The sequence below is a fragment of the Streptomyces sp. NPDC005774 genome (assembly GCF_042871645.1).
Lineage (GTDB): Bacteria > Actinomycetota > Actinomycetes > Streptomycetales > Streptomycetaceae > Streptomyces > Streptomyces pratens.
This window is the reverse complement of record NZ_JBIAIV010000004.1, coordinates 183553-241223: the sequence shown is the minus strand read 5'-3', so window position 1 is coordinate 241223 and position 57671 is coordinate 183553. Positions and strand designations below refer to the sequence as shown.

Here is a 57671-nt window from a genome sequence, read left to right as displayed (position 1 = left end):
TCCACCAGTTGGGTGAACCGGCGGGCCGCCTGCTGCGAGGTGGTGACGATGGCCTCGGTGTGGCCGGAGGTCCACAGCCGGATGTGCTCCACGGCCCGGTCGAGCGAGTCGACGACGGCCGCGGCGATGTCGTGGGAGAGGTACTCGGTCTCCCAGTCCTCCGTGGTGGCCTCCACCACCGTCGCCGCGGAGTCCTTGGCGTACGCCATCACCCGCTCGTCGGCGTGCACGGTGACCCCGGCCCCGGCCAGGGCCTCCAGGGCGCGCGGCAGGAACGCGGGGGCGATGTCCTGGTGGACCAGGAGGGTCTCGGCGGCGTTGCACACGCCGACCCGCTGGGCCTTGGAGTTCACCAGGATCTCCACGGCGGTGTCGAGGTCGGCGTCGGCGTCGACGTAGACGTGGCAGTTGCCGGTGCCGGTCTCGATGACCGGGACGATCGACTCCTGGACGATCGTGTTGATCAGGGAGGCACCGCCGCGCGGGATGAGGACGTCGACCAGGCCGCGGGCGCGCATCAGCTCGCGCACGCTCTCCCGTCCCTCACCGGGCACCAGCTGCACGGCGTCGGCGGGCAGCCCGGCACCGCCCACGGCGTCGCGCAGCACCCGGACCAGCGCGGTGTTCGACCGGTACGCGGAGGACGAGCCGCGCAGCAGGACCGCGTTGCCGGACTTCAGGCACAGGGCGGCGGCGTCGACCGTGACGTTGGGGCGGCCCTCGTAGATGATCCCGACGACGCCGAGCGGCACCCGGACCTGCCGCAGGTCGATGCCGTTGGGCAGGGTGGAGCCGCGGACGACCTCGCCGATCGGGTCGGGCAGCGCGGCCACGTCCCGCACGTCGGAGGCGATCACGCGCACCCGTTCCGGGGTGAGGGTGAGCCGGTCGATCATGCCCTCGCTGATGCCCGCCTCGCGTGCCTTGGCGACGTCCTGGGCATTGGCTTCGACGATCTCGCTCGCCCGGACCTCCAGCGCGTCCGCGACGGCGAGCAACGCGTCGTCCTTCGCCGCGCGTGGCAGCGGCGCGAGGGTGGCGGCGGCCCCCTTGGCCCGGTAGGCGGCCTGGTTGACCGGGGACATCGAGTCGTACGGCGAAAGCGTGGTCATGGGGGAAGGGTAGTGCGGTCGGAGGGCCTGATCACCGGTATCCCGAACCCCGAGACACCGGGAGCCGTGGTCACCGGTACAAAGGGCCGTGGTCGCTCACGGAGGGCCGAACCGATCTCCCGGGTCAGAACGGATGTACCCCCACCGGCGTCGCCGGCGCGGGGCCGTAGCCCGCGCCCCTCTTTGCGCCTCAACCGGCGCCGCTCTCGCGTATGTGGTGGCGCGCCGTAGGGGTTGCTCAATTGATGGTTGCGGTGCGTGGCCGTATGTGGTGGTTGCGGGCCGTGGTCACTGTCCATGGTTGCGATCGGCCGCCGCCGATCTAGAACGGATGTACCCCCACCGGCGTCGCCGGCGCGGGGCCGTAGCCCGCGGCGATGCGCTGGTGGTAGGTGACCCGGTCGATGACCTCCAGGCCGACGATCTCCCAGGGCGGCAGTCCCGCGGTCTGCCGGTGCTCGCCCCACAGCCGCAGCGCCACGGCGGCGGCGTCGTGCAGGTCGCGGGCCTCCTCCCAGTAGCGGATCTCCGCGTGGTCCTCGGCGTACCGGCTGGTCAGCAGGAAGGGGTGGTCGTGAGCGAGCTGTTCCAGGGCGCGGCGGACCTCGACGATCGGCGCCCGGCCGCCGGAGACGCTGAGGGTGACGTGCCACAGGCGCGGGAGGTCCCGGGACTCGCCGCTCTGGAACCGGTCGCCCGCCGCGACACTGGCCAGTGCGCGTTCCTCGCCGACCGCGCGGGAGCCGGCACCACCGCGGGACGTCGTCGTCCCAGGGCGTACTCGTCTCACGACGGCCTCCTTCACGCACAGGCCGGCCCCTGGGGCCGGGCAGATGTGTTCCCTGGAACAAAGTGGAGCAGGCCGCCGGGCGTCGTGGGGCGGTTTTGCGGAACGTCCACCGCGGGGGGGCGCGATCCGGCACATTTACCGGTGATCTTGCGTGAAAGCCCCGGCGTTCACGCCGGGGCTTTCGCGCATCTCAGGACTGCTCTGACGTGCTCTTTGGAACGGACGGTTCCGCTGCTCGATGTACCGACGGGTGATCGCCGACGGTGCCCTCCGCAGGATGCCGAGAAGTATGAGGGCGAGGGCAGGTGTCCATGCGTGAAGGCGCGGTTGATGCGGCCGGTGAACTCTCCCCCGGCCTTCGGCCGGGAGGTGCCCCAGCCGTGTCCGGCGAGCGGAGACGCCCTTGAGGCTGCTGACCGGCGTGGAGACGGCGACCTTGGGCGGATGATGCACCAGGAGGCGGACGTGATCGTGTCCGCCGGTGGGCTCCTTCGGCTCCGCCTCGAGGTCCTCGCACACCGTGCGCATGATCTCTTCGCAGCGCGTCAGCGTCTCGTCGTCGAACACCCCGCGCCGACACCTTCGCCACAAAGACCAAGCGCGCATCTCCGTCATGGAAACAATGCGCTCGCACGGACCCGGCCGGCCAAGTCCGTGCACGACGCGGGATGGTCCGCGTTCGTCGGCATGCTGGAGTACAAGGCGGCTCTGCACGGGCGTGCCTTCGCCAGGGTCGACCGTGCCTTCCCGTCCTCCCAGCTCTGCTCGGCCTGCGGATTTAGGGGCGGCCCCAGGCCGCTGCATGTCCGCGAGTGGACGTGCGGGGTGTGCGGCACCGTGCACGACCGCGACCACAACGCGGCCCGCAACGTCCTGTTCGAAGGACGCCGTATCGTCGCCGCCGGACGGGCGGAGACGCCAAACGCCTCGTGGAGCGCCGGTAGGACCAGGACGAGAGTCCCGGCACAGCGCGGTGGAGCAGGAAGCCCCCGGAAGGGGCAGCCGACCCAGGCCGGAATCCCTGGACTTTAGGCCAGGGAGCACGTCAGGGATGCAGGACCACCAGATCGTCCCTGTGTACGACCTCGCGTTCGTACTCGGGGCCGAGATCCCGGGCGAGGTCGTGGGTGGAGCGGCCGATCAGCCGGGGGATCTCCCTGGCGTCGAAGTTGACCAGGCCACGGGCCACCGGCCGCCCCGCGCGGTCCCGCAGTTCGACCGGGTCGCCCGCGCTGAACTCGCCTTCGACGCCCGCGATCCCGGCCGGCAGCAGCGACTTGCGGCGCTCGACGACCGCGCGCACCGCGCCGTCGTCGAGGGTGAGCGAGCCCTGGGGGGTGGACGCGTGCTGGAGCCACAGCAGCCGGTCGGCGGAGCGCCGGCCGGTGGGGTGGAAGTAGGTGCCGGTGTCCGCGCCGGCGAGGGCGTCCCCCGCGTGGACGGTGCTGGTCAGTACGACCGGGATGCCCGCGGCGGCGGCGATCCGGGCGGCCTCGACCTTGGTGACCATGCCGCCGGTGCCGACGCCGGCCTTCCCGGCGCTGCCGATCTCGACGTGGGCGAGGTCCTCCGGGCCCCGCACCAGCGAGATCCGCGAGGTGCCGGGCCGGGCGGGGTCGCCGTCGTACACGCCGTCCACGTCGGACAGCAGGACCAGCAGGTCGGCGTGGACCAAGTGGGCGACGAGGGCGGCGAGGCGGTCGTTGTCCCCGAAGCGGATCTCGTCGGTGGCGACGGTGTCGTTCTCGTTGACGACCGGGAAGGCACCCATCGCCAGCAGCTTGTCGAGGGTGCGGGAGGCGTTGCGGTGGTGGGCGCGGCGGCTCATGTCGTCGGAGGTGAGCAGTACTTGGCCGACGCGGACGCCGTAGCGGGCGAAGGAGGCGGTGTAGCGGGCCATCAGCAGCCCCTGGCCGACACTGGCGGCGGCCTGCTGGCGGGCGAGGTCGCGCGGTCGCCGGGCGAGGCCCAGGGGGGCGAGTCCGGCGGCGATGGCCCCGGAGGAGACGAGGACGAGTTCGCGCTCTCCCCCGCTGCGTACCTTCGCGAGCACGTCGACGAGTGCGTCGACCCGGTCGGCGTCCAGGCCGCCCGTCGCGGTCGTCAGCGACGAGGATCCGACCTTGACGACGATCCTGCGGGCCTCGCTCACGGCCTGTCTTGCCCCTGCCACCTGGTGTGCCGTCCCCTCGCGTCTGATGCACGTCGATCGATCGCTCACCGGGAAATCTACGGGAAGGGGGTGATGCGGTGCGCCGTCGTTTCGCGCTGCGGACCGCACTGCGGATCCGGGTCGGGCTCCGCGACCGGCCGCGTCGGCACGCGCCCCTGGGGCCGCTCCGGCGCTCTCCCCACCGACGGCGAACAGCGCCTGTCTCCTGCCCGGTCGGGCCCGGACACGACGACGCCTCCTTTTCCCTCCCGGGGCCCCGGGAGGGAAAAGGAGGCGTATCAGCTCCTCGGCGGGACCGGCGGGACCGGTCGGTCATCCCGCAGGGGTCGCAACGGCGAACATGCTCTCGAAGTTCTGACGGTACGCTTCGTGCGGCCCCGCCCCCTCCAGCCTGAGCATCGCCTCGTCGTTGTCGCGCAGCGACGACTCGTCCAGGTTGTGCGATCCGGTGAAGGTCCATTTCGTGTCCTGATGCCCGGCGTAGTCGCCCTCGATCAACACGTACTTGGAATGGACGAGGTACCCGTCGGCGGTGCTCAGCCGGCGCAGAGCGATATTGCTGTGCCCGGAGAGCTTGCTCACGTCGTTGCTGTCGTTGTAGACGATGCGTACGGAGCAGCCCTGGTCGGCCAGCGACCTGAGCTTCTGCGCGACCGCGTCCCTGTGCAGGGCCAAGGCCGCCACCCGCACCGTGGCCCCGGCGCAGGACACGTTGTCGAGGATGTCCACCATGACGTCCCCGGTCTTCTGCGGGAAGAAGTAGTACTTTTCAGTGCCCACCTTTCCGTTCGTGAAGTAGTTCTCGTTCTTCCTCATCGCGGCCAGGTCGTCGAAGTAACCGCGGTAGGCGGTGTAGAGATCGGTGTTCCCCACGACCGTGTAGGCGTTGTTCCAGTACTTCTCCGTGTTGAGCGAGGTCTGATTCGCGGAGGTCTGGATCACCACGTCCTCCGCCTCTCCGGCGTCCCCCACGCGCGAGAAGGTGAAGAACTTGTTGTGGTTGATCATGCTGCTGCGCCCCGTCGCGATACAGGCCCCTCCGGTCGTGCAGACGTGCACCCACGAGCCCGTGGACTTGTCGGTACCCAGTTCCCCGATCAGGTTCTGGGTGGCCGCGGAGGACTTGAACTTGGCGTCCAGGACCACTCGCACGGTGACGCCACGCCGGTGGGCGTCGACGAGAGCGTCGGTGTAGTCCTGGTCTCTCAACGCGTACAGCGCGGATCGGATCATCCGGCCGCTCTGCGTGTTGTGGATCGCGGCGATGATGTGGTTCTTCACCGCGTCCTGCTGCGCTGCCGATCCCTTGGGGTTGTTGAACACCGCGCCCGTATTGATGGGTGCGGCCTGCTGGGCCGCCGTGGCCGGAGCGGACGGCAGAAGAAAGGCACCGGCGAGTACGGCCGCCATGGTGGCGCGTCTGAGTATGTGTACGGAGATGGAAATGGCGGTAAGCCTCACTTTCCTGTGACGACAAGGGGGGTACTCCAAAGCCCACTGCGGTCTCCAGCGGGCATCGACCGCGCGAGAACTGTCGGAAGTCCCGCATCACACCCTTGATCCGCTCAAGACTGCCGGGCACGGAGAAGTGCACCGTACGCCCGGGTCCGAGCCGGCTCTTCGCATGGCCGGACGGTCTTCGACGGGCAGCGAGGTCGGTCCGGAGTGCCTCTGCAACACGAACCCGAGCGACCGTGACGGCCCGCCGGAGAAGCCGGCGGACCATTACCGGTCGAGGCTAGAGGCCGGCGACGCCCTTGATCCAGTCAAGGCTGGTGGGGACGGTCGCGGACCACATCGGGCTGACGCAGGCGTTACCGCTGACCCACACCGCAGAGGTCACGCCGACCTGGTAACGCAGGCCATCGACGAGCTTGAACTGCGGGCCGCCGGAGTCACCGGAGCACGCGATTCCATTTCCCTTCGCGCTGCGGATACCTCGCCCCACGCCGTACCCGTCCGTGTCGTCGATGTCAGCTACCGTGATGGTCGCCCGCCTGAGCTCCTTGGCCGGGGCACCTTGAGGCCCACTCCTCGTACCCCAGCCGAAGATGTAGTTCGTGGAGCCCTCGACAGGGCTGGCGCTCGCCAGGCGTACATGCTCCGAATTCGCATCACGAGTGAGATGGAGGAGCGCGATGTCGTGATTGGTACGCCACTTGATGTCGTCCACCTGGATCACGCCGCCGCCGTCGTTGTAACTCTTACTCTTGACGCGGACCTGAATCTTGGAGGCATCCTGCTTCACGTGTGATTCCGCAAAACAGTGTTTCGCAGTGAGAATCCATCGCTCGGCGATGATCGAGCCGGTGCAGAGCAGATTGCCACGACCAGTGCCTGCATCATCATTGTCGAACAGGATGGCGGCTATACCATCGGCCGATTCCGCAGTTTCACCGTCCACGACAGCCGGGGTCACGAACGTGCGAATTCTCAAAGCTCATCCTTCTGTTATCGGGGAGAGGGAACGAGGAGAGACACTGAAAAATCCCCCGCGAGCCGGCAACCCAGCCGAATCATCGGCCAAGGGCACCGCTCCGCAGGAGACCCCTCTGCAGCCGTCGGTCCGATTCGATCCATGCCGAAGAGATGCGCACAGTCGCGTCACCGGTTCACTGACGCCTGGCAACTCCCCTCATCCCAGGGCCTGTTCATGGGTGAACATACTCGGATCAGCTACTGAAAGTAAGATGAACTCACGCTGAAGTGAGGTGTAGAGCCCATGAGAATCGAGGAGCTACGGCAACACATCACAACAGACAGGCAACTGAAGCCGAAAGCGGCCAACCCTGAACAATCCCCTGCACACGGCACAGATTGACATCGGATGAGGTCCTCACACCAAGGCGACGCGTGCAGCGCCAAGCCCACGAGGCTGATCCATGCACGACCCCCGGCCAAGACATCGGCCGCTGCGCGCGAGTGGACCTTCCCGGCACCGCCGCGGCATCTGCGCTGGGACGTAAGTCTCATCTCGCGCCCAGAAGAAGAGGAACGGTGCCGGCCGGCGCTCGAACTGAGGCATACGGGTCCACACCCAGGCGCATATTGACGCCATTCCCTGATACTGGAACAGCGATATTCCCTTTGAGGGAACAGGAAACAGATCTTCCTTTACCGGTTCCCGCTCCCGCTCCGGCTCCGGCTCCGGCTCCGGCTCCGGCTCCGGCTCCCGCTCCCGGGCGGAACTTCCCGGAATGCCAACGCGATGCACGCGAGTGAACTTCTCCATGGAGGCGCTCGGATTGCGACGGAGCCCTCCACTCGCCACTGGCCGGCCAGTGGCCCCTCTCAAGGGTCGGCAGATACCGGCGGCCGAAGGAGGCCCCGGCTGCGGGTCTTCCCGCGTTCGCCCATCGCATGAGCTGCGGGCCGGCATCTCACCTCCGGTCGGTATCCCCGACGTGTCGATGCTGTCGGCGCGGCCCCACCCAGCGCTCCCGTCGGGCTACGACCCGACGGCTCCGCCTCTGCCCCGTACTCACCGCCCGGCCTGAACCGGGATCAACATCGTGTCCGTCCAGATCACCATGACCTGTTGAAAGGAAATGCCCGCTTGGCCCTGACTGCCGGGGAGGAGCGACGGGCCATAGCAGTTCACGGTCCGGCCGGCAGGTGGACACGCCCGTGTCGTCCGGGGGTCGGTGCACGTTAATCCCCAGACGTCCTTCGTGTGACGACTTTGGAGTGACCGCAGTGCACGTACCTCTTCCCCTCCGGTGGTTCACGGCAGGGCTTCCTTACCGACGGACCGCACTGAAAGTGTGTGTCGCCACCGCTCTCATAGGAGCCGTCGTGGCGCAGGCCGCCGGAGCCCTGCTCGCGAGCGTCCCGCTGCTGCTCGCCGCAACCGCCGTGTCCCTGGCGGTCGAGGGTGTCCTGTACCGGTGGCAGCCCAGCATGCTGCCACTGTTCGTCAAAGCGCACGCGGACATCACCGTCCGTCATCTGCTGCGGGACCTGCTGCTGGTGGTGGGTCTGCTGCGGCTCACCGAGCAGGACCGGGAGGCCCAGTACACTCCGCTCGTCGCCGGTCTGCTGGCCTTCTACGCGCTGCACTGCGCGATCCAGGCAGTGTCCGTGCTGGTCCGCCGCACCCGCACGCTGCCGGTGCTGACCCGGAACATCGACGTCTCGGCCCTGCGGCTGCCCCCCGCCCCGGCCGCGCTGCTGCGCCGCCCCGGCCATCGACTGCTGCTCCTGGGCCTGCCCGCGACCGCCGGCCTGGCCGCGGCGGCGGTGACCCGGGAGTCCTTGCCCGCGGCGGCCGGGATCGCGGTGTCGGTCGTGCTCGCGGCGGCGGGCCTGGGCGCCCTGCTGATGCGGCTGCTGCCCTCCCGGCGTCCGGCGGGCGAGCAGGAGGTGCTCGACTGGTTCGACGCCTGGCTGGCCGACTACCGGCCCACGGTCGGCCTGTACTTCTCCGGCGGGGCGTCCTCCGCCTACCAGGCCAACATGTGGCTGGAAACGATGAGCAGGCTCGACGGGCGGCCCGTCGTCATCCTGCGCGAACGGTTCATGACGGCGAGGATCGCGGCGACCGACATCCCGGTCGTGTGCCTGCCGAAGGTGTCCACCCTCATGCGGCTCGAGCACTCCACGCTGCGGGTGCTCATCCACCCGTCGAACTCCGGCAAGACCTCGCAGGTGCTGCGCATCCCCACGATCAAGCATGCCTTCGTCAACCACGGAGAGAGCGACAAGCTGTCGTCCTGCAACCCGTATGCGAAGGCCTACGACGAGGTGTGGGTGGCCGGTCCCGAGGCGCGTGAACGGTACGCGCGGGCCGGGGTCGGCGTCGAGGACAAGGACGTGGTGGAGATCGGCCGTCCCCAACTGGACGCCGTACGCCCCTGGTCGGGCCCGCCGGCGGCCGACGCCCGGACCACCGTGCTGTACGCGCCGACCTGGGAGGGCTGGGACGGCAACCCGGGCAACACCTCGGTGGTCATGGCCGGGGAGAACCTCGTACGGGCGCTGCTCGCGGACCCGGGTGTGCGACTGCTGTACAAGCCGCACCCGCTGACCGGCTCGGTGGAACCCGCGGCGGGCGCCGCCGACCGCCGTATCCAGGAGCTGATCCGGGCGGCGAACCGGGAGCGGCCCGCCACACCCGCGGGGCCTGCGGGACCTGCACGATCCGCCTCGGGGCTGGACCGGCTCACGGCCGAGCTGGACCGGCTCACGGCGGCCGGGGTCCGGGAGGGCGCCGACCATCTGGAGCGGATGCTGGCTCAGTCCGTCCCGCCGCCCGGCCGGGCCGAGGCGGTGGCGAGGGCCACGGCTGCCTGGGAGGAGGCGTACCGGGCGTCACTGCCGGAGGCGGAGCACCAGATCGTCACGGGCGTACGGCCCGCCCTGTACGCCTGCTTCAACATCGCCGACCTGCTGATCAGCGATGTGTCCAGCGTCATCAGCGACTTCCTGGCCAGCGGCAAACCGTACGCGGTGGCAAACACCAGCGGGCTGTCCGAGGACGCCTTCCGCGCCGCGTTCCCGACGGTGGCGGCGGCGACCGTGCTGACCCCGGACGCGGGCGGGGTGCCGGTGCTGCTGGAGGCGGTCCGGCACCCGGAGAAGGACGAACTGACGGACGCCCGTATGGAATTGAAGCTGCGACTACTGGGCCCCGACGAGCCGACGTCACAGGAGCGCTGCAACGCGGCCCTGAGCGACCTGTCCGCGGCGGCCCTGAACAACAGGGCACACAGTGACCAGGCCGGGGCACGGCATCCGCGACCGCAGCAGCTCGCGGAGGACCTGCCCGGTCCCCGTAGGGACTCCGACGCCGCCCCGGGTGCCGGCACGCACTCCGGCACCGCAGCCGACACAGTTGCGACGAGGCCCGTCACGCCGCCGTCACGGTCGGTACCTCCGGGGTGACCTTCTCGGCGGAGACCAGCAGACGGCGGACCCTGCGGGCGGCGCGGCGCAGGACGGTGGTCGTGCCGCCCTCCCGGTAGCCGGGGAAGCCGCGGGCCTCGCGGGGCGCGGCGAGGTAGACGGAGTCGGGGATGCCCGCCGCCCGGTCACGGAAGTGCGGATACACGAGGTAGAGGCGTCGGCCCCGCCGTTCCAGGAGGGGCGGCGCCTGCTTCTTCGATGCTGTGAACTTCACTGCTTCGGTGAGGAGTTCGAGCTGCTGTTCGGCCACCAGGTGCAGCCGCAGCCGTTCCTCGACCTTCAGGTGCCGGGCGACGCCCTCGGTCCAGTGGGCGTCCGTCAGCGGCTTCGCCAGCTCCAGCTTGCGCCGCCGCACCCGGTCGCCGTCCTTGAGGAATCCGGGGCCGAACTGCGGGAGCAGGGTGATGGTGAAGGGCCGCACCATCAGCCTGTCACGCCGGGGGCCCTCCGGGACGAGGCCGGTGATCAGGTTCATGAGGAGTCGGGCGGAATCGAACCGCAGGGCGTAGCTCCCGCTCTTGGTCACGTGCTTGCCGTCGTCGCGGCCCACCAGGTAGTAGCAGGTGTGGTCGGCGACCACGGAGACGCCGTCCGCCCTGAGATACGCCTCCATGGTGAACAGCGCGTCCTCGCCGGTGTAGAGCGACTCGTCGAACCGCAGGCCGTGCCGGTCCAGCAGGGCGCGGCGGAACAGCTTCTGCGCGCTGAGCGTGTACATGATGTTGGAGGAGTGCACGTCGGTGCGCTCCAGCGTGCGGCCCCACATCGACTTCGGGGCGCCACGGTTGACGCCCTCGATCCGCCCCAGGACGACATCCGTGCCGGCCCGGTCCGCCATGGCGACCATCCGCTCGAGGGCCTCGGGGCCCAGCCGGTCGTCGGCGTCCAGGAAGAAGACGTACCGCCCGCGGGCCTTCTCCAGGCCGACGTTGCGCGGGCCGCTGGGGCCGCCCGAGTTCGCCTGCCGGATCACGGTGACGCGCAGGGGCGCACGCTCCGCGAACTCCGCCAGATACTCCCCCGTGCCGTCCGTCGAGCCGTCGTCGACGGCGACGACCTCGATGCGCTCCGGACCGATGGTCTGCGCCTCCACGGAGGCGAGGCACTCGACCAGGTACGGCATCGCTTCGTACGCCCCGATGACCACGGTGACGTCAGGCTGCGCCACGGTCACGTTTCCCCCTTGTTGTGGGATATTTCCCTCTGTATCGCCTCATTCGCTACTCGGTTAGACGGGTGTTCGAAGCGGGAGGTTGCCTCAAACCCCCGTTCAAGTGGCCTACACCACAAGGGTATTGGGGGGACTCGGCCAACGGCTGCCCGTACAAAAGGGCTCGGCCCCCGAGGAGTTGCTCCTCGGGGGCCGAGCCCTGTCAGGTATCCGGGTGTCCGGCGCCGGTCAGTTCGCTCCGGTACCGTCCGTCTCGCCGGTCACCGACGCCGCCTGGGCGGGCAGCGCGTCCGCCGGCTCCACGCCCGGGTCGCCGACCGCGGTCCGGGACTCCTGGCCGAGGTTGCGCGTCTCGGCCTTCCGGGCGAGCTGTGCGACCGCCGCGTTGAACTGGTCGATGGAGGTCGGCTCGTCCGGGCCCAGCAGGTAGCGCTTGAGCTCGCCCCGCTCCCCCGCCAGCGGATCGGCCTGCGGGTCGCGGACCGCCTCGAGCAGCTCGGCCAGCCCGGCCGCGTCGTTGGACAGGACCACCGCGGCGCGCACCGCCGTGTTCTGCCGCTTGAACTCCTCCGTCCCCAGCCCGGCGGAGTCGGTGACCGCGTACGGCTTGCCGCTGGCGATGAAGTCGGAGACCACGCTGGAGATGTCGGAGACCATCGCGTCGGACACGTTGAAGCAGTCGTACAGGCGCGGCTGGGCCCCCATGATGACGCGGTGCTCCCAGTCGGGGAAGGAGCTCCAGTACGCGGTGTTCCACTCGGCGCGCAGCCGGGCGGTCTCCTCGTGCAGCGCCACGTCGATCACGCCGTCGCGGCTGGCCTCGGCCTCGTCCCTCTTGTCGGCGGAGCCTTCCAGGTCGGCCAGCCGGGCCTCGATACGGGCCAGCTCGGCCCGCGCCCGGTCCTGCGCCGCCGTGTCGACGGTGAAACGGGCATCGGCGGCGCGCTCGGCCGCGGCCTGCTCGATCAGCGCGGTGACCCGCTGGTGGGCGGCCTTGGCCTGCGCGCTGCGGGTGCCGGTGAAGGGGTGCGGCTTGTAGAGGACGCGGACCGCGGGGTCGGCCGCGATCAGCCGCTTCACGATGTTCTCGCCGGCCAGCAGGAGCGAGGTGTTGCCCGGGTTGTCGTCCCAGCCCTCCCAGGTGGGGGCGTACAGCACCGTCGGGCGGTGCTCTACGACGGAGCCCGCGGCCGTGGCCTGCCAGGTCTCGATGGGGGCCAGCTGCGGACGGCCGACCTCGACGATGTCGTCGTCACGGACGCCGACGTCGGCGATGGCATAACGGTCGCGGCCCGCGCGGCCGGCCGTCCACACCTCGTCGTAGACCTTGCTGAACGGGTTGACGCTGGCGATCTTGTCACTGTCGCCGTGCCCGACGAAGACGTGCTTCATGGTCGGTACGCGCAGCAGGTGGATGTTCTTTCCGACGTTCGCCGCGTACAGCGCGACCCGCACCGTGGACAGGTCCAGGTTCATCAGGTGCACCCCTCCGGGCACGCAGATGACCGGCACCGTGGTGGGGGCCAGGCTGGTCAGTATGGCCCGCTCGCGCAGGATGACCAGCGGCCGGGTGTCCAGCTGCTCCATGGTCTCCAGCCACATGTTGACCTGGTACACGGAGTCCTTGGAGCCGGAGAAGTACAGCACCGTCTCGGGCCGGTACTCGCGCAGCCAGTCGTCGACCGCCACCAGAACCTGGTCGGCCTTCGGCGGTATCCGCCGGCCTCGTACGTAGGGCATCAGGGCCAGCACGTAGGCGAGGCCCAGGACCACCGTGATGCCGATACCGACGGAACCGATGAGGGCCGAGTCGAGGGCCACGGCGAGCAGTATGCCGCCGACCGCCGGCAGGTCGAGGTGGAGCATCTTCTCCGCGGCGCGGTGCGTCAGCGCGCGCGGCGGCGCGTCCGGGATCCGGATACGGGACGCCAGGTCCACGTTGCGGGTGGCCACCGGCATGCGCCGGCGGTTGCGGATCAGTGTGGTCAGCGCGCCGTGCGGGGCCTGAAGGCCGTAGAACGCGATGAAGCAGGCGATCGCCCCGTAGTAGATCAGGTTGTCCGCGAGGGACATCCGGGCCAGCAGCAGGATCAGCAGCAGCTGGCGGATCAGGAAGCGGATCGACAGGCCCGCCCGCACCTTGCTGAGGCGGTTGACCAGGTAGCTGCCCCTGCGGTGCAGATAGTGGTCCGCCAGGTATGTCACGGCGGCCGCTGCGGCGAAGGCGGGCACGCTCGGGACGAGCGCGGCCAGCATGAGACAGGGGAAGCCCAGCATCATGAGGACCGCCGCGGCCAGCTCGGCCGCGCTGCCCACCCGGGCGACGCGAATAGCGGTGGATATCAACGGAGAAACCTGCTCTTGGAGGGGGAGTGCGGGTTTGTACCTGTGGGTAATTCGTTGACGACGGATTCAGGCCCCCGCGAACACCCGCGCAGGAACTGCGTAATCGGGAGGCCGCAGAGGCCTGAATTACCGGATTCTATTTGCCGCCAATTATTACACGCCGTCCTGACGGTCCAGCACCGACGCGAGTGCCTGCTCGAAGCCGCTGGCACGGGCCGCGCCCGCCGTCGGGTCCTGCTGCCGTACATCGATGACATGGCCGGTGAGCTCGGAGAGCAGCACGTCCAGAGATGTACGGGCCACCGCCTCGGAGGACAGCAGACTGCCCGCCGGCTCCTGGCCGAAAGCCTTGGTCCGCATCGGCGTGGCGGTGCGCTCCGGGTTGACGCAGTTGACGCGGACGGCTTCGCCGGCCCACTCGTCGGCCAGCGCCTGGGTGAGGTTCACCATCGCGGCCTTGGTGGAGGAGTAGAGGCTGTACTCGGCGCGCCCCCGGGTGTAGCTGCTGGAGGTGTAGAGCAGCAGCTGGCCCTTGCTCTCGGCGAGGTACTTGTAGGCCGACCGGGCGATCTGCACGGGTGCCAGGTAGTTGACCTTCAGCGCCTCCTCGATGGTGGCGTTGTCGGTCTCGGCCAGCTTCCCGATGCGCAGCACACCGGCCGTGTTGACGACGTAGTCGATGCGGCCCGTCTCGGCGTACGCCTTGGACAGCGCGTCGTCGACCTCCTCCGGGTTCTCCACGTGGGTGCCGGTGGTGGAGCGGCCGAGCGCGTACACCGTGGCGCCGTAGGACTCGGCGAGTTCGCAGATGTCCTTGCCGATGCCGTACGAACCGCCGAAGACGACGACGGTCCTGCCGGTGAGCAGTTCGCGGTAGGCGGCCTCCCCCATCTGCTCGGGGGTGGCCGTGGAGGCGAGCTGGAACAGCTTGTCGGCGATGAAGACGTCGACCGGCTGGGTGACCTTCATGTTGTACTCGTCGCCCGCGACGACGTGGATCGGCACGTCGGGCAGGTACTTGAGCACGACCGAGCAGTCGTCCGTGGCCTGGAAGTTGGGGTCACCGGCGGCGACCTCGTAGGCACGGCGGATCGTGGACAGCTTGAACGCCTGCGGGGTCTGTCCGCGGCGCAGCCGGGCGCGGTCCGGGATCTCGGTGATGAACTCGCCGTCGTCGCCGTGGGTCCGCGTGACGATGATGGTGTCGGCGGACGGGATGGCCACGTCGACGGCCTGGTAACGCTCCAGGGCGCTCACACAGTCGTCGATGACGCGCTGCGACAGCAGGGGACGGACGGCGTCGTGGAAGAGGACGTTGCGGTCCTCGCCCTCGGCCAGGCCCTCGCCGAGTGCCGAGATGGCCCGCTCGGTGGTCTCGTTCCGCGTCGAGCCGCCCTCGATGACCCGGGTGACCTTCTTGAGCCCGGCCTTGGCGACGATCTTCTCGATGTCGGGCACATAGCCCGGCGCCATCAGCACGATGATGTCGTCGATCGAGTCGGCGTTCTCGAAGGTGGTCAGGGTGTGCTCGATGACTGCCTTGCCGGCGATCTTCAGCAGCTGCTTGGGAATCGAAAGACCCACCCGCTGACCGGTGCCACCGGCCAGGATCACTGCGGTGGTACGGGGCTTGGCTATGGACTGGGACACAGGTGACCTACCTTGGGGCATCAGGGAACTGCGAAATGGTCCCACTTGTGGTTACCGCGATGCAAGGTGAGCGCCCTTCATCGCATATGTGCGCGCAACCTTTGATTCACCTTAGACCCCTGATGACCGGACCACGGTTCCCGGGTCGCCCGGATCGTCGCTGTGAGTAACCGCACAGGCGGGAAGCCCGTGACCGCGCGTACGTCGACGGTCGCAGCGGCAGCCCGGATCCCTTCTGGAGGGTATGGATCTTCACGGCCCGCAAGGCAGGGCTGCACCTTTTCTTCATATTCGGGGTGCAGTAAAGGGGGAAGCGCCCGACAACAGGAAATTCATCTTGTCCGTCCACCCTTTACCGAAGAATTCCCTATAAAGATTCGGCGACTTTTCGGTATCGGTGAGGAAAACGGAGCGGCGCCCGGGACCATGTCGGTCCCGGGCGCCGCTCTCGTCGAGTGGCGGCCCGACGGCTGAGGGCCGTCCGTCAGTCGGCCGTCACACCACGTGGACGCCGGGGCGGCCCGCCTCCACCCGCAGCCGCGCCAGCGTACGGGGCGTGGCCTGCGGCTTCACCACGGTGTCCACCACCCGCACCCGCGCGTCGATGCCGCCTGCGCGGATGTCGAACAGGTGGTAGCCGCGGTGGGCGTCGAGCAGCTTCCAGTGCGGGTTGTCCGCGCGCCGCGGGTCCCACTGCTCGCGAAAGGCGGCCTGGTCCTGGTCGCCGTTGCTGGAGATGGACGTACCGACGAACTCGGCGCCCACGACCGCGGAGGACGGGTTGGCGAAGTCCTCCCTGAGGTCGCTGATCATCGTCAGATGGCGGTCTCCGGTGAGCACGACGGGGTTGCTCACCCGCCGGAACTCCTGGAGCAGCGCATTGCGTTCGGCCTGGTAGCCGTCCCAGGCGTCGTAGAACCAGAGCTTGCCCTCACCGGCCTGGAGGTCGGTCTCGGCCATCATGATCTGCGAGGCGATCAGGTTCCAGCGGGCGGGCGAGTGGCGCAGTCCGTCGACCAGCCACCGCTTCTGCGCGGCGCCGAGCATGGTCAGCGACGGGTCCTGGGCGCCCTCCTGGCTGGTCGCCTGGTCGCTGCGGTACTGCCGGGTGTCCAGCACGTTGAGCCGGGCGAGCCGGCCGAACTCCAGCCGGCGGTGCATCCGGATGTGCGGGCCGTCGGGGACGGCGCTCGCGCGGACCGGCATGTGCTCGTAGTACGCCCGGTAGCCCGCGGTCAGCCGGGCCGTGAACGCGTCGTGCGGCTGCTTGCCGGGGTCCTGCGGGATCTCGCCGGCGAAGTCGTTGTCGATCTCGTGGTCGTCGAAGGTGACCACGAAGGGGGCGTTGGCATGCATCGCCGCGAGGTCCGGGTCCGAGCGGTACTGGGCGTACCGGTTGCGGTACTGGGTCAGGCTGTACGGCTCCCCGCTGCCCTCGTGACGGCGTACGCCGGTCGCCGACGGGTTGGACTCGTAGATGGAGTCGCCGACGAACACGACGACGTCCGGGTCCTGCTGCAGCATGTCGGCGTACGGCGTGAAGTAGCCGTGCTGCCAGTTCTGGCAGGAGGCGAGCGCGACCCTCAGGTGGCCGCCCGCGCTCTGCGCGGGGGGCGCGGTGCGGGTGCGGCCGACCCGTGAGAGCTGTCCGTCGGCGCGGAAGCGGTACCAGTACCGCTTGTCCGGGCGCAGCCCGCGTACGTCGATGTGGACGCTGTGGCCGTAGGCGGGCCGGGCCCAGGCGGTGCCCCGGCGGACGGTCCTCCTGAAGCGGGAGTCCTCGGCGATCCGCCACTCGACGGGTACCGCGCGGTCCGGCATGCCCCCGCCGTTCAGGGGGTCGGGGGCGAGCCGGGTCCACAGCACGATCCCGTCCGGGTGGGGGTCCCCCCACGCCTTCAAGGCAGTGGGGGAGGGTCGCCGGAGGCGACTCCCAGGCTGAACACCCCGTCGGGCAACGGTTTCCGCTCCGCCGCGCGAGCCGTGGCCGGCAGCCACAGCTGGGCGGAGGCCGCTGCGCCGAGCGCGGCGGCACCGGCGGTCAGAACGCGGCGGCGGTCGGGTGACACTGCTCCGGACATAGGTGGACTCCCCTGCCTCGCATGCGACGTGGACACTGGGAAGCTTTCGGTCCGGAAGGTCCGCGCCCTGAACCCAGCGAGGTGCGTACATGACAAGAAAGCAGACAAAAGGAAACCCGCCCCGGCACGGGAACGTCCCGTTGCCTGGGCGGGTCCTGGAAGTGAGCGGCGGACGGCGGACAGGGATCCGCCGCCGGAACCGTCCCGGGGTTCTCCACAGTGCCTACAAGCTCTGCAGGGACCCTGCAGGGCTTACGACTTGTCGCGGAACGGGTCGAACTCGTCGTACTCCTGCTTGACCTCGTCCCGTTCGGCCTGCCGGTCGCGGCGGCGCTGGGCGGCCGGGCGGGGCTCCTCGAAGCGGTGGTCCTCGCCGCGCCGGCCGAGCATCTCCGCACCGGCGGTCACCGTCGGCTCCCAGTCGAAGACGACGGCATTGTCCTCGGGGCCGATGGCGACACCGTCGCCGGTGCGGGCTCCGGCCTTCATCAGCGCCGCTTCCACACCGAGCCGGTTGAGCCGGTCGGCGAGGTAGCCGACGGCCTCGTCGTTGTTGAAGTCGGTCTGGCGGACCCAGCGTTCGGGCTTCTCGCCACGTACCCGGAACAGTCCTTCGTCCTCGCGGGTGACGGTGAACCCGGCGTCGTCCACGGCCTTGGGCCGGATGACGATGCGCGTCGAATCCTCCTTCGGGCGGGCTGCCCGCGCCTCGGCCACCAGCTGGGCCAGTGCGAACGACAGTTCCCGCAGCCCGAGGTGGGCGACGGCGGACACCGCGAAGACGCGGTAGCCGCGTGCCTCCAGGTCCGGCCGCACCATCTCGGCGAGGTCCCTGCCGTCCGGCACGTCGGTCTTGTTGAGGACGACGAGGCGGGGCCGGTTGTCGAGGCCGCCGTACTGCCGCAACTCCTCCTCGATGATGTCGAGGTCGGAGACGGGGTCGCGGTCGGACTCCAGCGTCGCCGTGTCCAGCACGTGCACGAGCACACTGCACCGCTCCACGTGCCGCAGGAACTCGAGCCCGAGCCCCTTGCCCTGGCTGGCGCCCGGGATGAGCCCCGGCACGTCGGCGATGGTGTAGACGGTCGAACCGGCGGTGACGACACCCAGGTTGGGCACCAGGGTGGTGAACGGGTAGTCGGCGATCTTCGGCTTGGCGGCGGAGAGCACGGAGATCAGCGAGGACTTGCCCGCACTCGGGTAGCCGACCAGCGCCACGTCGGCGACGGTCTTCAGCTCCAGGCCGATCTCCCGCAGGTCTCCCGGCACGCCGAGCAGCGCGAACCCGGGCGCCTTGCGCCGCGCGGAGGCGAGGGCGGCGTTCCCGAGCCCGCCCCGGCCGCCCTGTGCGGCGATGTACGAGGTCCCGTGCCCCACCAGGTCGGCGAGCACATTGCCCGCCTTGTCCAGGACGACGGTCCCGTCCGGCACCGGCAGGACCAGGTCCTGGCCGTCCTTGCCGCTGCGGTTGCCGCCCTCGCCGGGCTTGCCACTGGTGGCCTTGCGGTGCGGGGAGTGGTGGTAGTCGAGCAGTGTGGTCACGGACTGGTCGACGGTGAGGATCACATCGCCGCCCCGCCCGCCGTTGCCGCCATCGGGTCCGCCCAGGGGCTTGAACTTCTCACGGTGAACGGAGGCACAGCCGTGACCTCCGCTACCCGCGGCGACATGCAGCTCGACGCGGTCCACGAAGGTGGTCATGTGGGGTGCCTCCAGAGGCAGTGAGGTGTACGTGCGTAGGTGTTTCCTGGTTAACACGCGAAAGGCGGACCCACCTTCCCGCCAGGGAAGTGAGGTCCGCCTCGCGAAAGTTTCCGATCAGGCGACCGGAACGATGTTCACGACCTTGCGGCCACGGTGGGTGCCGAACTGCACCGCACCGGCCTCCAGCGCGAACAGCGTGTCGTCGCCACCACGGCCGACGCCGGCGCCCGGGTGGAAGTGGGTGCCACGCTGACGGACGAGGATCTCACCCGCGTTGACGGCCTGACCGCCGAAGCGCTTCACGCCGAGCCGCTGGGCATTGGAGTCGCGACCGTTCCGGGTGGACGATGCGCCCTTCTTGTGTGCCATCTCTCCTCAGTCCCTTACTTCGCAGCCGCGGGGATCTCAGTGACCTTGATCGCCGTGTACTGCTGGCGGTGGCCCTGACGACGGCGGTAGCCGGTCTTGTTCTTGTAGCGCAGAATGTCGATCTTCTGGCCCTTGTGGTGGTCCACGATCTCGGCCTGGACCTTGATACCGGCCAGCACCCACGGGTCGCTGGTCACGGCGTCGCCGTCAACGACGAGCAGGGTCGAGAGCTCGACCGTGTCGCCGACCTTGCCCGTGGAAATCTTGTCAACCTCAACGATGTCGCCGACAGCAACCTTGTGCTGGCGACCACCGCTGCGCACGATGGCGTACACGCGGATCTCACTCTCAATCGAAGAACGGCACCCCGCAGGCCAGCTGCCCAACAGACACACGGGCAACCTCTCCCGAGCCAGTCCATGCACCCGGGAGGAAAAGGTTTACGGGGATGTGGCGGTCCCGATGGACACGCCGACGGTCAAGGTTACGGTGCGTGGCCCCAAGGGGTCAAACCGGGCCCGAACCACCGGTGACGGTGACGGGCGCCCGGTGGACGGGGTCCCGCCCGGCGGGTCAGCTCCCGAGCAGGTGGGCGCGCCCGAACATGGTCGCCGCGACCCGCGCGGTCGGCGTGCCGGAGTCCAGATCCGCACCGGCCTCCCGCAGTACCCCGACCACCTCGTCCGCGCCCTTGAACAGGGCGCCGGCGATGGGGGTCTGGTCCCGGGCGTTACGCAGATCCGGGTCGGCGCCGAGCCGGATCAGAGTCCGCACGGTGTCGGCGTGGCCGTGATAGGCGGCGAGCATCAGCAGGGTGTTGCCGGCCGCGTCGGTCACGTCCACCGGCAGCCCGTGCTCCACGAACTCCACCACCTGCTCGGTGCTGCCCTCGCGGGCCAGATCCATGGCGAGGGCCACGACGCGCTCCGTCTGCTCAGGTGTCAGACCGTCCCTGCTCATGCGCATCTCTCCTGATCGAGCGGTCGTGCTGGTCGAGCGGTTGTACTGGTCGAGCGGTACTGCTGCTCGAGCGGTTGTGCCGGTCGTGCCCCTGGGGGCGTCGGGCGGTGACTGCGCCGTGCCCGGCGCGGACCACTGTGTGGTCCGCGCCGGGCACGGTGCGGGGGCGTACCGCCTGGCCCCCTTGAGCGGCCGGACTCAGAGGCTGCCGGCGGCCAGGGCCTCGATCGCCTTGCGGACGCCTTCGCCGTAGGCCGGGTCGGCCTGGGTGCAGTTGGCGATGTGCCGTTCGACGGTCTGCTCCGAGGCGCCGTTGATGGCGCGCGCCGTGTTCTCGAAGAGAACCTGCTGCTGCTCGGGGCTCATCAGGCGGAACAGGTTGCCGGGCTGCTCGAAGTAGTTGTCGTCGTCCTCGCGGAAGTTGAACCGGTCGGCGACGGCGCCCACGGCCTGGCTCGGCTCGCGGTAGGCCGGCTGCTCCTGCCAGCGTCCGTACGAGTTGGGCTCGATGCCCGGGGTGGACCCCTGGTTGCCGTCGACCCGCATGCCGCCGTCGCGGTGGTAGGTGTTCACCGGGTTCTTCGCGGCGTTGACGGGGATCTGGTGGTGGTTCACACCGAGGCGGTAGCGCTGGGCGTCGCCGTAGGAGAACAGCCGGCCCTGCAGCATCTTGTCGGGCGAGTAGCTGATGCCCGGAACCACGTTCGCCGGGGTGAAGGCGACCTGCTCGACGTCCGCGAAGTAGTTCTCGGGGTTGCGGTTGAGCTCCCACTCGCCGACCTCGATCAGCGGGTAGTCCTTCTTCGACCAGACCTTGGTGAGGTCGAAGGGGTGGAAGCGGTAGTTCTCCGCGTCGGCCTCCGGCATGACCTGGACGAACAGCTTCCACTTCGGGGAGTCGCCGTTCTCGATCGCGTCGTAGAGGTCGCGCTGGTGGGACTCGCGGTCCTTGCCGACGAGGGCCTCGGCCTCGGCGTCGGTGAGGTTCTTGATGCCCTGCTGGGTGCGGTGGTGGAACTTGACCCAGAACCGCTCGCCCTCGGCGTTGATCAGGCTGTAGGTGTGCGAGCCGAAGCCGTGCATGTGCCGGTACGAGGCGGGGATGCCGCGCTCGGACATCACGATCGTGATCTGGTGCAGGGCCTCGGGGAGGTTGGTCCAGAAGTCCCAGTTGTTCTCGGCGTCGCGGAGGTTGGTGCGCGGGTCGCGCTTCACCGCGCGGTTGAGGTCCGGGAACTTCAGCGGGTCGCGGAAGAAGAAGACCGGGGTGTTGTTGCCGACCAGGTCCCAGTTGCCCTCGTCCGTGTAGAACTTCAGGGCGAAGCCGCGGATGTCGCGCTCGGCGTCGGCCGCGCCGCGCTCACCGGCGACGGTGGAGAACCGCGCGAACATCTCGGTCTTCTTGCCGATCTCGGAGAAGATCTTCGCGCTGGTGTAGCGCGTGATGTCGTGGGTCACCGTGAACGTACCGAAGGCGCCCGAGCCCTTGGCGTGCATCCGGCGCTCCGGGATGACCTCACGGTCGAAGTGCGCGAGCTTCTCCAGGAACCACACGTCCTGCAGGAGCATCGGACCGCGCGGACCGGCCGTCAGGGAGTTCTGGTTGTCGGCAACCGGCGCGCCGGCGGCCGTCGTCAACGGCTTCTGGTTGTTCTCGGTCAAAGCTCGCTCCTCGGTGAGTGGTTCTTCGCTGGGAATCAAGGCCTGCGGTCCGGGCCGTCCGAGTATCCGCGCAAGCCGCTCCGCGGCTCTCATCGCATACCCTACGTTGGACAAGGTCTAAGTCAAGGCAGTCTTTAGAACCATACCTGTTCTTGAGCTGGGTTCCATCGCTGGTTAGGGTGACGTGCATGAGTGATCTCTTGAAGAGGCTTCGGGAACGTGGCTGGCGCCTGACCGCACAGCGGCGTGTCGTCGCCGAGGTCCTCGCCGGAGACCACATCCACCTGACCGCCGACGAGGTGCACGCGCGGGCGACGGAGCGGCTGCCCGAGATCTCCCGGGCGACGGTCTACAACACCCTGGGCGAACTGGTGTCCCTGGGCGAGCTCCTCGAGGTCTCGACCGACCACCGCGCCACGCGCTACGACCCGAACGCGCACCGCCCCCATCACCACCTGCTCTGCGACCGCTGTGGAACGATCCGCGACGTGCACCCGACGGGCAACGCCCTCTCGGCCCTCCCGGAGTCGGAACGCTTCGGATACGCGGTCTCCGACGTCGAGCTGACGTACCGCGGCATCTGTCCGAACTGCACGACAGCGACGACCGCTCCCCCGTCGGCCGGGCGCGCCAAAGCCGTCAGGGACAACGGGGCTGACGGGGTCGACATGGCGCACCAGGCCGCCCGCCGGTGAAGGCCGCGCACGCGTCGTAGCCGTGTCCGCCGCGACGGGCCGACGGTTCACGGCACGGACTCAGGCGGTGATCCGCGGCCGCTCGACGTCACGGCGCAGCTCGTCCTCGCTCGCGCCCTCGGCGGCGGTACGCACGATGACGCCCGCGTCCTCGGGAACGACCTTCTTGAGGATGGTCTTCAGCCGGGCCCGCTCCGTGTCCGGCAGCTTGCGGCTGATGCCGGTCATCGAGCCCTCGGGAACGTACACGAGGTAGCGGCCCGGCAGGGAGACCTGGCTGGTCGGACGGGCACCCTTGTGCCCGATCGGATCCTTCGTCACCTGGGCGAGCACCGGCCGGCCCGACTTCAGCGCGGCCTCGATCCGACGCGGGCCGTGGGCCATGCCCAGGTGGTCACGCGGGGTGTCTCCAGAGGCAGTCCGGTGTACGTGCGTACGCGTTTCCCGGTCGGCACGCGAAAGGCGGACCCGTCTTCCCGCCGGGGAAGTGAGGTCCGACCCGCTCTCCCGAGCCGGTCCACGCACCCGGGAGGAAGAGGTTTACGGGAATGCGGCGGTCCCGGTGAACACGCCGACGGTCGAGGTCACAGGCCCCGGCCGAACGGGTCGAACCGGCCGGGGCGGGCCCGGTCCGGCCGGTTCAGCCGGTTCAGCCGGTTCAGCCGGTTCAGCCGGTTCAGCCGGTTCAGCCGGTTCAGCCGGTTCAGCCGCCGAGGCTCTCCCGGTAGGCCACGCATTCCTCGTAGGAGGGCAGCAGGCCCTGCTCCCGGGCCTCGGCCAGGGTGGGCGCCTGCTCGTCCTTGGCGGAGAGCAGCGGCGTGAGGTCCTCGGGCCAGTCGATGCCGATCGCCGGGTCGAGCGGGTGGATGCCGTGCTCGCGCTCGGGTGCGTACCCCTCGGAGCAGAGGTAGATCACGGTGGCGTCCTCGGTGAGCGCCATGAAGCCGTGGCCGAGGCCCTCGGAGAGGTAGACCGCGTGATGGTCCTGATCGTCCAGGCGGACCGCCTCCCACTGGCCGAAGGTGGGCGAGCCGTCCCGGATGTCCACGATCACGTCGAGGACCGCGCCGCGCACGCACTTGACGTACTTGGCCTGGCCGGGCGGCACGTCGGCGAAGTGGATACCGCGCAGAGTGCCCCGGCTGGAGACGGACATGTTGGCCTGGGCAAGCGTGAACGCGTGGCCGGCCGTCTCGGTGAAGACCGGGGCCTTGAACCACTCGTGGAAGCTGCCCCGGCCGTCGGGGAAGATCTTCGGCTCGTGCACCCAGGCGCCGGAGAGGGAAAGGGGTCGCATCGGAGGGGTCCTCAGTTCTTCTTCTGCTGGTTCGTCAGTGAACGCTTGATGCGCCCGGCGGCCCGACGCCACAGGGGGCGGGGCTGCGCGGACGGCATCGGGTCCGGCTTCCCCGAGGCGGTCCCGGCCGGCGGGGTGTGCCGGTCGATCACCCGGGCGGTGCCGTCGTCGGAGACCACCACGTCGACCGGGAGCCGGGTCCATTTCGCCTCGCCGCGGCCGGCGGACGGCACGCCGATCCGGACGGCCCAGCGCTTCCCGGTGAGCTTCTCCAGCGGCAGCGTGGCGCTCACGGTGCGGCCGGACACCTCGGCGTCGGCCGGGAACTTGCCCACGTTCTTGCGCTCGAAGCGGAGCTGCACCGGGTCCCCGGCGTCCGCCGCGACGTGCAGCGGCAGCGGCAGCCGTACGGCGGAGCCCTCGACCACGGCCCCGGCCGGGTCCATCAGGGACACCGCCTCGCGCTCCAGCTTGTTGGTGTGCTGGTCGACGTCGAGGGAGAGGTTGCCCGGCCCGTCGGTCCAGTACGGCAGGACCAGCCGCCTCGGCTCACCGGTGAGTGCGGCCAGCCGTCCGGCCTCCACGTCCTCGCCGCGTACCGCGCCGAGCCGGGTCTCCTTGCTCCAGCCGCAGGACTTGATGCGCAGGTGCAGGTCCCAGATGCCCTTGTCCAGGGGCTTGCCCGCGGCCGCGGTCTCCGGGTCGAGAACGGCGCGCGCGGTGATCCGCTGGCGGAAGGAGCCGTCCTCCGCGTCCAGGCGGTGCGGTTCGCACTCGACCGGGAGGTAGTACTGCACGGCGTTCTCGCGGTGGCGGACCACCAGGTCCACGTCGCTCTTGTCGACCGGGGCGTCCAGGGCGATGCCCTGGCCGGCCAGCGCCTCGAGCGCCTTGTCGGACAGCGGCAGGCCGAGCAGGTCGCGCTCGTCCTCCCGGCGGAAGGTCATCGGCTCGCCGTCGACCTGGTACTCGGAGGTGAATCCGATGTTCAGGGCGCCGCCCTCCCAGGCCAGAGAGTCCAGGGTGCCGGTGGGCTTGATCCCGGCCTCCCAGTGGGCGAGGGCGCGGACGTCCTGGTAGTGGCCGGCGGCGACCAGTCCGGCCACCACCCGCTGTGTGGGGGCGACCCTGGCGAAGACGCCCGGCCCGAACCGCTCGGTGATCACACCGCGGATCTCGCGGTACAGCTCCTCGGCGTAGTCCTCGGGGAGCTTGAGCAGCCGGTTGCCGCGCAGCCGCTCGACCATCTCGTTGCGCAGCCAGCGGCTGAACAGCTTGTCGCGCAGCGGGCCGGGCTCGGTGAGCTCCTCGACCACGTCGAGGGCCTCACGGAGGTTGCCGAAGTAGCCGGCCGGGTCGAAGCGCTGGAAGCCGGCGTTGGAGCCGTCGTCGCGGGTGATGTGGTAGTAGCACAGGTAGTCGCCGAGGACAGCGACGTTCTTGGCCCGCAGATAGGCCTCGACGACGAAGACGTGGTCCTCCAGCCGGCGGCGGCCCTCCTTGAAGCGCATGGTGTGCTGCTCGAGGAATTCCCGCCGGAACATCTTGTGCGGGGTGAGGCTGTCGATCAGAGGCGCGTTCTCCACCGTCGCGCGCGGCCGGTTGACCCGGAACAGCTCCTGCGGAACCGGGCGGCCGATGCCCGCCATCTTTCCCACGACCACGTCGGCGTCGTTCGCCTTGCCGTAGTCGTACATCCGCTCCAGGGCCTCGTCGCCGAGCCAGTCGTCGTGGTCGGCGAACATGACGTACTCGCCCCTGGCCGCGTCGATGCCGGTGTTGCGGGGCTTGCCGGACCAGCCGGAGGCCTCCTGGTGGATGACGTGGATGTGAGGGTGTTCGGCCGCCAGCCGGTCCAGCCGGGCGGGAGTCTCGTCGGTGGAACCGTCGTCGACGAAGAGGACCTCGAACTCGTCGGGGGGCAGGCTCTGCCGCAGCAGGCCCGTGATGCAGTCCTCCACGTACTTGCCCGGGTTGTAGACCGCGATGACGACGCTGACCTTGACTGTCACGCCGGGTTCTCCTTCTCGTGGACCCGGTGGATCTCCGGGAACGCCTCGGTGAGGGCCGCGCGCCAGTCACGCGGCGGCTCGATGCCGGCGGCGGCGAAGCGCTCGTGGCCGAGCACGCTGTAGGCCGGGCGGGGGGCGGGGCGGACGAATGCCTCGCTGGTGGTGGGACGGACCCGGTCCGGGTCGGCGCCGAGCAGGCGGAAGATCTCCCGGGTGAAGCCGTACCAGGTGGTCTCGCCGGAGCCGGTGCCGTGGTAGATCCCCGCCGGGGCGGTACCGGCCAGGGCTCCGCGCCCCAGCTCGAGCAGCAGACCGGCCAGGTCGGCACTCCAGGTGGGCTGGCCGCGCTGGTCGTCCACGACGTCCAGGGTCTCGCGCCGGCCCTCCAGACCGATCATGGTGCGGACGAAGTTGGGTCCGCCCGTGCCGTAAAGCCAGGCGGTGCGGACGACGTAGCCGCTGTCCGGGAGAGTCTTCAGGACGGCCTGCTCGCCGGCGAGCTTGGTGCGGCCGTAGGCGCTGCGCGGGGCGGTGGGGGCATCCTCGGCGTACGGCGCGGTGGCGTCGCCGGCGAAGACGTAGTCGGTGGAGACGTGGAGCAGGACGGCGCCGGTGCGGGCGCAGGCGTCGGCGAGATGGGCCGGGCCGTCACCGTTGATCGCGAGCGCCTCGGCCTCGTGAGTCTCGGCGTCGTCCACAGCTGTCCAGGCCGCGCAGTTGACGACCACGGCGGGCCGGTGGCGCTGAAGCGTCCGCTGTACGGCGTCGGCGTCCGTGAGGTCCAGCGCCGTCCGGTCGAGGGGGGTGGCCTGCGCACCCGCCGCGGCCAGCCGGGCCAGCACGTCCTGGCCGAGCATGCCGCCCGCCCCGGTGACCAGCCAGCCGGCCGGAGCGTCGGCCTGTTCCTTCATCGGGTTCATCCCTCTTCTTGTCCTCTGTGCCGGATGGCGCGGGGCCGCCGCCGGGGGCCGGCCCCGCGGATATGCCCGAGCGGGCCTGGAGCTTGTCCCGGGCCCGCAGGGGGTGGGGGCCGCGGGGTGGGGGCCGCGGGGCGAGGGCGGACCCCGGCCCGCAGGGGGTGAAGGCGCGTCAGCTCAGCGCCGCCCGCTCCTTCAACGGCTCCCACCAGTCGCGGTTGTCCCGGTACCACTGGACGGTTTCGGCGAGGCCCTCGCGGAAGTCCTTGCGCGGTTCGTAGCCCAGCTCTTCGCGGATCTTCGTGCAGTCGACGGAGTAGCGGCGGTCGTGGCCCTTGCGGTCCTCGACGTATTCGACGCTGTCCTCCCAGTCGGCGCCGCACGCTTCCAGCAGCAGTCCGGTGAGTTCCTTGTTGGAGAGCTCGGTGCCGCCGCCGATGTTGTAGGCCTCGCCCGCGCGGCCCTTGGTGCGGACCAGTTCGATGCCCTGGACGTGGTCGTCGATGTGCAGCCAGTCGCGGACGTTGCCGCCGTCGCCGTACAGCGGGACCTTCCTGCCGTCGAGGAGGTTGGTGACGAAGAGCGGGATGACCTTCTCGGGGAAGTGGTGGTGCCCGTAGTTGTTGGAGCAGCGGGTGACGCGGACGTCCAGGCCGTGGGTGCGGTGGTAGGACAGCGCGATCAGGTCGCTGGAGGCCTTCGCCGAGGAGTAGGGCGAGTTGGGCTGCAGCGGGTGGGTCTCGGGCCAGGAGCCCTCGTCGATCGAGCCGTAGACCTCGTCGGTGGAGATGTGCACGAAGGTCTTGATGCCGGTCCGGTGCGCGGCGTCGATGAGCGTGTGGGTGCCGACCACGTTCGTGCGGACGAACTCCGCGCCGCCGTCGATGGAACGGTCGACATGCGACTCGGCGGCGAAGTGCACGACCTGGTCGTGCTCGGCCATCAGTTTGCCGACCGGCTCCGGGTCGCAGATGTCGCCCTGCACGAAGGCGAACCCCGGGTGCGTACGCACCTCGTCGAGGTTGGCCGGGTTGCCCGCGTACGTCAGTTTGTCCAGGACGGTGATCGCGACATCACCGGGGCCCTGGGGGCCCAGCAGCGTACGGACGTAGTGCGAGCCGATGAAGCCGGCGCCGCCGGTCACCAGGATCCGGGCCGGGGAAGCTTGGGAGGAAGGGGCCGTCATGAGGAGATCTGCACCTTGCTGTGATCACCGAGCACGAGCCGGTGGGCCTTGGGGTTACGGGGAGCGGGCGTGACCTCGACATGGCGCCCGATGAGCGAGGCCTCCACCCGGCGCACACCGGTCACGGACGAGCCCCGCAGAACGATGGAGTACTCGATTTCGCTGTCCTCGATCCGACAGTCCTCGGACACCGAGGTGAAAGGGCCGATGTACGCGTCGTTGACCACCGTACCCGCGCCGATGACCGCGGGCCCGACGATCCGGCTCCCGTGGACGCGCGCGCCCTCCTCGATGCGCACCCGGCCGATGATCTCACTGGCCTTGTCCACCATGCCCGCGTTGTGCGGCTCCAGGGTCTCCAGGAGGGACCGGTTGACCTCCAGCATGTCGGTGACGTTGCCGGTGTCCTTCCAGTATCCGGAGATCGTGGTGGAGCGGACGTCCCGCTTCTCGTCGATCAGCCACTGGATGGCGTGCGTGATCTCCAGCTCGCCGCGCCAGGAGGGCTCGATGGAGCGGACTGCCTCGTGTACGGCCGGGGTGAACAGGTAGACGCCGACGAGAGCCAGATCGCTCTTCGGCTGCTTCGGCTTCTCCTCCAGATTCACCACCCGGCCGTCTCCGCCGAGTTCGGCGACGCCGAAGGAGGTGGGGTTGGGGACCTTGGTCAGCAGGATCTGCGCGTCGGGCCGCTCGGTCCGGAACTCCTCCACCAGTCCGGTGATGCCACCGACGATGAAGTTGTCGCCGAGATACATGACGAAGTCGTCGTCGCCGAGGAAGTCCTGGGCGATGAGCACGGCGTGCGCCAGCCCCAGGGGGGCTTCCTGGGGGATGTAGGTGACCTCGAGCCCGAAGCGGGAGCCGTCCCCCACCGCCTCACGGATCTCGTCCGCGGTGTCACCGACGATGATCCCGACCTCGCTGATCCCGGCTTCGGCGAGTGCTTCCAGGCCGTAGAAGAGCACAGGCTTGTTGGCGACGGGCACCAGCTGTTTGGCCGAGGTGTGGGTGATGGGACGGAGACGGGTCCCCGCTCCCCCGGAAAGCACGAGAGCCTTCACTTCTTACGCCCCAATACTCTGCTTACGCAGGGAAAAAGTTCCCATTTGTCCAAATTTAACGCTATCCTTAAGTCGAATTATATCTCTGACTCGAGATCTTCGATTCGTCGGCCATTCACCCCTTCGATTCTTGTGTGACAGCCAAGGGCCGGGACAAAAGCAATCCGCCCCCGGCAAGGCCGGGGGCGGATCACAATCCTCGTACGGTCCGACGTCACTCCCCGTCGGTGGTGCTCGACACGGACGGCGGAGACTGCTGTTCGGCCGCCGCGGTCTTCTTCGCCACGGTCTTCTTCACCGTCGCCTTCTTCGCCGTCGTCTTCTTCGCCGTCGTCTTGGCGGCAGTCGTCTTGGCCGCGGTCGTCTTGGCTGCGGTCGCCTTGGCCGCGGTCGCCTTCTTCGCCGTCGCCTTCTTGGCGGTGGCCTTGGTGGCGGTGGCCTTGGTGGCCGCCGTCTTCTTCGTGGCGGCCTTCTTCACCGTGGCCTTCTTCGCCACCGTGCGGGCAGCCTTCCCGGCCGGAGCCGTCACGTCGGCGGCTTCCCCGACGGGCGCCTCCTCCGCGGCGGCCCCCGCCTCGGCCGTCGCGGCCGACGGGACGACCACGACGGCCGCCTCCTCGGACGCGGTGGACACGGTCGACTTGCGCACCGCGCGGCGGCGCGGGCGCGGCGGCGCGGCGGTCTCGGCCACCGGCTCGGGCGCCTCCGCCGGCTCGGCCGGGGACTGCGCGGCCACCGGCTCGGACGCCTGCTCGGGCTCCGACGGGACGGCCATGGGAACGGTCTCCGTGACCGTCACCACCGCGGCCTCGGCGCCCGCCGGGGAACCGGCGGGAGCGGACACCTTGCGGGTGGCCCGGCGGCGCGTACGGCCCTGGGGAGCGGCCTCCTCGGCAGCGGGTGCCTCGGCAGGGGTTTCGGCAGGGGCCTCGACGACCGGGTCCTCGGCGGCGGCCGGTGCGGCGTGCGCCTCGGCGGCCGGCTCCGGCTGCACCGGACGCGCGGCTTCCTGTGCGGCCGTCGTGTCCTGGGCCGTCGGCGTCTGAGCCGTAGGAGCCTGAGCCGTCGGCGTCTGGGCCAAAGGCTCCTCGGCGGTGGCCGCGCCCGTGGTCTCGGCGGTGACCGGCTCGCGACGGCGCTCCTCGCGCCTCGGGGCGCCGGCCGGGGCCGAGGCCCTCCGGCTCACCCGGCGACGGCCGCGTCCGCGGGTGGCCGCGGCCTCCGCCTCGGCGGCGCTGCTGTACAGCTCCTCGTCGGGGGTGTACTCGGGGGCCGGGAGCGCGGCCGGCTCGGCGGCCTCGGCGGCGACCTCGGCCTCCGTCTCCGGCTCCGCTTCCGCCTCCTGCTCCGCCGTCGGGACGACGTCGGCCTCGTGCTCGTGGAGGTGCTCCCCGGCCCGCGCCCGCTTCCTGCGCTTGCCGCCGCCTCCGGCGGAGGTGGGCTGGTCCAGGTGGACGATGACACCGCGCCCGTTGCAGTGGACGCAGGTCTCCGAGAACGACTCCAGCAGACCCTGGCCGACCCGCTTGCGGGTCATCTGCACCAGGCCCAGCGAGGTCACCTCGGCGACCTGGTGCTTCGTACGGTCCCGGCCCAGGCACTCAAGGAGGCGCCGCAGAACAAGATCCCTATTGGACTCCAGGACCATGTCGATGAAGTCGATGACGATGATGCCGCCGAGGTCGCGCAGCCGCAGCTGACGCACGATCTCCTCGGCCGCCTCCAGGTTGTTCCTGGTGACCGTCTCCTCGAGGTTTCCGCCCTGACCGGTGAACTTGCCGGTGTTGACGTCGATGACGATCATCGCCTCGGTCCGGTCGATCACCAGCGAACCGCCGCTGGGCAGCCAGACCTTGCGGTCGAGCGCCTTGGCGAGCTGCTCGTCGATCCGGTACGTGGCGAAGACGTCGACCTCACTGGTCCACTTCTGCAGCCGGTCGGCCAGGTCGGGCGCGACATGCGCGACATACCCGTGGATGGTCTGCCAGGCCTCGTCGCCACTGACGATGACCTTGGAGAAGTCCTCGTTGAAGATGTCCCGCACGACCCGGACGGTCATGTCCGGCTCGCCGTACAGCAGCGTCGGCGCGTTCGAGCTGCCGCCGTTCCTGGACTTCTTCTTGATGTCGTCCCACTGTGCCTGCAGCCGCTCGACGTCACGGCGCAGCTCGTCCTCGCTCGCGCCCTCGGCGGCGGTACGCACGATGACGCCCGCGTCCTCGGGAACGACCTTCTTGAGGATGGTCTTCAGCCGGGCCCGCTCCGTGTCCGGCAGCTTGCGGCTGATGCCGGTCATCGAGCCCTCGGGAACGTACACGAGGTAGCGGCCCGGGAGGGAGACCTGGCTGGTCAGACGGGCACCCTTGTGCCCGATCGGATCCTTCGTCACCTGGGCGAGCACCGACTGGCCCGACTTCAGCGCGGCCTCGATCCGACGCGGGCCGTGGGCCATGCCCAGCGCCTCGAAGTTGACCTCACCGGCGTAGAGCACGGCGTTGCGGCCCTTGCCGATGTCGAGGAAGGCGGCCTCCATCGACGGCAGCACGTTCTGCACCTTGCCGAGGTACACGTTGCCGACGTACGAGGTGGCCTGCTCCTTGTTGACGTAGTGCTCGACGAGCACGCCATCCTCCAGGACGCCGATCTGCGTACGGTCGCCGTACTGCCGGACCACCATGACGCGCTCGACGGCCTCGCGGCGGGCCAGGAACTCGGCCTCGGTGATGATCGGGACGCGTCGGCGGCCCTGCTCACGGCCTTCCCGGCGGCGCTGCCTCTTCGCCTCCAGACGCGTGGAGCCCTTGATGGACTGCACCTCGTCCGACGGCTCGGAGGCATTGCGCGGCTCACGCACCTTGACGACGGTGCGCTCGGGGTCGTCACCGGAGGCCTCGGCCTCGCTGCCGCCGTCACCGGCCCGGCGGCGCCTGCGGCGACGGCGCCGGCTGCTGCTGGAGCCGCCCGCGGCGCCGGTGTCGTCACGGTCCTCGGCCGACTCGTCGGTGTCGTCCGCGTCGTCGGCGGACCCGTCGTCGGTGTCGTCGGTGTCCTCGGTGTCCTGCTCGGTGTCGTCCCCGGACTCGTCGCCCTCGGCGTCGGCCTCGGCGGACTCGCCGCGCCGGCGGCGACGGCCGCCCCGGCGGCGGCGACGGCGGGAGCCGGGGCCCTCGTTCTCGTCCTGGTCGTCGTCCGCGTGGTCCTCGGTCTGGTCGTCGGCGTCCGCGTCGGCGTCCGTCTCGTCCTCGGTGCGGGCGTCCACGGCGGGCTCGGTACGGGTGCTGCCGGAAGCGGTCCGGGCGGCCGGTGCCGCCTCGGTCTCGTCCGCGGCGCCCCGGCGACGGCGTCGGCGGCGGGAGGCGACGGGCTGCTCCTCCGGGAGCTCCTCGGTCTCCTCCGGCTCATCGGGCTCCACCGTGTCGGCGGCCTCGGCCGCCGCTTCGGCGGCGGCCCGCTCCGGGGTCTGGAACTGGGGCTCGGTGAACACGGGAGCCTGGAAGACGGCGACCGCGGGACGTGCGGGACGCTTCGTCGTCCCGGCCTCGACGGCTCCGGCCGACCCTGCGGCGGGGCGGGCGGGCTCGGCGAATCCGGCGGCGGGCTTGCGGACCGCACGGCGCCTGCGGCGCGGAGCGGCATCGTCCGCGGCAGGCACCTCGGGCGTCTCGGACGCCTCGGACGTCGTGGGAGTCTGCGGGGTCTCTCCGGTGGTCTCGCTCACGGGAGCCTTCGCCTCCTCGGCGGGAGAGGCGGCGGCCTCGGCGGTCGCGGGGGCGGAGACACGACGCGAGGCGCGACGCCGGGTACGGCGGGGAGCCGCGTCGTCGGCGACGGCGGTCTCGGCGGTGTCCGCGGGGGCGGCCTCCGCGGCGCCGGCGGCCTGCGGGCTGTCCGCGACCACGGTGCTCTCGGCACCCGCGGAGCTCTGTGCCGATTCGGCCGGTTCGGTGGTCCCGGCGACGGTGGCCGTCGGCGAGGTCACGCGGCGCGTGGCACGACGGCGCGCACGCGGCGGGGCCGCTTCCGCGGCCGGCTCGGCGTCCGCGACGGGCTCGGCGGCCGGAGCGTTCGGCACGGCCGGGGCCTCGGTCGCCGGTACGACGGTCTCGGCGGTGTTCGCCGCTTCCGGCGCGTCCGCGGACGAGGCCGGGCGGCGCACCACGCGACGGCGCCTGCGCGGAGCGGCGTCGTCCGCGACGGCCGGCGTCTCGGCCCGGGTCGCCGTCGGCTCGGGTGCTGCGGCCGTGTCGGCCCCGGTGCTTTCCGCGGCCACGAGCTCGTCGTTCTCGTCGAGCGGCTCGGGCGACTCGGCGGCCGGTATGGCCGGGGCGGTCGTCTCCTCCGCTGTGCCGGGGGCCGCCGTGGGCGGGCCGGCGGGGCGGGACGCGGCCCGGCGCCGGCGGCGCGGCGGCAGGGTGTCGCTGGGGCTGTTCGGTTCGGAGCCCTCTGTGGGCTCGGTCGGTTCGAGCATGCGGGGGTTTCTCCCGTCAGGCTCCCGGGCGCCGCACCTGGTCCGGCGATGCCGGTGACGTCCGCGGTTCGCGCGAAGCGCGGTTACCGCCGTCCGGGGCGCGGGCGCCGCACGGGAGCTCTCTAGTGTCCTGTCTCACCGGTTCCGTACACCGAATGCGCACGGCCTGGCGAAAGTCTTGTGGTGGTTGCGCTGCCCGACCCAGGTGGCTCCCGAGGTACGAGGGCGGCGCTACGACGTCCGTCCCTACGCGGGACCTTCCTTACGCCGACGCCGTCGCGGTGGCAGTGGCACCGGCCGGATGCGGCACGGTCGCTGCTGCCTCGCGGTCGGGCGCGAGCGGGTCGGTCACCGTGCCGGTCTCTTCATCGAGCAGCCCCTGCGCCAGCCTGGTCACCGCTGCGGGGACCGGCGGCGCCAGATCGGCCACGGCGCGGAGACCGGACAGGACGTCGTCGGGTCGAACGGCAGGCGTCACGTGCCGAACAACCAGCCGCAGTATCGCACAGGGCCGGTCGGTCGACCTATCAGCCGGTGAAGAGGGCGCTTCCACGCTCTCCAGTTCCACGACCGCGGAACGGGCGTCGAACGTGCGGACGCCGCTCTTCGTCCGGCGCTGCACCTCGACGGTTTCCGCCGCGTTGAAGGCGTCCACCGCTCGGCGGGCCTCCTCGGCGTCGACGCCGTCCAGCCGCAACTCCCACACCGAGGCCGTGAGCCGGTCGGCGAGCCCCGAGGTACGGGCCTCGGCCGCCTCCACGATGTCGAGGCCGGTGGGCAGCGACTCGTCGAGGAGCGTTCTGAGCAGTTCCGGGTCGCGCTCCCGGGTGAGCGCGATCTCGAGGTACTCCGCCTCACTGCCCGTGCCGGTGGGTGCGGCATTGGCGTACGAGACCTTCGGGTGCGGCGTGAACCCCGCCGAGTACGCCATCGGCACCTCGGCACGGCGCAACGCGCGCTCGAAGGCACGCTGGAAGTCACGGTGGCTGGTGAACCGGAGGCGGCCGCGCTTGGTATAGCGCAATCGGATGCGCTGCACCGCGGGTGCGGGCGGCGGGCCTTCGGGCTGTCGCTTGCCCAGTGTCGTTCAGTCCTTCGTGAGTGCTGTCGTACTGCTACCAAGAGTACGCGTGTCACCGCCGATAGGTTCCCGTCGGTTCTCACCCCGTTCCGGCCCCTGTTCCCCGACCAGCACCCGGCGCAGGTCGGCGCGCGTCCGCCGCAGCGTCAGGCGCGCGGAGGCGAGGGACTGCCGGACGGCCCGCCCCACGGCACGCGCCGCCTCGGCGGCGGGCCGCAGCACCACGTCCCGCACCACGTGTCCCACCGGCGTCAACACACGCGTGTACGCCCAGCGCACCGGTTCCACGACGACCCACCGGAAGAGGGTCCTCAGGAACCGCCCCACCGCGAGCGAGACGTACCCGGCGACCCGCCAGGCATGCCCGAGGGCGTTTCGGATCTCCCGCGCGACGACGGCGAGCACCCGCCCGACCGGCACCAGGACCCAGCGCCACACGGCGAGCAACGGCAGCACGAACAGGATCCGGGTGATCCAGTACAGCCCCACGCCGATGCCGGTGACGAGCACGTCCACCAGCCACGCCAGCCCTTTCGCACACCGGGCGACGGCATGTCCGACGGGCGTGAGCACCCACGCGTACAGCCACACACCGGGCACGACGACGAGGTACCGCGTGAGCCAGGAGAGGGCCGCGAACACCCCGAGTCCGATCACGGCCGACACGGACCCGATCCCGCGCAGCACCCACATCACCCCGTGCCCGAGAGGCGTCAGCACGCGCGCGTACAGCCACACCAGCGCGTGCCCGAGCGGCACGAGCACGTACCGGTACAGCCACCCGGCGGGCACGACGACCACCAGGTTCCCGAGCCACGCGAGCACTCCGCCGAGCGGCGCGAGGACGTACCTCCACAACCCCACCAGCGGCCACACGAAAACCGCGCGCCCGGCCCACAGCAGCGCCCGCCCGAGCGGACGGAACACGGCGCGGCCCAGCCACCGCGCGGCGACGGCACACGCGTCCCACACCAGCCGCACCGGCAGGACCACGAGGAACACGACGACGCGCACCGGCAGGCGAATCGCCACCACCAGACACCCCTCGCCCGCCGCCTCCCCCGACTGCTGCTGCTGCGGATGCCGGTGTACGGGCGGTGCCGGCCTCTCGGCGTCCAGCTTCTCCAGGTCCATGCAAGTGAGGACGCCCCGGCAAGCCATTCGGATGCACCGGCACCGGACCGATGCGTCACCCTCCCCGCACCCGATACCCGCGAATCTACAATGCTGTAGAAATCGGCTCTGGAGTGTCACCGCCGCGCGAACCCGCCGTCCCGTTCGCACCTCGGGCATGGCGCGCGGCACGAAGGAGCAGATACAAGCACGATGAACGACCACCCTGCCCCCACGAGCGCCATGCCACGGCCGCCCGGGCCCCGGCCCCTGCGTCACGTCCTGGCGCAGCGAGCCCGCGCCCTCACCGAAGCCCGCTGGTTCGCCCTGTCCGTCTTCGCCCTGATCATCGCCAACGCGGTCCTGCTCGGAGCCGAGACCTACAGCGGACTCGCTCGCGACTGGCACCACTGGTTACACCTCGCCGAACACCTCTGCCTCGCCGCCTTCACCGTCGAGATAGCCGTGCGCGCCTGCGCCCACGCCGACCGCCCCCGCGACTTCTTCCGCGATCCCTGGAACCTCTTCGACCTGGCCGTCATCGTCTGCGCGTTCCTGCCCCTCGTCCGCGAGAACACCACCGTCCTGCGGCTCCTGCGCCTCGCCCGCGTCCTGCGCACCGCCCGCTTCCTGCCCCAACTGCGCATCGTCATCGTGGCGGTGGCCCGCAGCCTGCCCGGCACCGTCAGCTTCCTGATGGTGGGCACGCTCCTGCTGTACGTCTACGCCATGGTCGGCTGGGTCTTCTTCGGCGAGGCCGACCCGGCCCAGTACGGCTCCCTCGGCCGCGCCGCCCTCACCCTCTTCCTGCTGATGACCCTGGACGGCCTCGGGGACGCGGTCCACGCGGGCCTGGCGGTCTCCCGCTGGAGCATCCTCTACTACGCCTCCTACGTACTGATCGCCTCGTTCGTCCTGGTCAACGTCCTCATAGGAGTCGTCATCAACTCCCTGGAGGAGGCCCGCGAACTGGAACGCGAACAGTCCCCCGCCCCTGACGCTCCCTCGCCCCCTGCCCCGATCCGCACCACGATTCCGGCCCCGATCCCGGCACCACTTCCGACCCCGGATCCCGCCGTGGACCTGCGCACCCGCATCGCCATCGCCAGAAGGGCCTTGGACGATCTGGAAGCCGTCCTCCCGCCCCTCCTCACCACCCAGCCACCCGAGCCGGCCCTCACCCCCGCACCCGACCCGGCGCGTCCGTAACACCCCGCCCCCGTCGCGGGCCGCGAACGCCGGTGGGCCCACTCCGATGTTCCGGAGTGGGCCCACCGAACAGCTCAGGACGACGACTCAGGACGTCGCACCGCTGGGAGCGGGCGCCGCGTTCTTCACCGTCAGCGGGAGCAGCTTCTTACCGGTTGGTCCGATTTGAATACTGGTGTCGAGCTGGGGGCACACGCCGCAGTCGAAGCACGGGGTCCAGCGGCAGTCCTCGACCTCCGTCTCGTCGAGGGCGTCCTGCCAGTCCTCCCAGAGCCAGTCCTTGTCGAGACCGGAGTCGAGGTGGTCCCAGGGGAGGACCTCCTCGTAGGAGCGTTCGCGGGTGGTGTACCAGTCGAGGTCCACGCCGAACTGCGCCAGCGACTTGTCGGCGCAGCGCATCCAGCGGTCGTAGGAGAAGTGCTCGCGCCAGCCGTCGAAGCGGCCGCCGTCCTCGTAGACCGCGCGGATGACCGCGCCGACGCGGCGGTCGCCGCGGGAGAGGAGGCCCTCGATGATGCCGGGCTTGCCGTCGTGGTAGCGGAAGCCGATGGAGCGGCCGTACTTCTTGTCGCCGCGGATCTTGTCGCGCAGCTTGGTCAGGCGGGCGTCCGTCTCCTCGGCCGACAGCTGTGGGGCCCACTGGAAGGGGGTGTGCGGCTTGGGGACGAAGCCGCCGATCGAGACCGTGCAGCGGATGTCGCCCGAGCCGGAGACCTCGCGGCCCTTCTGGATGACGTTCATCGCCATGTCGGCGATCTGGAGGACGTCCTCGTCGGTCTCGGTGGGCAGGCCGCACATGAAGTAGAGCTTCACCTGCCGCCAGCCGTTGCCGTAGGCCGTGGCGACGGTCCTGATCAGGTCGTCCTCGGAGACCATCTTGTTGATGATCTTGCGCATGCGCTCCGAGCCGCCCTCGGGGGCGAAGGTGAGGCCGGAGCGGCGGCCGTTGCGGGTCAGCTCGTTGGCCAGGTCGACGTTGAAGGCGTCGACGCGGGTGGAGGGGAGGGAGAGACCGACCTTGTCTTCCTCGTAGCGGTCGGCGAGGCCCTTGGCGATGTCGCCGATCTCCGAGTGGTCGGCGGAGGAGAGGGAGAGAAGGCCGACCTCCTCGAAGCCGGTGGCCTTGAGGCCCTTTTCGACCATGTCGCCGATGCCCGTGATGGAGCGCTCGCGTACCGGGCGAGTGATCATGCCGGCCTGGCAGAAGCGGCAGCCGCGGGTGCAGCCGCGGAAGATCTCCACCGACATGCGTTCGTGGACCGTCTCGGCGAGCGGGACGAGGGGCTGCTTGGGGTAGGGCCACTCGTCGAGGTCCATGACCGTGTGCTTGGAGACGCGCCACGGGACGCCCGACCTGTTCGGTACGACGCGGGCGATCCGGCCGTCGGGGAGGTACTCGACGTCGTAGAAGCCCGGGACGTACACCCCGCCGGTCCTGGCCAGGCGGAAGAGGAGTTCCTCGCGGCCGCCGGGGCGGCCCTCCTCCTTCCAGGCGCGGACGATCCGGGTGACCTCCAGGACGGCCTGTTCGCCGTCGCCGAGGACGGCGCAGTCGATGAAGTCGGCGATCGGCTCGGGGTTGAACGCGGCGTGGCCGCCGGCCATGACGATCGGGTCGTCCAGGCCGCGGTCCTTGGCCTCGAGCGGGATGCCGGACAGCTCCAGGGCGGTGAACATGTTGGTGTAGCCGAGCTCGGTGGAGAAGCTCAGGCCGAACACGTCGAAGGCCTTGACCGGGCGGTGGCCGTCGACCGTGAACTGGGGGACGCGGTGCTCGCGCATCAGCTCCTCCAGGTCCGGCCAGACACTGTAGGTGCGCTCGGCGAGGACGCCGTCCTGCTCGTTGAGCACCTCGTAGAGGATCATGACGCCCTGGTTGGGCAGTCCGACCTCGTACGCGTCGGGGTACATGAGTGCCCAGCGGACGTCACAGCTGTCCCAAGGCTTGACCGTGGAGTTGAGCTCTCCGCCGACGTACTGGATCGGCTTCTGCACATGCGGGAGCAGAGCTTCGAGCTGTGGGAACACAGACTCGGCGGCTTCGGCAGGCATCTCGGGAACCTTTGTGCGAGGGCTGGGGACTCCCCGGCCGGAGGCGGCTGAGGGCGGGGTGACCATCCAGCCTAACCCGGCCGGGAAGGTCCCCCGCACGCCGGCCGGAGGCGGTGGCCTGCGTCAGAGACCGGTGCTCCTCCCGATGGATGTCCAGGTTTCCGGAAGCGTCGCCTCGACGATCTCCGCGCGGCGTTCCTCGCGTCCGTAGAGCAGGCCGTGGGTGAAGGCGCTCTCCCCCGCCGCGTGGGCGACGGCGGACAGTTCGCGCAGGGTCCGGCGGGCCATGACGCTGTCCTGGTGATCGCCGAGCAGGCTCTGGAGCTCCTTCATGCTCGTGACCAGATCCTTGGCGGGAGCCTTGAGGGCCGGGCCGGAGGCTTCGGCTGCGTAGCGGGTGCGCTTGGTCTTCTTGCGGGCCTCGTGCAGGGTGACGTCGCGCTCGCGGCCGGGCGGGAGGTCCAGGGCCCGGGTGACGAGGCCGGACACTTTGCCGAGGTCCTTGCGCAGGGCCTTGGTGAGCGTTTTGGACGGCTTGGACGCGGCCTTCTTCCGCAGGGGCGGATCGGCCAGCAGGGCCTCGAGGGTGTCGAGCAGGGTGAGGTAGCGGCGGGATTCGAGGACGGCGGTGACCTCACTGTGGGCTCCCCTGTGGCCGATCTCGGCCCAGGTGGTCAGCCGGTCGCGGACAGGGCCGGAGACGAGGGCGTCGGGCAGTTCGTCCAGGGCCGACAGCAGGCGCTCGGCGAGTACTTCCTGGTCGCGGTCCAGACCGAGTTCGACGGCCAGCCACTTCAGGTCGACGCCGATCGGGTCGGTGACCTCCCGGTCCAGGACGGACCGGAAGGAGCGGAAGGTGCTGCGCAGGCGGCGGGTGGCGACCCGCATGCGGTGTACGGAGTCGGGTACGTCCTGGCGTACGGCGGGGTCGAGTTCGACGAGCGCGTCCCGCTGGGCGCGGACGTAGGCGAGGACGTGGTCGCCGGCGGTGACGGGTTTCCCGACCGGGCGACTGCGGTGTTTCTGCTTCGGTGCCGCGACCGGGGCGACTGCGTCGACGGGTGCGGCTCCCTCGGAACGGCCGGCCGTCACGGCGCCCGTGCCCATGTCCTTGGCCGTGCCCTTGCTCTCGGCTTTTGCCTTGTTCCCGCCTTGGCCCTTGCCCGTGGCCGGTGCGGTCTCGGCGAGGGCTCGCGCCAGTTTGGAGGGCGCCTTCGACGGACGGACGCCTGCCTTGCGGAACCGTTTGTCGACCTTGTCGAGGAAGGCGGGGTCGCCGTCGTCGGCGAGTTCGACCTCGATCTCGGTCCACTGGGCGGTACCGCCGCCGGTGAGACGCTCGGCGTGTACGGCGTCGACGCTGATCTCGGCGAGGAGCCGGCCGGCGGCATCGAGGAGGTGGCGCAGGTCCCGGTCGGAGCGCAGCCGGACCACGGGGGTCAGTTCGGCGCCGCGGACACGGGAGCGGACGAGCCGGGCGAGGCTCTCCGGGACGGTGTCGGAGAGCGGGGCGTGGATCTCGTCGCGCACTCCGGGGGCCACGGGGAACTTCAGGTGCCAGCCGGCGTCGGAACCGCCGGTGCGCCTGCGGAGGGTGAGGGAGGCTGCGGCGAGGCGCTCGTCGGCCGTGTCGTAGTAGATGGCGTCGAGGTGGGCCACACCCCGGTCGATGACGGACTCGACACCGGGGAGGCCGGTCAGGTCGGGGAGTCCACTGTCGCCGGACTCATATTTTCGCTCGATTTCCCGCTTCGTGTCCGTCATGACCCGAATCTACTCGTCGCCGGTGGTCTCACCGACCGGTTTCCCCGGTCGGTGCCGGGGAAACCGGGTCAGCCGATGAGGCCTGTGGACCGGGTCGGGGGTCGGGTCGTGGCGGACAGGGGGCGTTGCAGTCTGATCGACTGCAGGAGGCCCACGGCCAGCCATACCGCGAACATCGACGACCCGCCGTAGGACACGAACGGCAGGGGCAGACCGGTGACCGGCATGATGCCGAGGGTCATGCCGATGTTCTCGAAGGACTGGAAGGCGAACCAGGCGACGATGCCGGCTGCGACGATGGTGCCGTACAGGTCGGTGGTGTCGCGGGCGATGCGGCAGGCGCGCCACAGGATGATGCCGAGCAGGACGATGATGAGCCCGCCGCCCACGAAGCCGAGTTCCTCTCCGGCGACGGTGAAGACGAAGTCGGTCTGCTGCTCGGGCACGAACTGGCCGGTGGTCTGCGAGCCCTCGAAGAGCCCGGAGCCGGTGAGACCGCCGGAACCGATGGCGATGCGGGCCTGGTTGGTGTTGTAGCCGACGCCGGCGGGGTCGAGTTCGGGGTTGGCGAAGGCGGCGAAGCGGTTGATCTGGTACTCGTCGAGCACCCCGAGCTGCCAGATGGTGATCGCGCCGATCGCGCCGGTGCCGATCAGGCCGAAGACCCACCGGTTGGAGGCTCCGGAGGCGAGCAGGATGCCGAGCACGATGACGACCATGACCATGACCGACCCGAGGTCGGGCATCAGCATCACGACCAGCATGGGGACGGCGGCCAGTCCGAGTGCCTGGAGGACCGTGCGGTGGTCGGGGTAGGGCTTGTCGCCCGCGTCGACCCGGGCGGCGAGCAGCATCGCCATGCCCAGGATGATCGTGAGCTTCACGAACTCGGAGGGCTGGATCGAGAAGCCGCCGCCGAGCTTGATCCAGGAGTGGGCGCCGTTGATGGTGGAGCCCAGCGGGGTGAGTACCAGCAGGATCAGCAGGACCGAGAAGCCGTAGAGGACCGGCACGGCGGTGCGCAGGGCGCGGTGGCCGAGCCAGAGCATGGCGATCATCAGGGTCAGGCCGATGCCGGTGTTCAGCCAGTGCCGGAGCAGGAAGTAGTACGGGTCGCCCTGGTTGATGTCGGTGCGGTTGCGGGTCGCCGAGTAGACCAGGAGGGAGCCGAGCAGCGACAGGGCGATCGCGGCCAGCAGTATCGGCCAGTCGAGTCGCCTGGCCAGGGAGTCGCGGGCGAAGAGCCGCGTCCAGCCGGCCCGCTCGGGTCCGTAGCCGGAGACGTGGAAGCTGTTGACTCCACCGGTCATGCCGCCGACCTCCGGCCTGTCGCGCGGCGCGCCCGGAGGGCGCCGAACCGACTCCCGTCGGCCGGCCGTCCGTCACCCTGGCGTCCGTCGCCCGTCCGTCTGCCGCCCGACGGTCGGTCACCCTGCCTGCCGCCGCCCCGCCGTGCGCCTCCACGCCGTGCGTCGCGGCGGCGGGTGTCGCGGTCGGCGGGCGGGGGCGTGGTCGTGGTCGCGCCCTGCTCCGGTGCCTGGCCGTCGTCGGGTGCCTGCTCGCTCTCCGCGGCGTCCCTCTGGTCCTTGGCCGGGTCCTTGGAGATCTTCGGGGAGACGATGGTGCCGTCCGTCCTGACCTTGGGCAGCGTCTTCTGCGGGGTGGGCAGCAATGCCTTCTTCTTGTCGATGTCGCCTTCCGGGGAGACGCCGTACAGCGCGTTGTAGATGTTGCGCACGGCGGGGCCTGAGGCACCGGAGCCGGTACCGCCCTGGGCGATCGTCATGACGACCGAGTAGTCCTTGGTGTAGGTGGCGAACCAGGAAGTGGTCTGCTTTCCGTAGACCTCCGCGGTGCCGGTCTTGGCGTGCATCGGGATCTCGTCCTGCGGCCAGCCGCCGAACCGCCAGGCGGCCGTACCGCGGGTGGCGACTCCCTCGAGGGCTCCGTCTATTTCCGCGAGGGTCTTCTTGGTCACCGGCAGCTTGCTCTGCGCCTCGGGCTCGATCTCCGTGACCTGCTTGCCGTCGGGGCTGATGACGGCCTTGCCGACGGTGGGCCGGTGGAGCGTGCCGCCGTTGGCGAGGGCCGCGTAGACGGAGGCCATCTGGATGGGGGTGACGAGGGTGTCGCCCTGGCCGATGGAGTAGTTGACGGAGTCACCGGCGCGCAGACGGTTGCCTTCGAGGCAGTTCTCGTAGGCGATCTGCTCGACGTAGCTGCCGCCCTTCTTGCCGGACTTGCACCAGGCGTCCTTGTTGGCCTTCCAGTAGTCGCGCTTCCACTGGCGGTCGGGGACCCGGCCGGTGACCTCGTTGGGCAGGTCGATGTCGGTCAGCTCGCCGAGGCCGAACTGGTGGGAGGTCTTGTAGAACCAGTCCTTGGCGTTCTTCTTCGGCTTGTTGCCGCCGTCGCGCTTCCACTCCTCGTGGGCGAGGCGGTAGAAGACGGTGTCGCAGGAGACCTCGAGGGCACGGCCGAGGCTGATGGCGCCGTGGCTCTGGGACTCGAAGTTCTTGAAGACCTGGCCGCCGATGGAGTACGAGCTGGAGCACTCGTAGGGCCCGTCGAAGGAGTGCCCGGCGTTGACCGCGGCGGCGGTCGGGATGACCTTGAAGATGGAGCCGGGTGCCGACAGGCCCTGGATGGCGCGGTTCAGCAGCGGGTAGTTGGAGTCCTTGCCGGTGAGGTTGGCGTAGTCCTTGCCGGAGATGCCGCCGACCCAGGCGTTGGGGTCGTAGCTCGGGTTGGAGGCCATGGCGACGACCCGGCCGGTCTTGGCCTCCATGACGACGACGGCGCCCGAGTCGGCCTCGTAGAGGCGGTTGGTGTTGCGGTCCATCTCCTTGCGGGCGGCCTTCATCGCCTCGTTCAGCTCGTACTCGGCGATCCGCTGGACACGGGAGTCGATGCTGGTGACGAGGTTGGCGCCGGGTTCGGCGGGATCGGCCTCGGCCTCGCCGATGACGCGGCCGAGGTTGTCGACCTCGTAGCGGGTGACGCCGGCCTTGCCGCGCAGTTCCTTGTCGTACTCGCGCTCGAGGCCGGAGCGGCCGACCTGGTCGGAGCGCAGGTACGGCGATTCGGTGTCCTGCGCCTTCTGGAGTTCCTCGTCGGTGACGGGCGAGAGGTAGCCGAGGACCTGAGCGGTGTTGGCCTGCCCGGGGGCGGTGTACCGGCGTACGGCCTGAGGTTCGGCGGTGATGCCGGGGAAGTCCTCGGCACGCTCGCGGATCTGCAGGGCCTGCTTGGCGGTGGCCTCGTCGGTGATGGGGATGGGCTGGTACGGCGAGCCGTTCCAGCAGGGCTGGGGGGTCTCGGCGTTGCACAGCCGGACCTTCTCGATGACGTCCTTGGCGGGCATGCCGAGGACACCGGCGAGCTTGGTGAGGACCGCCTTGCCGTCGTCCCGCATCTTCATGAGGTCGGTGCGGGAGGCGGAGACGACCAGCCGGGTCTCGTTGTCGGCGAGGGCCACTCCGCGGGCGTCCAGGATGGAGCCGCGGACCGCGGGCCGGACGACCTGCTGGACGTGGTTGCCGGAGGCCTTCTTGGCGTACTCGGCGCCCTCGCGGATCTGGAGGTACCACAGGCGCCCGCCGAGGGTGCCGAGGAGGGAGAGGACGAGGACCTGGATGACGACGAGCCGGATCTGGACCCGTGTGCTGCGCCCGGTCTCGGGAATGTTGGTCACGCGGCTTCTTCCCCCTCTCCGTGCGCGTACGACGGCGCGTGTACGAGTGATGCGTGTACGAGTGATGCGTGTACGAGTGATGCGTGTACGAGTGATGAACGGCGGGGCCGCCCGGCGGGGTTCCGCCGCCGTTCACCCTTTCCGGTGAAGTTCCGCGAGGTCACAGGCGCTTCACCCCTTTGATGCGGCCCGCGCGGGCCACCCGGGCCCGCGCCGCCTTCGCGCGAAGGCCCCGCTGGGCGCCGATGCGCAGCCCGGTGCCGCTGGAGCTCCAGCCGGCGGCGAGGTCCGGGGACTTGGCGGAGCTGTTCTCGGCGAGCGGATCGTTCTCCGCGCGGCGGGCCAGGGCCATGACACCGGGGACGATGAACGGGGCGAGCAGCAGGTCGTACAGGGCGGCGCTGAAGAGCAGTCCGCCGAGGCCGACATGGCGGGCGGCGGTATCACCGACGAGGGCGCCGACGCCGGCGTAGAGCAGGGTGGAGCCGACCGCGGCGGCGACCACCACGGCCATGGGGCCGGTCGCCGATCTCACCTGGCCGGACTCGGGCTTGACCAGCCCGGCGAGGTAGCCGATGACGCACAGTACGAGGGCGTAGCGGCCGACGGCGTGGTCGGCGGGCGGTGCGAGGTCGGCGAGGAGCCCGGCGCCGAAGCCGATGAGGGAGCCGCCTACGTGACCGTAGACCAGGGCGAGGCCGAGGACGGTGAGGAGGAGCAGGTCGGGAACGGCGCCCGGGAGGTGGAGGCGGGCGAGGACACTCACCTGGATCACCAGGGCGACGACGATCAGCGAGCTGGAGAGCAGGATCCGGTTGACGCGCATGGGGTGACAGCTCCTACTGCTCTTGCTGGTACTGGCCGTCGGCAGGGGCGGACGGGGTGACGGTCACCGTGACGGTCGGGGTGGGTGTCGGCTTCGGTTTCTCGGGCAGCACCGTGTCGCGCGGGTCCTTCTTCGGGGCCTGGACGACGACGCCGACGATGTCGATCTTGGTGAAGTTGACGAACGGCGTGACGTAGAGGGTGCGGGTGAGGTCACCGCCGGAGGGGTCGACGCGGGAGACGGTGCCGACGGGGACGCCGGGCACGAACGGTTTGTCGGCCTGGGAGCCGAAGGTGACCAGGCGGTCGCCCTTCTTGATCTCGGCCTTGCCGTTGAGGAGTTCGACGCGCAGGGGCCGGTCGCCCTGGCCGGAGGCGAAGCCGAGTTCGTCGCCGGCCTCCATGCGGGTACCCACGGTGAAGTCGGGGTCGTTGGCGAGCAGCACGGTGGCGGTGTGCGGGCCGACGGTGGTGACCCGGCCGACGAGTCCGTCGCTGTTGAGGACGGTCATGTCGCGTTCGATGCCGTCGTTGGCGCCGACGTCGATGGTGATGGTCCAGGAGAAGCCCTGGGCCGCTCCTATGGCGATGACCTGGGCGCCCTTGATGCCGTACTGGCCCTGGCCGGCGACCTTCAGCATCTTGTCGAGTTGCTTGGTTCTGCTGCGGTTGCGGTCGTCGCTGCCGAGTTCGGCCTTGAGCGCGGTGTTCTCCCGCTCGAGTGCGGCGAGCCGGTCGTGCCGGTCGCCGGAGTCACGGACCGCGGCGACCGCGTTGCCGATCGGGTCGACCGCGCCGGACACTCCGTTCTCGATCGGGCCGAAGACCGTGGCCGCGGCCTGCCGGGCACCGTCGACCGGTGAATCCTCTCCGCCGCGGATGTCCACCGTGATCAGTGCGAAAGCGGTGGTGATCAGCAGCACCAGGAGCAGCCGGCTCTCTCGTGTGTCCCTCACGTGCGGCGGCCGTGCCTTCCTCGTCGAAACGGGTAGCGAGAACAGAAGACTTCAGGAGTCGTAAGGAGTCTAAGGAGTCGTCAGAGACGGTCGGGAATGTTCGGGGGTCTTCGGGAACGGTCGGAAAGTACGGCTGGAGCTCATGTCTCTATATCAACGATCCGCCGTACGAGAGGAGATCGTCCCGTACGGCGGAATCGAAGAGTTGTGTCATCTGCGCGGCTGGGCGTCCAGTACCTTCTGGAGCGCCTCGAACTCCTCGACGCACTTTCCGGAACCGAGCGCCACGCTGTCCAGCGGGTCCTCGGCGATGTGGATGGGCATGCCCGTCTCCCGGCGCAGCCGCTCGTCCAGACCGCGCAGCAGAGCACCGCCGCCGGTCAGCACGATGCCCCGGTCCATGATGTCGCCGGACAGTTCCGGCGGGCACTTGTCGAGAGTGGTCTTGACCGCGTCCACGATCGAGTTGACGGGCTCCTCGATCGCCTTGCGGACTTCGGCGGCGGAGATGACCACGGTCTTGGGCAGCCCGGAGACGAGGTCCCGGCCGCGGATCTCGGTGTGTTCGTCGGTGTCGAGGTCGTACGCCGAACCGATGGTGAGCTTGATCTGCTCGGCCGAACGCTCACCCAGCAGGAGGGAGTACTCCTTCTTGACGTACTGGATGATCGCGTTGTCCAGTTCGTCGCCCGCGACCCGGATGGACTGGGCGGTGACGACGCCGCCGAGGGAGATGACCGCGACCTCCGTGGTGCCGCCGCCGATGTCCACCACCATGTTGCCCGTGGCCTCGTGGACCGGCAGGCCGGAACCGATGGCCGCGGCCATGGGCTCCTCGATGATGTGCACCTGGCGGGCGCCGGCCTGGGAGGACGCCTCGATGACGGCGCGGCGCTCCACACCCGTGATGCCGGAGGGGACACAGACGACGACCCGCGGGCGGGCCAGATGCCGCCGCTTGTGGATCTTCAGAATGAAGTAGCGGAGCATCCGCTCGGTGATCTCGAAGTCGGCGATGACGCCGTCCTTCAGCGGACGGACGGCGACGATGTTGCCGGGGGTGCGCCCGATCATCTTCTTCGCTTCGGCCCCGACCGCGAGGATGCCACCGGTATTGGTGTTGATCGCGACGACGGACGGCTCATTGAGTACGATTCCGCGACCCCTGACGTACACCAGCGTGTTGGCGGTCCCGAGGTCGACAGCCATGTCACGGCCGATGAACGACATAGAGTTCCCCATGAGGATTCGTCTGGCCTTCCCACTGGCTTTTGAGGGCTTTTCAGGTAGGCGAGGTGGGTGCGGTGACGCGAAGGCTTCCATCGTAGACGCGCCTTCGCGAACATGGCGCGAGGGTCTTCGCCATTGTCATCAGATGGCGGGTCCCGTTGCTTGTGGAGACGGGCCATCGGGGGCACGCGTTCCCCCGAACGCCGCCCGTATGTCGAAAAGGTCTGGGGGCAAAGCCCCCAGACCGTCGCCAGGCGGCCAAAACCGCAGCCCACGGCCGCTATGCGATTGTTATGCACGGCCTTGGCGGGTGATCGTCGCGCGCGGCCTCCGCACCACTTGTCGTACGCGTGTTGCACACGACCGCTGTACGCATTCGTTATGCACGACGGTTACGCCAGGCGGACCTGTGCGGGCGATCAATACGCGCGGCTGATACGAACCGTGGTGCCCGCGACCGTCAGGCGTGGCTCGGGAAGAAGATCTTCACCTCGCGCTCGGCGGACTCCTCGGAGTCGGAGGCGTGGATCAGGTTCTCCCGGACGATGACACCGAAGTCCCCGCGGATCGAACCCGGGGCCGCGGCGACCGGGTCGGTCGGACCGGCCAGTTGGCGCACGCCCTCGATGACCCGCTCACCCTCGACGATCATCGCCACGACCGGGCCGGAGGCCATGAACTCCATCAGCGGCTCGTAGAAGGGCTTGCCCTTGTGTTCGCCGTAGTGCTGCTCCAGGGTGTCCTGGTCGAGGGTGCGCAGCTCCAGCGCGGTGAGCTGCCAGCCGGCCTTGCGCTCGATGCGGCTGATGATCTCGCCGGTCAGGCCGCGACGGACGGCGTCGGGCTTGAGAAGGACGAGGGTGCGCTGGGTCACGGCGGAGCTCCTTATGTTTCAAGGGTGGTGCGGGGTTCTGTGAAGGTTACCGGGCAGGGTTCTGCGCCTGTCACGCAGCGTCAGGCTGCCCGGTATGTGCGGCGAACCGGGCCTTCGCCTCGTCGATCTTGCGCCCGTAGTGCACCGAGGCCCACCACAGCACCGCGAACAGCGCGCCCAGGATGAACATCATCGGGACGACGACGCCGGAGGCGATCAGGACGATCTGCAGGGCCCAGCCGAGGGCGACGCCCCCGGGCCGGGTGATCATCCCGCACAGGGCCACGGACAGGAACATGGCGATGCCGCAGACCGTCCACACGGTGACGACCGCCAGGTCCGGGTCCTTCATCGCGACCAGTCCGGCGAACCCGATGACGAAGAACTCGCTGATCAGGGTCGACGCGCAGAGTGTACGCACGGTGTCTCAGCCCTTTCCCAGAAGCAGTCGGGCCTCGCCGACCGTGATGACGGAACCGGTGACGAGCACACCGGCGCCGGTGAACTCGCCCTCCTCCTCGGCGAGCGTGATCGCCGCCTCCAGCGCGTCGGGCAGCCGGGGTTCGACCTGGACGCGGTCCTCGCCGAACACCTCGACGGCGATCCCCGCGAGTTCGTCGACGTCCATCGCGCGGTGGGTGGAGTTCTGCGTGACGACGACCTCGGCGAAGACCGGCTCGAAGGCCTCCAGCAGCCCGCGCGCGTTCTTGTCGCCGCTCGCGCCGACCACGCCGATGAGCCGGCTGAACTGGAACGCCTCCCCGATCGCCCCGGCCGCGGCCCGCGCGCCCGCCGGGTTGTGGGCGGCGTCCAGCACGACGGTGGGCGACCGGCGTACGACCTCCAGCCGGCCCGGTGAGGCGACGGCGGCGAAGGCCTTGCGGACGGTGTCGATGTCCAGCGGCTCGGCGCGCTGGGCGCCGACGCCGAAGAACGCCTCCACGGCGGCGAGCGCCACGGCGGCGTTGTGCGCCTGGTGGGCGCCGTGCAGCGGCAGGTACACCTCGGGGTACTCGCCGCCCAGGCCGCGCAGGGTCAGCTGCTGGCCGCCGACGGCGACCTGCCGGGCGACGACGCCGAACTCCAGTCCTTCCCGGGCCACGGTCGCGTCGGCCTCGACGGCCTTCCTCAGCAGCACCTGGGCCGCGTCGACCGGCTGCTGGGCCATGATCACCGTCGCGTCCGGCTTGATGATGCCGGCCTTCTCGGTGGCGATCTCGGCGGGCGTGGTGCCGAGCCGGTCGGTGTGGTCGAGGTCGATCGGCATCACCACGGCGACGCCTGCGTCGATCACATTGGTGGCGTCCCAGCTGCCGCCCATGCCGACCTCGACGACGGCGGCGTCCACCGGCGCGTCGGCGAAGGCCGCGTACGCCATGCCGGTGAGCACCTCGAAGAAGGACAGCCGGTGCTCCTGCTGTGCGTCGACCATCTCGATGTACGGCGCGATGTCGCGGTACGTCTCCACGAACCGCTCGGCGGAGACCGGCGCGCCGTCGAGGCTGATCCGCTCGGTGACCGACTGGACGTGCGGCGACGTGTAGCGCCCGGTGCGCAGTTCGAAGGCGCCGAGGAGGGCCTCGATCATGCGGGCGGTGGACGTCTTGCCGTTCGTGCCGGTGATGTGGATCGACGGGTAGGCGCGCTGCGGCTCGCCCAGTACGTCCATCAGCGCGGCGATCCGGTCGAGGGACGGCTCCAGCTTGGTCTCGCCCCAGCGGGTCGCCAGTTCTCCCTCGACCTCCCGCAGCGCCTTGTCGACCTCGGGGTCCGCCGGCCGCGCGGGCGCGTCGGAATCGGGCGGGCCGCCCTGCGTGCGCAGGGTGCGGCTGCCGGCCTCGATCACCGCGAGGTCGGGGTCCCGCTGCGTCTCGGCCTCGATGATCTCCTCGAAGGAATCGAGAGGGTACAGAGGATCCGGCCGGTCGTCGTGGTCGTCGTGGTTGCCGTTCGGGGGGAGGTCGCTCACGAGGCCAGTCTACGTATCCGCCCGCATCCGCCCCACGGCAGCCGAGGGCCCCCGGAACCGCTCGTGCTCCGGGGGCCTGCGACGACGTGGGACGGCCGGGGGCCAGGGTCTTTCGTTTGGATCGGGCCGGACCCCCCGAGCCCGGCCTGATCCAAACGAGAGGCCCTAGGCCTTCGGGAGCCGCTCCAGCTGGGCCCCGATGCGGGCGATGTCCTCGTCCGCCTTGGCGAGGCGCGTACGGATCTTGTCGACCACGTGGTCGGGGGCCTTGGCCAGGAACGCCTCGTTGCCCAGCTTGGCCTCCGCCTGCCGGCGCTCCTTCTGCGCGGCCTCGAGGTCCTTGGTGAGTCGCTTGCGCTCCGCCTCGAAGTCGATCACCCCGGACAGGTCCAGGGCGACCTCGACGCCCGCCACCGGCAGGGTCGCCGTCGCGGTGAACGCGTCGCCCTCCGGCTGGAGGCGCAGCAGCTGCCGGATCGCCGCCTCGTGCGGGGCGAGCGCCGAGCCGTCGAGGGACAGCCGGGCGGGGACCCGCTGGCCGGGCTGCAGGCCCTGGTCGGCGCGGAAGCGGCGGACCTCGGTGATGACGGACTGGAGGGTCGCGATCTCCCGCTCGGCGCCGGCGTCCCGGAAGCCGCCCGGTGCGTCGGCACCGGGAACGGACACAGCCTCGGGCCAGTCGGCGATGACGACCGACTCGCCGCCGGTCAGCGTCGTCCACAGCGTCTCGGTGACGAACGGGACCACCGGGTGCAGCAGCCGCAGCGTGACGTCGAGAACCTCGCCGAGGACCCGCTTGCTGACCTCGGCCGGTTCGCCGCCCACCTGGAACGTCGTCTTGGACAGCTCGACGTACCAGTCGAAGACCTCGTCCCACGCGAAGTGGAACAGGGCGTCGGACAGCTTGGCGAACTGGAAGTCGTCGTAGAACGCGTCGACCTCGGCGACGACCGAGTTCAGCCGGGACAGGATCCAGCGGTCGGTGGACGACATCGTCGACGCGTCCGGCAGCGGGCCGTCCACCGTCGCGCCGTTCATCAGGGCGAAGCGGGTCGCGTTCCAGATCTTGTTGGCGAAGTTGCGGGAGCTCTGGACCCAGTCCTCACCGATCGGCACGTCGGTGCCCGGGTTGGCACCGCGCGCGAGGGTGAAGCGCAGGGCGTCGCTGCCGTACTTGTCCATCCAGTCCAGCGGGTTGACCGCGTTGCCGAAGGACTTCGACATCTTCTTGCCGAACTGGTCGCGGACCATGCCGTGCAGGGCGATGGTGTGGAACGGCGGGGTGCCGTCCATCGCGTACAGGCCCAACATCATCATCCGGGCGACCCAGAAGAAGAGGATGTCGTAGCCGGTGACCAGGACGGAGTTCGGGTAGAACTTCGCGAGCGATTCGGTCTGTTCGGGCCAGCCCAGCGTCGAGAAGGGCCACAGTCCGGAGGAGAACCAGGTGTCGAGGACGTCGGTGTCCTGGTGCCAGCCCTCGCCGCTGGGCGCCTCGTCGTCGGGTCCGACGCAGACGATCTCGCCCTCCGGCCCGTACCAGACGGGAATCCGGTGGCCCCACCACAGCTGCCGGGAGATGCACCAGTCGTGGAGGTTGTCGACCCAGTCGAAGTACCGCTTCTCCATCTCCTGCGGGTGGATCTTGACGCGGCCGTCGCGGACGGCGTCACCGGCGGCCTTCGCCAGCGGGCCGACCTTGACCCACCACTGCATGGACAGCCGCGGCTCGACGGTGGTCTTGCAGCGCGAGCAGTGGCCGACGCTGTGGACGTAGGGCCGCTTCTCGGCGACGATCCGGCCCTCGGCGCGCAGCGCGGCGACGATGGCGGAACGGGCCTCGAGCCGGTCCAGGCCCTGGAAGGGGCCGTGGACGGTGATGACGGCGTGCTCGTCCATCACGGTGAGGGACGGCAGGTCGTGGCGGCGGCCGATCTCGAAGTCGTTCGGGTCATGGGCCGGGGTCACCTTGACGGCGCCGGTGCCGAACTCGGGGTCGACGTGCTCGTCGGCGACGACCGGGATGGAGCGGTCGGTCAGCGGCAGCCTGATGAGCTTGCCGATCAGGTGCCGGTACCGCTCGTCCTCGGGGTGGACGGCGACGGCCGTGTCGCCGAGCATCGTCTCGGCGCGGGTGGTGGCGACGACGATGGTGTCGTCCCCGTCGCCGTACTTCATGGAGACGAGCTCGCCGTCGTCGTCCTGGTAGTCGACCTCGATGTCGGAGATGGCGGTCAGACAGCGCGGGCACCAGTTGATGATGCGCTCGGCGCGGTAGATCAGCTCGTCGTCGTAGAGCCGCTTGAAGATGGTCTGGACGGCCTGGGACAGCCCCTCGTCCATGGTGAAGCGCTCGCGCGACCAGGCGACGCCGTCGCCGAGGCGGCGCATCTGCCCGGAGATCTGGCCGCCGGACTCGCCCTTCCACTGCCAGACCCGCTCGACGAAGGCCTCCCGGCCGAGGTCGTGCCGGGACTTGCCCTCCTTGCCGAGTTCCCGCTCGACGATGTTCTGCGTGGCGATGCCGGCGTGGTCCATGCCGGGCTGCCACAGCGTCTCGTGGCCCTGCATGCGCTTGCGGCGCGTGAGGGCGTCGATGAGGGTGTGCTCGAAGGCGTGGCCGAGGTGCAGGCTGCCCGTGACGTTCGGCGGGGGGATGACGACGGTGTACGGGGGCTTGTCGCTCTTCGCGTCCGCCTCGAAGTAGCCCCGCTCCACCCAGCGCTCGTACAGCGGCCCCTCTACGTCGGCCGGCGCGTACTGGGTCGGCAGTTCGGAGGTGGGCGGCTGCGGCTGCTGAGAGTTCTCGGTCACGCGCCTCAGTTTAGAGGTGTCACGGCCCAGTTCCGAAACGCGATTCCTTTGTAACGGTGCACCCCCCGGCGGTCTGATCACGCCGGAGCTGAGACAGGATGTCAGCGACACATAAGCATCTGGAGGGGAACCCAGACAATGAGCCACAACCAGCCGGGCCCGTACGGCGGGCAGCCCCAGCAGCCCGGACCGTACGGTCAGCCGGGTCCCTACGGCCAGCAGCCGCAGGCTCCGCAGCCCGGCTACGGCTACCCCCAGCAGGCTCCGCCGCCCGGCCAGCCCGGGTACGGCTACCCGCCCCAGCCCGGTCAGGGCGTCCCGCCGCAGCAGCCCCCGTACGGTCAGCCCCCTTACGGTCAGGCCCCGTACGGTGCGCCCCAGCCCCCGCCGTCGGGTGACAGCGCCAAGAAGGCCGGCTGGATCATCGGCGCGGTGGCGGTCGTGGCGGCGATCGGCGTCGGCGTGTACTTCGTGATCGGCGGGGGCGGCGGGGGCGGCGTGGAGGACGACGGTCCGCACAAGCTCTCGGCGCCGGAGAAGGTGATGGGCGAGTACACGCGTGTCGGGGAGGGCGGCGAGGACTCCAGCTCCAGCACCACCGAGGACCTGGCCAAGGGCGGCGTGAAGAACGGCAAGTCGGTGGGCGCCCAGTACTCGACGGCCGACTTCAGCAGGTACGACCCGAAGAACCCCGACCCGGCCGACATGCCCGGCCAGGACGAACTGCTCAAGGCGAAGGGCGTGACGTTCTTCGGCGCCTACGGCGAGGTCGAGGACCCCGAGGCGGCCGTGGACAAGCTCTTCGTCAACATCAAGAAGGAGACCGAGAAGAGCTCGTCCAACGAGCTCATGACCGAGCTGGTGGGCGAGCCCGAGGCGGTCGACCTCGACGGTGCGGTCATGAAGTGCCAGGCGGGCAAGGGCAACAACAACCTCACCCAGCAGGAGACCACCAACTGGTTCTGCATCTGGGCCGACAACAGCACGGTCGCCGTCGTCTCCCCCGGTGACAACACCAAGGACATCACCAAGGACGCCGCCGCGGACATCACCACGAAGCTCCGCAACGACGTGCGCGTCCCGGCGTAGTACGTCGCACGTCCCCGCGCAGTACGGGGAAGCGTGAAGGGCCCCGGTCACTCGACCGGGGCCCTTCACGTGTCGTCACATGTGCGGGGAACGGCAGTTGCCGCTGCACCGCTGTGCCGCTATGCCGTCTTCTGCTCGCCCGGGCCGCGGCCGCGGGCGTCGCGCGGGATCAGGGTCGGGTTGACGTTGGAGAGGACCACGTCCGCGGTGATGACCACGCGGGCGACGTCCTTGCGGGACGGGACCTCGTACATGACGCCCTGGAGGACTTCCTCCATGATGGCGCGCAGGCCGCGGGCGCCGGTCTGGCGGAGGATGGCCTGGTCGGCGATGGCTTCGAGGGCCTCGCGCTCGAAGTCCAGCTCCACACCGTCGAGTTCGAAGAGACGCTGGTACTGCTTGACCAGCGCGTTGCGCGGCTCGACCAGGATCTGGAGCAGGGCCTCGCGGTCGAGGTTGTGGACCGAGGTGATGACCGGGAGCCGGCCGATGAACTCGGGGATCATGCCGAACTTGACCAGGTCCTCCGGCATGACCTGCGCGAACTGGTCCTTGGACTCGATCTCCCGCTTGGAGCGGATCGTCGCGCCGAAACCGATGCCTTTGGCGCCGGCCCGGCCTTCGATGATCTTCTCCAGGCCCGAGAAGGCACCGCCCACGATGAACAGGACGTTCGTCGTGTCGATCTGGATGAACTCCTGGTGCGGGTGCTTGCGGCCGCCCTGCGGCGGGACGGACGCCGTGGTGCCCTCGAGGATCTTCAGCAGGGCCTGCTGGACGCCCTCGCCGCTCACGTCGCGCGTGATCGACGGGTTCTCGCTCTTGCGCGCGACCTTGTCGATCTCGTCGATGTAGATGATGCCGGTCTCGGCCTTCTTGACGTCGTAGTCGGCGGCCTGGATCAGCTTCAGCAGGATGTTCTCGACGTCCTCGCCGACGTACCCGGCCTCGGTGAGGGCGGTGGCGTCCGCGATCGCGAACGGGACGTTCAGCATGCGGGCGAGGGTCTGGGCGAGGAGGGTCTTGCCGGAGCCGGTGGGACCCAGCAGCAGGATGTTGGACTTCGCCAGCTCGATGGCGTCCTCGCGGCTCTGTGCGCCGCCGTTCTCCCCCGCCTGGACCCGCTTGTAGTGGTTGTACACGGCGACGGAGAGGGCCTTCTTGGCCGATTCCTGGCCGACCACGTATCCCTCGAGGAACTCGTAGATCTCGCGGGGCTTGGGAAGTTCCTCCCAGCGGACCTCACTGGTCTCGGCGAGCTCTTCCTCGATGATCTCGTTGCAGAGGTCGATGCACTCGTCGCAGATGTACACACCGGGCCCTGCGATGAGCTTCTTGACCTGCTTCTGGCTCTTGCCGCAGAACGAGCACTTGAGCAGATCGCCGCCGTCACCGATGCGTGCCACGGTGTGCTTCCCCTTCGCCTGGGAGCCGCCTGGACGTCAACGTCCAGCGACTCCTGGTGCTGCCTTATGTCCGACGGTACCTTGCCGGGCCCCCCGTTCGGGCCCCCCTTGGCACGGTTCGCCTCGACGTGAACCGTCATGAACCATGCCAAGGGGCGGCAGACGATACAGCCTCTCGGGCCCCACGCGTCAACGCAGGCTGGAGTTGTCCAACTTCCGGGTGCTGATGACCTGGTCGATCAGACCGTAGCTCAGCGCGTCCTCGGCCGTGAGGATCTTGTCGCGCTCGATGTCCTCGCGGATCTTCTCGACCGGCGTGGTGGAGTGCTTGGCCAGCATGTCCTCGAGCTGCGCACGCATCCGGAGGATCTCGTTGGCGGCGATCTCCAGGTCGGAGACCTGGCCGCGGCCGGTCTCGCTGTACGGCTGGTGGATCAGCACGCGCGCGTTCGGCAGCGCCATGCGCTTGCCGGGGGTGCCGGCGGCGAGCAGGACGGCGGCGGCGGAGGCGGCCTGGCCCATGCAGACCGTCTGCACGTCGGGCTTCACGTACTGCATGGTGTCGTAGATCGCCGTGAGCGCGGTGAAGGAGCCGCCGGGGCTGTTGATGTAGACCGAGATGTCCCGGTCGGGGTCCATCGACTCCAGGCACAGCAGCTGCGCCATGACGTCATTGGCGGAGGCGTCGTCGATCTGCACGCCGAGGAAGATCACCCGCTCCTCGAAGAGCTTCGCGTACGGGTCGTACTCGCGGATGCCCTGGGAGGTGCGCTCGACGAAGCGCGGGATGATGTAGCGGGACTCGGCCGCGGGGCCGGTGTACTCGGCACGGGCGCGGTCGTACAGGCCGCTGCCGGGGAAGTCGTTCACGGTGTCTCCTGGAAAGGGGCTGAGGCGGTCGCCGGGGCTGCTGGGGCTGCCACCGGACCCCGGAGGGGCCCGGTGGGGGTCCTACGGGGCCGTGTGGCTCCCGTGGGCCGCTCAGGCCGCCCCGGTGCCGCCGCCGCCCGGCATGCCCGCGGCCGTCGGGATGACGTCGTCGATGAGGCCGTACGCCTTGGCCTCGAAGGCATCGAACCAGCGGTCGCGGTCCGAGTCACGGGTGACCTGCTCGACCGTCTGGCCGGTGTGCTGGGAGGTGAGCTCGGCCATGCGCTTCTTGGTGTGCAGCAGCCGCTCGGCGTGGATCTTGATGTCCGAGGCCGAGCCGGCCAGGCCGGCGGAGGGCTGGTGGATCAGGATCTCCGCGTTCGGCAGCGCGAAGCGCTTGCCGGGCGTGCCCGCGCTGAGCAGGAACTGACCCATCGAGGCCGCGAGGCCCATGGCGATGGTCACCACGTCGTTCTTGATGAACTGCATGGTGTCGTAGATCGCCATGCCGGCGGTGATCGAGCCGCCGGGGCTGTTGATGTAGAGGTAGATGTCCTTGTCCGGATCGGCGGCAAGGAGCAGCAGCTGTGCGGTGATCTTGTTGGCGATGTCGTCGTCGACCGCCTGGCCGAGGAAGATGATCCGCTCGTTGAGCAGCCGGTTGTAGACCTGGTCGCCGAGGCCACCACCGATGGAAGGCTCGCCGGCGGCTGAAGGCATCAGATTCGTCACGTATCCACCTGCTCGTTTTACGACGGCGCCGGGCCGTCTCACGTGTTCTGCCGGGGCGTGGGGCCGTCCGGCCGTGCTCGCCGACTCCCCTGCCCTCGTACTCATGGACCCTAACGCGCGGGCCCCTTCGGGGAATCCCGCAGCGGGGAGTGTTCGCTGTGAGCGCAGGGTGCTCCGCCGGGTGCGCCGGGTCCTCACACCGTGAGCGGATCCGCCGGTGGGGGTCTGCGGGTCGTGGCCGGCCGGCCGCACCCACGCGGCGGAGCCGCGCATCCGCAGGGCCCCGTGCCCCAGGGCGTGCTGCCCTGCCGTACGGCAGGCGCCCTGCCGTACGGCAGACGGGCCCCGGGCACGAATGCCCGGGGCCCGTCTGTCATACGTACGTCAGAGGCGACGCGAGGATCAGCCCTCAGTCTTCTCGTCGGCCTTGGC

At 69.9% G+C, this 57671-nt stretch carries 39 protein-coding genes and 4 pseudogenes (1 of these 43 running past the window's edge); 5 read left to right on the top strand and 38 right to left on the bottom strand.

All coding sequences use genetic code 11. The features are described 5' to 3' along the window. The 3 genes from ACFYQA_RS06390 to ACFYQA_RS06380 form a co-directional block, all read right to left on the bottom strand. A protein-coding gene (locus ACFYQA_RS06390) for a glutamate-5-semialdehyde dehydrogenase (protein ID WP_388912319.1) crosses the window boundary here: on the bottom strand, positions 1 to 1112 show its 5' portion. Its footprint begins 175 nt before the window's first position; the window shows 1112 of its 1287 coding nt (coding positions 1-1112); the start codon lies at positions 1110 to 1112; its stop codon lies beyond the left edge, outside the window. Between the two features lie 322 nt (positions 1113 to 1434). Further along, positions 1435 to 1902 carry a hypothetical protein gene (locus tag ACFYQA_RS06385; protein ID WP_388912316.1) on the bottom strand — a complete coding sequence of 156 codons (468 nt, stop codon included), beginning with the start codon at positions 1900 to 1902 and terminating at the stop codon, positions 1435 to 1437. A 135-nt stretch (positions 1903 to 2037) separates the two neighbouring features. Then, entirely contained in the window at positions 2038 to 2469 is a 432-nt protein-coding gene (locus ACFYQA_RS06380; protein ID WP_388912313.1) for a transposase, read from the bottom strand. A 54-nt stretch (positions 2470 to 2523) separates the two neighbouring features. Here ACFYQA_RS06380 and ACFYQA_RS06375 point away from each other — a divergent pair. Beyond that, a pseudogene (locus ACFYQA_RS06375) lies at positions 2524 to 2934 on the top strand (zinc ribbon domain-containing protein); the annotation flags it as partial. 13 nt (positions 2935 to 2947) lie between these two features. On the opposite strand, the gene proB reads toward ACFYQA_RS06375, so the two are convergent. From proB to ACFYQA_RS06360, 3 genes are all read right to left on the bottom strand, one after another. Then, positions 2948 to 4054, bottom strand: a complete 1107-nt coding sequence (gene proB / locus ACFYQA_RS06370; RefSeq protein WP_388912310.1) for a glutamate 5-kinase — start codon at positions 4052 to 4054, stop codon at positions 2948 to 2950. 333 nt (positions 4055 to 4387) lie between these two features. Further along, positions 4388 to 5485 carry a phospholipase D-like domain-containing protein gene (locus ACFYQA_RS06365; RefSeq protein WP_388912307.1) on the bottom strand — a complete coding sequence of 366 codons (1098 nt, stop codon included), beginning with the start codon at positions 5483 to 5485 and terminating at the stop codon, positions 4388 to 4390. A gap of 328 nt (positions 5486 to 5813) precedes the next feature. Continuing rightward, entirely contained in the window at positions 5814 to 6512 is a 699-nt protein-coding gene (locus ACFYQA_RS06360; protein ID WP_388912304.1) for a S1 family peptidase, read from the bottom strand. A gap of 1259 nt (positions 6513 to 7771) precedes the next feature. Between ACFYQA_RS06360 and ACFYQA_RS06355 the strand changes: the two genes are divergently transcribed. Beyond that, a complete protein-coding gene (locus ACFYQA_RS06355) occupies positions 7772 to 9958 on the top strand; it encodes a hypothetical protein (protein ID WP_388912401.1) in 2187 nt (728 codons plus the stop codon). On the opposite strand, the gene ACFYQA_RS06350 is transcribed toward ACFYQA_RS06355, so the two are convergent. The 9 genes and pseudogenes from ACFYQA_RS06350 to ACFYQA_RS06310 form a co-directional block, all read right to left on the bottom strand. Next, positions 9924 to 11153, bottom strand: coding sequence for a glycosyltransferase family 2 protein (locus tag ACFYQA_RS06350; RefSeq protein WP_388912301.1), 1230 nt, complete (start codon positions 11151 to 11153; stop codon positions 9924 to 9926). The genes ACFYQA_RS06355 and ACFYQA_RS06350 overlap by 35 nt on opposite strands. Positions 11154 to 11378: 225 nt before the next feature. After that, the gene (locus ACFYQA_RS06345) at positions 11379 to 13496 is read right to left on the bottom strand and encodes a hypothetical protein (protein WP_388912298.1); all 2118 of its coding nucleotides are present in this window, start codon (positions 13494 to 13496) and stop codon (positions 11379 to 11381) included. A 153-nt stretch (positions 13497 to 13649) separates the two neighbouring features. Beyond that, positions 13650 to 15146, bottom strand: a complete 1497-nt coding sequence (locus ACFYQA_RS06340) for a D-ribitol-5-phosphate cytidylyltransferase (protein WP_386398358.1) — start codon at positions 15144 to 15146, stop codon at positions 13650 to 13652. A 495-nt stretch (positions 15147 to 15641) separates the two neighbouring features. After that, positions 15642 to 17227: pseudogene (locus ACFYQA_RS06335) on the bottom strand (alkaline phosphatase D family protein). Between the two features lie 252 nt (positions 17228 to 17479). Then, complete coding sequence (gene obgE / locus ACFYQA_RS06330) at positions 17480 to 18928, bottom strand: GTPase ObgE (protein WP_388912295.1); 1449 nt, start codon at positions 18926 to 18928, stop codon at positions 17480 to 17482. A 117-nt stretch (positions 18929 to 19045) separates the two neighbouring features. Continuing rightward, on the bottom strand, positions 19046 to 19300 hold the full coding sequence (gene rpmA, locus ACFYQA_RS06325) for a 50S ribosomal protein L27 (RefSeq protein ID WP_007449530.1): 255 nt from the start codon (positions 19298 to 19300) through the stop codon (positions 19046 to 19048). 14 nt (positions 19301 to 19314) lie between these two features. Further along, positions 19315 to 19635, bottom strand: a complete 321-nt coding sequence (gene rplU, locus ACFYQA_RS06320) for a 50S ribosomal protein L21 (protein ID WP_003976204.1) — start codon at positions 19633 to 19635, stop codon at positions 19315 to 19317. A 238-nt stretch (positions 19636 to 19873) separates the two neighbouring features. Then, positions 19874 to 20260 (bottom strand): ankyrin repeat domain-containing protein, encoded by a 387-nt coding sequence (locus tag ACFYQA_RS06315; protein ID WP_388912291.1) that lies wholly within the window; start codon positions 20258 to 20260, stop codon positions 19874 to 19876. 198 nt (positions 20261 to 20458) lie between these two features. Further along, on the bottom strand, positions 20459 to 21922 hold the full coding sequence (locus ACFYQA_RS06310) for a catalase (RefSeq protein WP_388912288.1): 1464 nt from the start codon (positions 21920 to 21922) through the stop codon (positions 20459 to 20461). 188 nt (positions 21923 to 22110) lie between these two features. Here ACFYQA_RS06310 and ACFYQA_RS06305 point away from each other — a divergent pair. Next, positions 22111 to 22524: pseudogene (locus ACFYQA_RS06305) on the top strand (Fur family transcriptional regulator); the annotation flags it as partial. A gap of 171 nt (positions 22525 to 22695) precedes the next feature. On the opposite strand, the pseudogene ACFYQA_RS06300 reads toward ACFYQA_RS06305, so the two are convergent. The 9 genes and pseudogenes from ACFYQA_RS06300 to ACFYQA_RS06260 all read right to left on the bottom strand — a co-directional run. Beyond that, positions 22696 to 23010 (bottom strand): annotated as a pseudogene (locus ACFYQA_RS06300) (ribonuclease E/G); the annotation flags it as partial. 310 nt (positions 23011 to 23320) lie between these two features. Then, the gene (gene rfbC, locus ACFYQA_RS06295; RefSeq protein ID WP_388912285.1) at positions 23321 to 23914 is read right to left on the bottom strand and encodes a dTDP-4-dehydrorhamnose 3,5-epimerase; all 594 of its coding nucleotides are present in this window, start codon (positions 23912 to 23914) and stop codon (positions 23321 to 23323) included. Positions 23915 to 23925: 11 nt separating this feature from the next. Next, entirely contained in the window at positions 23926 to 25926 is a 2001-nt protein-coding gene (locus ACFYQA_RS06290) for a glycosyltransferase family 2 protein (RefSeq protein ID WP_388912282.1), read from the bottom strand. Continuing rightward, positions 25923 to 26846 carry a dTDP-4-dehydrorhamnose reductase gene (rfbD, locus tag ACFYQA_RS06285; protein ID WP_388912279.1) on the bottom strand — a complete coding sequence of 308 codons (924 nt, stop codon included), beginning with the start codon at positions 26844 to 26846 and terminating at the stop codon, positions 25923 to 25925. The genes ACFYQA_RS06290 and rfbD overlap by 4 nt, the downstream gene beginning before the upstream one ends. Before the next feature lie 169 nt (positions 26847 to 27015). After that, positions 27016 to 28029: a dTDP-glucose 4,6-dehydratase gene (rfbB, locus tag ACFYQA_RS06280; protein ID WP_388912276.1), complete on the bottom strand. Its 1014-nt coding sequence runs from the start codon at positions 28027 to 28029 to the stop codon at positions 27016 to 27018. Continuing rightward, the gene (locus tag ACFYQA_RS06275; RefSeq protein ID WP_388912273.1) at positions 28026 to 29093 is read right to left on the bottom strand and encodes a glucose-1-phosphate thymidylyltransferase; all 1068 of its coding nucleotides are present in this window, start codon (positions 29091 to 29093) and stop codon (positions 28026 to 28028) included. The genes rfbB and ACFYQA_RS06275 overlap by 4 nt, the downstream gene beginning before the upstream one ends. Before the next feature lie 214 nt (positions 29094 to 29307). Next, positions 29308 to 33561 carry an Rne/Rng family ribonuclease gene (locus ACFYQA_RS06270; RefSeq protein WP_388912270.1) on the bottom strand — a complete coding sequence of 1418 codons (4254 nt, stop codon included), beginning with the start codon at positions 33559 to 33561 and terminating at the stop codon, positions 29308 to 29310. A gap of 262 nt (positions 33562 to 33823) precedes the next feature. Beyond that, positions 33824 to 34600 (bottom strand): TIGR03936 family radical SAM-associated protein, encoded by a 777-nt coding sequence (locus ACFYQA_RS06265; protein ID WP_388912267.1) that lies wholly within the window; start codon positions 34598 to 34600, stop codon positions 33824 to 33826. 48 nt (positions 34601 to 34648) lie between these two features. After that, positions 34649 to 35776, bottom strand: coding sequence for a hypothetical protein (locus ACFYQA_RS06260; protein WP_388912264.1), 1128 nt, complete (start codon positions 35774 to 35776; stop codon positions 34649 to 34651). 192 nt (positions 35777 to 35968) lie between these two features. Between ACFYQA_RS06260 and ACFYQA_RS06255 the strand changes: the two genes are divergently transcribed. Further along, positions 35969 to 36964 carry an ion transporter gene (locus ACFYQA_RS06255; RefSeq protein ID WP_388912261.1) on the top strand — a complete coding sequence of 332 codons (996 nt, stop codon included), beginning with the start codon at positions 35969 to 35971 and terminating at the stop codon, positions 36962 to 36964. 87 nt (positions 36965 to 37051) lie between these two features. Here ACFYQA_RS06255 and ACFYQA_RS06250 read toward each other — a convergent pair whose 3' ends face one another. The 11 genes from ACFYQA_RS06250 to ACFYQA_RS06200 all read right to left on the bottom strand — a co-directional run bounded on the left by ACFYQA_RS06250 (position 37052) and on the right by ACFYQA_RS06200 (position 53142). Further along, entirely contained in the window at positions 37052 to 39016 is a 1965-nt protein-coding gene (locus tag ACFYQA_RS06250) for a TIGR03960 family B12-binding radical SAM protein (protein WP_388912258.1), read from the bottom strand. Between the two features lie 123 nt (positions 39017 to 39139). After that, positions 39140 to 40780 carry a CHAD domain-containing protein gene (locus ACFYQA_RS06245; RefSeq protein ID WP_388912255.1) on the bottom strand — a complete coding sequence of 547 codons (1641 nt, stop codon included), beginning with the start codon at positions 40778 to 40780 and terminating at the stop codon, positions 39140 to 39142. Positions 40781 to 40848: 68 nt separating this feature from the next. Then, on the bottom strand, positions 40849 to 42090 hold the full coding sequence (rodA, locus tag ACFYQA_RS06240; protein ID WP_388912252.1) for a rod shape-determining protein RodA: 1242 nt from the start codon (positions 42088 to 42090) through the stop codon (positions 40849 to 40851). Beyond that, entirely contained in the window at positions 42087 to 44474 is a 2388-nt protein-coding gene (gene mrdA, locus ACFYQA_RS06235; protein WP_388912249.1) for a penicillin-binding protein 2, read from the bottom strand. The genes rodA and mrdA overlap by 4 nt, the downstream gene beginning before the upstream one ends. 160 nt (positions 44475 to 44634) lie before the next feature. Beyond that, positions 44635 to 45300 carry a rod shape-determining protein MreD gene (mreD, locus tag ACFYQA_RS06230; protein WP_388912245.1) on the bottom strand — a complete coding sequence of 222 codons (666 nt, stop codon included), beginning with the start codon at positions 45298 to 45300 and terminating at the stop codon, positions 44635 to 44637. A 13-nt stretch (positions 45301 to 45313) separates the two neighbouring features. Beyond that, positions 45314 to 46255 (bottom strand): rod shape-determining protein MreC, encoded by a 942-nt coding sequence (gene mreC, locus ACFYQA_RS06225; protein ID WP_388912242.1) that lies wholly within the window; start codon positions 46253 to 46255, stop codon positions 45314 to 45316. A 210-nt stretch (positions 46256 to 46465) separates the two neighbouring features. Further along, entirely contained in the window at positions 46466 to 47485 is a 1020-nt protein-coding gene (locus ACFYQA_RS06220; RefSeq protein ID WP_388912239.1) for a rod shape-determining protein, read from the bottom strand. A 460-nt stretch (positions 47486 to 47945) separates the two neighbouring features. Continuing rightward, the gene (gene ndk, locus ACFYQA_RS06215; RefSeq protein ID WP_386398310.1) at positions 47946 to 48359 is read right to left on the bottom strand and encodes a nucleoside-diphosphate kinase; all 414 of its coding nucleotides are present in this window, start codon (positions 48357 to 48359) and stop codon (positions 47946 to 47948) included. 70 nt (positions 48360 to 48429) lie between these two features. Beyond that, complete coding sequence (locus ACFYQA_RS06210) at positions 48430 to 48780, bottom strand: DUF4233 domain-containing protein (protein ID WP_388912236.1); 351 nt, start codon at positions 48778 to 48780, stop codon at positions 48430 to 48432. 6 nt (positions 48781 to 48786) lie between these two features. Then, positions 48787 to 50328 (bottom strand): bifunctional folylpolyglutamate synthase/dihydrofolate synthase, encoded by a 1542-nt coding sequence (locus ACFYQA_RS06205; protein WP_388912233.1) that lies wholly within the window; start codon positions 50326 to 50328, stop codon positions 48787 to 48789. 165 nt (positions 50329 to 50493) lie between these two features. Next, complete coding sequence (locus ACFYQA_RS06200; RefSeq protein ID WP_388912230.1) at positions 50494 to 53142, bottom strand: valine--tRNA ligase; 2649 nt, start codon at positions 53140 to 53142, stop codon at positions 50494 to 50496. Positions 53143 to 53280: 138 nt separating this feature from the next. Here ACFYQA_RS06200 and ACFYQA_RS06195 point away from each other — a divergent pair, with 138 nt between their 5' ends. Next, complete coding sequence (locus tag ACFYQA_RS06195) at positions 53281 to 54231, top strand: hypothetical protein (protein WP_388912227.1); 951 nt, start codon at positions 53281 to 53283, stop codon at positions 54229 to 54231. Between the two features lie 119 nt (positions 54232 to 54350). Here the strand turns inward: ACFYQA_RS06195 and clpX are convergent, their stop codons facing one another. The 3 genes from clpX to ACFYQA_RS06180 form a co-directional block, all read right to left on the bottom strand. Then, a complete protein-coding gene (clpX, locus tag ACFYQA_RS06190) occupies positions 54351 to 55637 on the bottom strand; it encodes an ATP-dependent Clp protease ATP-binding subunit ClpX (RefSeq protein WP_386398297.1) in 1287 nt (428 codons plus the stop codon). Between the two features lie 189 nt (positions 55638 to 55826). After that, positions 55827 to 56507, bottom strand: coding sequence for an ATP-dependent Clp protease proteolytic subunit (locus tag ACFYQA_RS06185; RefSeq protein ID WP_332427622.1), 681 nt, complete (start codon positions 56505 to 56507; stop codon positions 55827 to 55829). 111 nt (positions 56508 to 56618) lie between these two features. Continuing rightward, positions 56619 to 57227 (bottom strand): ATP-dependent Clp protease proteolytic subunit, encoded by a 609-nt coding sequence (locus ACFYQA_RS06180; RefSeq protein WP_388912398.1) that lies wholly within the window; start codon positions 57225 to 57227, stop codon positions 56619 to 56621. Positions 57228 to 57671: the final 444 nt, after the last annotated feature.

Bases quoted from the DNA above. Each gene is read 5' to 3' on its own strand.
- ACFYQA_RS06245 (WP_388912255.1), bottom strand. From the start codon at position 40,780: ATGACGGACACGAAGCGGGAAATCGAGCGAAAATATGAGTCCGGCGAC.
- rfbB (WP_388912276.1), bottom strand. From the start codon at position 28,029: ATGACGGCCCCTTCCTCCCAAGCTTCCCCGGCCCGGATCCTGGTGACC.
- ACFYQA_RS06365 (WP_388912307.1), bottom strand. From the start codon at position 5,485: ATGGCGGCCGTACTCGCCGGTGCCTTTCTTCTGCCGTCCGCTCCGGCC.
- rfbC (WP_388912285.1), bottom strand. From the start codon at position 23,914: ATGCGACCCCTTTCCCTCTCCGGCGCCTGGGTGCACGAGCCGAAGATC.
- ACFYQA_RS06180 (WP_388912398.1), bottom strand. From the start codon at position 57,227: ATGCCTTCAGCCGCCGGCGAGCCTTCCATCGGTGGTGGCCTCGGCGAC.
- ACFYQA_RS06250 (WP_388912258.1), bottom strand. From the start codon at position 39,016: ATGCCTGCCGAAGCCGCCGAGTCTGTGTTCCCACAGCTCGAAGCTCTG.
- rfbD (WP_388912279.1), bottom strand. From the start codon at position 26,846: ATGAACCCGATGAAGGAACAGGCCGACGCTCCGGCCGGCTGGCTGGTC.
- ACFYQA_RS06270 (WP_388912270.1), bottom strand. From the start codon at position 33,561: ATGCTCGAACCGACCGAGCCCACAGAGGGCTCCGAACCGAACAGCCCC.
- ACFYQA_RS06255 (WP_388912261.1), top strand. From the start codon at position 35,969: ATGAACGACCACCCTGCCCCCACGAGCGCCATGCCACGGCCGCCCGGG.
- rpmA (WP_007449530.1), bottom strand. From the start codon at position 19,300: ATGGCACACAAGAAGGGCGCATCGTCCACCCGGAACGGTCGCGACTCC.
- ACFYQA_RS06315 (WP_388912291.1), bottom strand. From the start codon at position 20,260: ATGAGCAGGGACGGTCTGACACCTGAGCAGACGGAGCGCGTCGTGGCC.
- obgE (WP_388912295.1), bottom strand. From the start codon at position 18,928: ATGACCACCTTCGTGGACCGCGTCGAGCTGCATGTCGCCGCGGGTAGC.
- mreD (WP_388912245.1), bottom strand. From the start codon at position 45,300: ATGCGCGTCAACCGGATCCTGCTCTCCAGCTCGCTGATCGTCGTCGCC.
- ACFYQA_RS06220 (WP_388912239.1), bottom strand. From the start codon at position 47,485: ATGTCGTTCATCGGCCGTGACATGGCTGTCGACCTCGGGACCGCCAAC.
- ACFYQA_RS06195 (WP_388912227.1), top strand. From the start codon at position 53,281: ATGAGCCACAACCAGCCGGGCCCGTACGGCGGGCAGCCCCAGCAGCCC.
- ACFYQA_RS06260 (WP_388912264.1), bottom strand. From the start codon at position 35,776: ATGGACCTGGAGAAGCTGGACGCCGAGAGGCCGGCACCGCCCGTACAC.
- rodA (WP_388912252.1), bottom strand. From the start codon at position 42,090: ATGACCGGTGGAGTCAACAGCTTCCACGTCTCCGGCTACGGACCCGAG.